Origin of the sequence: Rhizobium sp. Leaf306, assembly GCF_001423425.1 — a bacterium.
In the GTDB taxonomy this organism is placed as follows: Bacteria; Pseudomonadota; Alphaproteobacteria; order Rhizobiales; family Rhizobiaceae; genus Neorhizobium; species Neorhizobium soli.
Map to the genome: position 1 here is coordinate 680,773 of NZ_LMNX01000001.1, position 57,041 is coordinate 737,813.

At 61.2% G+C, this 57,041-nt stretch carries 53 protein-coding genes and 1 tRNA gene (2 of these 54 only partly in view); 23 read left to right on the plus strand and 31 right to left on the minus strand.

All coding sequences use genetic code 11. The features are described from left to right. The 3 genes from ASG19_RS03245 to chrA all read right to left on the minus strand — a co-directional run. Positions 1-677: the 5' portion of a bifunctional riboflavin kinase/FAD synthetase gene (locus ASG19_RS03245; RefSeq protein WP_062453713.1), read on the minus strand. The gene continues 304 nt to the left of window position 1, outside the view; only the first 677 of its 981 coding nucleotides appear in the window; the start codon lies at positions 675-677; the stop codon falls past the left edge of the window. Positions 678-690: 13 nt separating this feature from the next. Continuing rightward, positions 691-1,539, minus strand: a complete 849-nt coding sequence (locus tag ASG19_RS03250; RefSeq protein WP_062453714.1) for a TIGR01459 family HAD-type hydrolase — start codon at positions 1,537-1,539, stop codon at positions 691-693. A gap of 145 nt (positions 1,540-1,684) precedes the next feature. Then, positions 1,685-3,034 carry a chromate efflux transporter gene (gene chrA, locus ASG19_RS03255; protein ID WP_062453715.1) on the minus strand — a complete coding sequence of 450 codons (1,350 nt, stop codon included), beginning with the start codon at positions 3,032-3,034 and terminating at the stop codon, positions 1,685-1,687. Positions 3,035-3,192: 158 nt separating this feature from the next. On the opposite strand from chrA, the gene groES reads away from it, so the two are divergent. From groES to ASG19_RS03270, 3 genes are all read left to right on the plus strand, one after another. Beyond that, complete coding sequence (gene groES / locus ASG19_RS03260; protein ID WP_062453716.1) at positions 3,193-3,489, plus strand: co-chaperone GroES; 297 nt, start codon at positions 3,193-3,195, stop codon at positions 3,487-3,489. Between the two features lie 59 nt (positions 3,490-3,548). Next, on the plus strand, positions 3,549-5,195 hold the full coding sequence (gene groL, locus ASG19_RS03265) for a chaperonin GroEL (RefSeq protein ID WP_062453717.1): 1,647 nt from the start codon (positions 3,549-3,551) through the stop codon (positions 5,193-5,195). Positions 5,196-5,434: 239 nt separating this feature from the next. After that, positions 5,435-7,369 carry a methyl-accepting chemotaxis protein gene (locus ASG19_RS03270; RefSeq protein WP_062453718.1) on the plus strand — a complete coding sequence of 645 codons (1,935 nt, stop codon included), beginning with the start codon at positions 5,435-5,437 and terminating at the stop codon, positions 7,367-7,369. A 118-nt stretch (positions 7,370-7,487) separates the two neighbouring features. Here the strand turns inward: ASG19_RS03270 and ASG19_RS03275 are convergent, their stop codons facing one another. Then, positions 7,488-7,808, minus strand: a complete 321-nt coding sequence (locus tag ASG19_RS03275; protein WP_062453719.1) for a hypothetical protein — start codon at positions 7,806-7,808, stop codon at positions 7,488-7,490. Positions 7,809-8,075: 267 nt separating this feature from the next. Here ASG19_RS03275 and ASG19_RS03280 point away from each other — a divergent pair, with 267 nt between their 5' ends. Further along, positions 8,076-8,522 carry a DoxX family protein gene (locus ASG19_RS03280; protein WP_062453720.1) on the plus strand — a complete coding sequence of 149 codons (447 nt, stop codon included), beginning with the start codon at positions 8,076-8,078 and terminating at the stop codon, positions 8,520-8,522. Between the two features lie 71 nt (positions 8,523-8,593). On the opposite strand, the gene ASG19_RS03285 is transcribed toward ASG19_RS03280, so the two are convergent. From ASG19_RS03285 to hisS, 4 genes are all read right to left on the minus strand, one after another. Next, on the minus strand, positions 8,594-9,211 hold the full coding sequence (locus tag ASG19_RS03285) for a class I SAM-dependent methyltransferase (protein WP_062453721.1): 618 nt from the start codon (positions 9,209-9,211) through the stop codon (positions 8,594-8,596). Then, the gene (gene hisG / locus ASG19_RS03290) at positions 9,211-9,906 is read right to left on the minus strand and encodes an ATP phosphoribosyltransferase (RefSeq protein ID WP_062453722.1); all 696 of its coding nucleotides are present in this window, start codon (positions 9,904-9,906) and stop codon (positions 9,211-9,213) included. Before hisG ends, ASG19_RS03285 begins: the two co-directional genes overlap by 1 nt. Further along, on the minus strand, positions 9,906-11,021 hold the full coding sequence (locus ASG19_RS03295; protein WP_062453723.1) for an ATP phosphoribosyltransferase regulatory subunit: 1,116 nt from the start codon (positions 11,019-11,021) through the stop codon (positions 9,906-9,908). The genes hisG and ASG19_RS03295 overlap by 1 nt, the downstream gene beginning before the upstream one ends. Positions 11,022-11,220: 199 nt before the next feature. Continuing rightward, the gene (gene hisS / locus ASG19_RS03300) at positions 11,221-12,741 is read right to left on the minus strand and encodes a histidine--tRNA ligase (protein ID WP_062453724.1); all 1,521 of its coding nucleotides are present in this window, start codon (positions 12,739-12,741) and stop codon (positions 11,221-11,223) included. Between the two features lie 147 nt (positions 12,742-12,888). Between hisS and ASG19_RS03305 the strand changes: the two genes are divergently transcribed. The 4 genes from ASG19_RS03305 to ASG19_RS03320 are packed head-to-tail and all read left to right on the plus strand — an operon-like array spanning position 12,889 to position 15,087. Beyond that, positions 12,889-13,122, plus strand: coding sequence for a DUF6290 family protein (locus tag ASG19_RS03305; protein ID WP_062453725.1), 234 nt, complete (start codon positions 12,889-12,891; stop codon positions 13,120-13,122). A 33-nt stretch (positions 13,123-13,155) separates the two neighbouring features. After that, positions 13,156-13,908 (plus strand): hypothetical protein, encoded by a 753-nt coding sequence (locus tag ASG19_RS03310; protein ID WP_062453726.1) that lies wholly within the window; start codon positions 13,156-13,158, stop codon positions 13,906-13,908. Positions 13,909-13,944: 36 nt separating this feature from the next. Further along, positions 13,945-14,322 carry a DUF305 domain-containing protein gene (locus ASG19_RS03315; RefSeq protein ID WP_062453727.1) on the plus strand — a complete coding sequence of 126 codons (378 nt, stop codon included), beginning with the start codon at positions 13,945-13,947 and terminating at the stop codon, positions 14,320-14,322. Between the two features lie 60 nt (positions 14,323-14,382). Beyond that, positions 14,383-15,087, plus strand: coding sequence for an HAD family hydrolase (locus ASG19_RS03320; protein ID WP_062453728.1), 705 nt, complete (start codon positions 14,383-14,385; stop codon positions 15,085-15,087). On the opposite strand, the gene ASG19_RS03325 is transcribed toward ASG19_RS03320, so the two are convergent. Continuing rightward, positions 15,074-15,715, minus strand: coding sequence for a DNA-3-methyladenine glycosylase I (locus tag ASG19_RS03325; protein ID WP_062453729.1), 642 nt, complete (start codon positions 15,713-15,715; stop codon positions 15,074-15,076). The two genes, ASG19_RS03320 and ASG19_RS03325, sit on opposite strands and share 14 nt — an antisense overlap. 188 nt (positions 15,716-15,903) lie before the next feature. On the opposite strand from ASG19_RS03325, the gene ASG19_RS03330 reads away from it, so the two are divergent. Continuing rightward, positions 15,904-16,698, plus strand: a complete 795-nt coding sequence (locus ASG19_RS03330) for a L,D-transpeptidase (protein ID WP_062453730.1) — start codon at positions 15,904-15,906, stop codon at positions 16,696-16,698. Positions 16,699-16,847: 149 nt separating this feature from the next. Beyond that, positions 16,848-17,549, plus strand: coding sequence for a L,D-transpeptidase (locus tag ASG19_RS03335; protein ID WP_244476071.1), 702 nt, complete (start codon positions 16,848-16,850; stop codon positions 17,547-17,549). 205 nt (positions 17,550-17,754) lie between these two features. Here ASG19_RS03335 and glcF read toward each other — a convergent pair whose 3' ends face one another. The 3 genes from glcF to ASG19_RS03350 all read right to left on the minus strand — a co-directional run bounded on the left by glcF (position 17,755) and on the right by ASG19_RS03350 (position 21,821). Next, a complete protein-coding gene (glcF, locus tag ASG19_RS03340) occupies positions 17,755-19,071 on the minus strand; it encodes a glycolate oxidase subunit GlcF (protein ID WP_062453732.1) in 1,317 nt (438 codons plus the stop codon). Between the two features lie 79 nt (positions 19,072-19,150). Further along, on the minus strand, positions 19,151-20,347 hold the full coding sequence (locus ASG19_RS03345) for an FAD-binding protein (RefSeq protein ID WP_062453733.1): 1,197 nt from the start codon (positions 20,345-20,347) through the stop codon (positions 19,151-19,153). A 40-nt stretch (positions 20,348-20,387) separates the two neighbouring features. Next, entirely contained in the window at positions 20,388-21,821 is a 1,434-nt protein-coding gene (locus ASG19_RS03350) for an FAD-linked oxidase C-terminal domain-containing protein (protein ID WP_062453734.1), read from the minus strand. 292 nt (positions 21,822-22,113) lie between these two features. On the opposite strand from ASG19_RS03350, the gene ASG19_RS03355 reads away from it, so the two are divergent. From ASG19_RS03355 to ASG19_RS03375, 5 genes are all read left to right on the plus strand, one after another. Continuing rightward, on the plus strand, positions 22,114-22,620 hold the full coding sequence (locus ASG19_RS03355; protein WP_174195683.1) for an NUDIX hydrolase: 507 nt from the start codon (positions 22,114-22,116) through the stop codon (positions 22,618-22,620). Between the two features lie 41 nt (positions 22,621-22,661). After that, complete coding sequence (locus tag ASG19_RS03360) at positions 22,662-24,170, plus strand: inorganic phosphate transporter (RefSeq protein ID WP_062453735.1); 1,509 nt, start codon at positions 22,662-22,664, stop codon at positions 24,168-24,170. Positions 24,171-24,186: 16 nt separating this feature from the next. After that, positions 24,187-24,924, plus strand: a complete 738-nt coding sequence (locus ASG19_RS03365) for a 16S rRNA (uracil(1498)-N(3))-methyltransferase (protein WP_062453736.1) — start codon at positions 24,187-24,189, stop codon at positions 24,922-24,924. Positions 24,925-25,076: 152 nt separating this feature from the next. Then, positions 25,077-26,450, plus strand: a complete 1,374-nt coding sequence (locus tag ASG19_RS03370; protein WP_062453737.1) for a glutamate--cysteine ligase — start codon at positions 25,077-25,079, stop codon at positions 26,448-26,450. A gap of 87 nt (positions 26,451-26,537) precedes the next feature. Continuing rightward, positions 26,538-27,329: a DUF937 domain-containing protein gene (locus ASG19_RS03375; protein ID WP_062453738.1), complete on the plus strand. Its 792-nt coding sequence runs from the start codon at positions 26,538-26,540 to the stop codon at positions 27,327-27,329. 98 nt (positions 27,330-27,427) lie between these two features. Here the strand turns inward: ASG19_RS03375 and ASG19_RS03380 are convergent, their stop codons facing one another. Then, a complete protein-coding gene (locus ASG19_RS03380) occupies positions 27,428-27,715 on the minus strand; it encodes a DUF1127 domain-containing protein (RefSeq protein ID WP_062453739.1) in 288 nt (95 codons plus the stop codon). A gap of 212 nt (positions 27,716-27,927) precedes the next feature. Here ASG19_RS03380 and ASG19_RS03385 point away from each other — a divergent pair, with 212 nt between their 5' ends. Then, complete coding sequence (locus tag ASG19_RS03385) at positions 27,928-28,875, plus strand: LysR substrate-binding domain-containing protein (protein ID WP_062454855.1); 948 nt, start codon at positions 27,928-27,930, stop codon at positions 28,873-28,875. Positions 28,876-28,899: 24 nt separating this feature from the next. Here the strand turns inward: ASG19_RS03385 and ASG19_RS03390 are convergent, their stop codons facing one another. The 4 genes from ASG19_RS03390 to ASG19_RS03405 form a co-directional block, all read right to left on the minus strand. Beyond that, positions 28,900-29,319, minus strand: coding sequence for an MAPEG family protein (locus ASG19_RS03390; RefSeq protein ID WP_062453740.1), 420 nt, complete (start codon positions 29,317-29,319; stop codon positions 28,900-28,902). Positions 29,320-29,403: 84 nt separating this feature from the next. Continuing rightward, positions 29,404-29,775 carry a hypothetical protein gene (locus tag ASG19_RS03395; protein ID WP_062453741.1) on the minus strand — a complete coding sequence of 124 codons (372 nt, stop codon included), beginning with the start codon at positions 29,773-29,775 and terminating at the stop codon, positions 29,404-29,406. Between the two features lie 133 nt (positions 29,776-29,908). Next, positions 29,909-31,393 (minus strand): IMP dehydrogenase, encoded by a 1,485-nt coding sequence (gene guaB / locus ASG19_RS03400; protein ID WP_062453742.1) that lies wholly within the window; start codon positions 31,391-31,393, stop codon positions 29,909-29,911. A 187-nt stretch (positions 31,394-31,580) separates the two neighbouring features. Next, positions 31,581-32,570 carry an MBL fold metallo-hydrolase gene (locus ASG19_RS03405; RefSeq protein WP_062454858.1) on the minus strand — a complete coding sequence of 330 codons (990 nt, stop codon included), beginning with the start codon at positions 32,568-32,570 and terminating at the stop codon, positions 31,581-31,583. A 238-nt stretch (positions 32,571-32,808) separates the two neighbouring features. Here ASG19_RS03405 and ASG19_RS03410 point away from each other — a divergent pair, with 238 nt between their 5' ends. Then, on the plus strand, positions 32,809-34,230 hold the full coding sequence (locus ASG19_RS03410; protein ID WP_062453743.1) for an MFS transporter: 1,422 nt from the start codon (positions 32,809-32,811) through the stop codon (positions 34,228-34,230). A gap of 2 nt (positions 34,231-34,232) precedes the next feature. On the opposite strand, the gene ASG19_RS03415 is transcribed toward ASG19_RS03410, so the two are convergent. After that, complete coding sequence (locus ASG19_RS03415) at positions 34,233-35,036, minus strand: RlmE family RNA methyltransferase (protein WP_062453744.1); 804 nt, start codon at positions 35,034-35,036, stop codon at positions 34,233-34,235. After that, complete coding sequence (locus ASG19_RS03420) at positions 35,033-36,733, minus strand: Ppx/GppA phosphatase family protein (RefSeq protein WP_082476173.1); 1,701 nt, start codon at positions 36,731-36,733, stop codon at positions 35,033-35,035. Before ASG19_RS03420 ends, ASG19_RS03415 begins: the two co-directional genes overlap by 4 nt. 224 nt (positions 36,734-36,957) lie before the next feature. Between ASG19_RS03420 and ASG19_RS03425 the strand changes: the two genes are divergently transcribed. The 3 genes from ASG19_RS03425 (at position 36,958) to ASG19_RS03435 (ending at position 39,977) form a co-directional block, all read left to right on the plus strand. Beyond that, positions 36,958-37,031, plus strand: a tRNA-Gln gene (locus tag ASG19_RS03425). A gap of 501 nt (positions 37,032-37,532) precedes the next feature. Further along, on the plus strand, positions 37,533-38,162 hold the full coding sequence (locus ASG19_RS03430; protein ID WP_244476072.1) for a GGDEF domain-containing protein: 630 nt from the start codon (positions 37,533-37,535) through the stop codon (positions 38,160-38,162). Between the two features lie 48 nt (positions 38,163-38,210). Continuing rightward, the gene (locus tag ASG19_RS03435; protein ID WP_062453745.1) at positions 38,211-39,977 is read left to right on the plus strand and encodes an EAL domain-containing protein; all 1,767 of its coding nucleotides are present in this window, start codon (positions 38,211-38,213) and stop codon (positions 39,975-39,977) included. Between the two features lie 84 nt (positions 39,978-40,061). On the opposite strand, the gene ASG19_RS03440 is transcribed toward ASG19_RS03435, so the two are convergent. From ASG19_RS03440 to ASG19_RS03465, 6 genes are all read right to left on the minus strand, one after another. Beyond that, a complete protein-coding gene (locus tag ASG19_RS03440; protein WP_156466398.1) occupies positions 40,062-40,289 on the minus strand; it encodes a hypothetical protein in 228 nt (75 codons plus the stop codon). Between the two features lie 349 nt (positions 40,290-40,638). Continuing rightward, positions 40,639-43,899, minus strand: coding sequence for an error-prone DNA polymerase (locus tag ASG19_RS03445; protein ID WP_062453747.1), 3,261 nt, complete (start codon positions 43,897-43,899; stop codon positions 40,639-40,641). Positions 43,900-43,909: 10 nt separating this feature from the next. Then, positions 43,910-45,424, minus strand: coding sequence for a DNA polymerase Y family protein (locus ASG19_RS03450; protein WP_082476174.1), 1,515 nt, complete (start codon positions 45,422-45,424; stop codon positions 43,910-43,912). Continuing rightward, a complete protein-coding gene (locus ASG19_RS03455; protein WP_062453749.1) occupies positions 45,342-46,100 on the minus strand; it encodes an ImuA family protein in 759 nt (252 codons plus the stop codon). The genes ASG19_RS03450 and ASG19_RS03455 overlap by 83 nt, the downstream gene beginning before the upstream one ends. 607 nt (positions 46,101-46,707) lie before the next feature. Then, positions 46,708-46,998, minus strand: coding sequence for a hypothetical protein (locus ASG19_RS03460; protein WP_062453750.1), 291 nt, complete (start codon positions 46,996-46,998; stop codon positions 46,708-46,710). A 94-nt stretch (positions 46,999-47,092) separates the two neighbouring features. Continuing rightward, positions 47,093-48,559: an MDR family MFS transporter gene (locus tag ASG19_RS03465; RefSeq protein WP_062453751.1), complete on the minus strand. Its 1,467-nt coding sequence runs from the start codon at positions 48,557-48,559 to the stop codon at positions 47,093-47,095. A 286-nt stretch (positions 48,560-48,845) separates the two neighbouring features. Between ASG19_RS03465 and ASG19_RS03470 the strand changes: the two genes are divergently transcribed. Genes ASG19_RS03470 through ASG19_RS03480 form a run of 3 tightly spaced genes read left to right on the plus strand, consistent with a single transcriptional unit; the run spans position 48,846 to position 52,807 of the window. Then, entirely contained in the window at positions 48,846-50,093 is a 1,248-nt protein-coding gene (locus tag ASG19_RS03470) for an FAD-binding oxidoreductase (RefSeq protein ID WP_062453752.1), read from the plus strand. 55 nt (positions 50,094-50,148) lie between these two features. Next, on the plus strand, positions 50,149-51,507 hold the full coding sequence (locus ASG19_RS03475; protein WP_062453753.1) for a glutamine synthetase family protein: 1,359 nt from the start codon (positions 50,149-50,151) through the stop codon (positions 51,505-51,507). 1 nt (position 51,508) lies between these two features. Further along, entirely contained in the window at positions 51,509-52,807 is a 1,299-nt protein-coding gene (locus tag ASG19_RS03480) for an FAD-binding oxidoreductase (RefSeq protein ID WP_062453754.1), read from the plus strand. Position 52,808: 1 nt separating this feature from the next. On the opposite strand, the gene ASG19_RS03485 is transcribed toward ASG19_RS03480, so the two are convergent. The 6 genes from ASG19_RS03485 to ASG19_RS03505 form a co-directional block, all read right to left on the minus strand. Then, positions 52,809-53,465: a TetR/AcrR family transcriptional regulator gene (locus ASG19_RS03485; RefSeq protein WP_062453755.1), complete on the minus strand. Its 657-nt coding sequence runs from the start codon at positions 53,463-53,465 to the stop codon at positions 52,809-52,811. 184 nt (positions 53,466-53,649) lie between these two features. Beyond that, a complete protein-coding gene (locus ASG19_RS03490; protein ID WP_062453756.1) occupies positions 53,650-54,171 on the minus strand; it encodes a gluconokinase in 522 nt (173 codons plus the stop codon). A 57-nt stretch (positions 54,172-54,228) separates the two neighbouring features. Next, positions 54,229-55,299, minus strand: a complete 1,071-nt coding sequence (locus tag ASG19_RS03495) for an AbrB family transcriptional regulator (protein ID WP_062453757.1) — start codon at positions 55,297-55,299, stop codon at positions 54,229-54,231. Between the two features lie 143 nt (positions 55,300-55,442). Further along, entirely contained in the window at positions 55,443-55,919 is a 477-nt protein-coding gene (gene rirA, locus ASG19_RS03500; protein WP_062453758.1) for an iron-responsive transcriptional regulator RirA, read from the minus strand. A gap of 122 nt (positions 55,920-56,041) precedes the next feature. Beyond that, the gene (locus ASG19_RS24590; RefSeq protein ID WP_256413688.1) at positions 56,042-56,173 is read right to left on the minus strand and encodes a hypothetical protein; all 132 of its coding nucleotides are present in this window, start codon (positions 56,171-56,173) and stop codon (positions 56,042-56,044) included. 108 nt (positions 56,174-56,281) lie between these two features. Continuing rightward, positions 56,282-57,041 carry the 3' portion of a CoA-acylating methylmalonate-semialdehyde dehydrogenase gene (locus ASG19_RS03505; protein ID WP_062453759.1) on the minus strand. The gene runs 737 nt beyond the window's last position, so only the last 760 of its 1,497 coding nucleotides appear in the window; its start codon lies off the right edge, out of view — the gene reads right to left on this strand; it ends in the stop codon at positions 56,282-56,284.

A 57,041-nucleotide genomic window follows, 5' to 3' on the forward strand; every position in this document is an offset into this window, starting at 1 on the left:
CCGGGCTTCAGTTCCGTTTCGGGTGCAAGCTTCATGTTCGCGGTGGGATAGCCGAGCTGGCGGCCAAGCTGTTCGCCGCCGATGACTTCCGCCTCGACCGTATAGCGATAGCCGAGCAGGCCTGCGGCAGCGACGACGTCTCCTTCGGCGATCAGATCGCGGATGCGGCTCGACGACACGACTTCCGCGTTTTCATCGCGAAAGGCATCCACCAGCGACACGGTGAACCCGTGACGATCGCCGGCGGTCATCAGGAAAGCCGGTCCGCCTTCGCGGCCCTTGCCGAAATGGAAGTCGAAGCCGGTGACGACGGCGCTTGCGCCCAGCCAGTCGGTCAGGATCGTCTTCACGAAATCCTCGGCCGAACGGGTCGCGAAGTCGCGGTCGAACGGGTATTCGATGACCGAGCGAAACCCCATCGCTTCCAAGAGGCGTGCCTTGAGCGGTGCCGGCGTCAGCCGGAAGACGGGCTGGTCGGGTTTGAAGACGGTTCGCGGATGCGGCTCGAAGGTCAGCACGAGTGCTGGCACGCCGCGTTCACTGGCAAGTTCCAGCGCACGATCGAGAACGCTGCGATGACCGCGATGGACGCCATCGAAATTGCCGATCGCGACGACGCCGCCCTTGAGGCTCTCGGGCAGCGGCTCCTTCATTTCGTTTCGGTGAAATACGGTCATGTCAGGTTCCGGATCAGGCGAGGCGCGGCATCCAGAATTTCGGCGCCGCGTTCTCGCTTTTCAGCCATTCCTGCATGATCGCCTCATCGGTTTCGCCATCGACGGAATATTCCGCGATGTGAATGCCGGCACTGATATAAAGCAGGTCGAGGCCTTGCGAAAGCGCGCCACGAACATCGGTCGGCATGCCGTCGCCGATCGCGAGAACCCTCGCCTTGTCGACATCACCGCGCTCCTGGCGGGCAAGCGAGATCGCCTCGTCGTAGATCGGCTTGTGCGGCTTGCCGGCAACGCGGACCTGGCCGCCGAGTTGTTCGTAATAGGCGGCGACCGCACCGGCGCAGGGAATGATCCGGTGACCGCGTTCGACCACCAGATCCGGGTTCGCGCAGATCATCGGCACGTCGCGCGCAATGAAGGTGGTCAGCATCTGGGTATAGTCTTCGGGCACTTCCTTCTCGTCGTCGAAGAAGCCGGTGCAGACGACGCAATCGGCGTCGGCTTCAGAAACGATCTCGATACCCAGTCCATCGAAGAAATTGAGGTCGCGTTCAGGCCCCAGCAGAAACACCTTCTTCGGACCTTCGGCGACCAGATGGCGGGTGACATCGCCAGACGTGACGATCCGGTCATAGGTTCCATCGGGAACGCCGAGATGCTTCATCTGTTCGATGACGCCAGGTGCTGGACGCGGAGAGTTGGTGATCAGGACGACAGTGGCGCCGGCTTTTCTCGCGGCGGCCAAGGCTGTGCAGGAATGCTGGAAGGCTTCGACGCCGTTATGGACCACGCCCCAGACATCCGAAAGCACGACATCGTAGCTCTCGATCACGTCGTTCAAATTCTGGATGCGCTTTGCCATATCAAAAGTTCCTGCCGGTTTTGCCTGCTCGATTAGGAGGCTGACATCGCAAACCGTTGCCGAGATTACAAGGGAGAAGGCGGTGAAAGCGGGCCGCGCGACGTAGATCCCGGCAAAACTTCATATTTTTGCAATGATACGATCCTCACTGGATCAGCACGATCCGGGCGAGGAAACCGGCCACCGCGCTGATGGCGAGCACCGGCACCATGCCGAGCTTCAGGACGAACAGCATGAAGGCGGAGGCTGCGAAAAGCAAAAGAGCGACAGGATCGAGGCTGGACCAGACAGGGACGGAAAGGCCAAATCCGATGGGCGTAAAGAGATCGACGTGGCGAACCTCTCTGAACAGAACATGCAGGCCGAACCAGATCGCGAGGTTGAGGATGACGCCGACGACAGCCGCGGTGATGGCCGACAGCGCGCCGGATAAAAGGGCGTTGCCGCGCAAGCGCTCGATGAGCGGTGCACCTGCAAAGATTAAGACGAAGCTCGGCACGAAGGTTGCCCAGGCGACAAGCAGGCCGCCGATTATTCCGCCCGTGACGGGGCCGAGACCGGAGGCTTCGCGGAAGCCGACGAGGAACCCGACAAAGGACAGAACCAGCACGAGCGGGCCCGGCGTGGTTTCGGCAAGCGCCAGTCCGTCCAGCATCTCGCCCGGCTTCAGCCAGCCGTAATCGGCGACTGCAACCTGCGCCACATAGGCCAGCACCGCATAGGCGCCGCCGAAGGTGACCAGTGCCATCTTGGAGAAAAACGCGAACAGGCTGGACAGGCTTTCCGGCGCACCGAAGGCCCAGAGCGCCAGAACAGGCGACTGCCAGACAAGGATCCAGAATACAAGCGTTGCGATCGTGCGGGCGACACCAGGTGTTTTCGCGCCGGGATGACTGTCCTCTTTGGCGACGCTGCCTTGCGGTTGCTGCCCCCCTGCCCGCGTCATCAGATAGCCTGCGAGACCGGCCACAAACACGACGAGCGGAAACGGCAGGCTGAAGAAGAACAGGGCTATGAAGGCAACGGCCGCGACCCCGCGCAGGAAGGTAGTCTTCAACGTTCGGCGTCCGAGGCGGATCACTGCCTCCACCACGATTGCAAGGACCGCCGCCTTCAGGCCGAAGAACAGGCCGGCAAGCCATGTCGCATCCTGATAGAGGACGTAAGCCGCCGAAAGCCCTAGGATGATGGCGAGGCCGGGAAGCACGAAAAGCAGGCCCGAAACGATACCGCCGCGCACGCCGAACAGCAGCCAGCCGATATAGGTGGCCAGTTGCTGCGCTTCTGGGCCGGGCAGCAGCATGCAGTAGTTGAGGGCGTGCAGAAACCGCTCTTCCGAGAGCCAGCGTCTTTCTTCCACCAAAGTCTTGTGCATCATGCCGATCTGTCCGGCAGGCCCTCCGAAACTGAGGGCACCTATCCGGGCAAACACGGCCACGAGCTCACGAAAGCTCGGCGCTGCGCCCGGGTTTTGGTCGTTAAGCGTATTCTGCATGGCCGCTCCTTGAGCCCTGAATTTTTCAAGCCCGTTCTTGACTCAGCTCGCAGCCATCCTTATCTCGGGTCTCGTTAGCACTCTCAATAGATGAGTGCTAAACGTCACTCCGCGGGTCCTTGAGACCCGTCCATGTCATTTGATCGAGGGATTAGACAATGACAAGCACCAATTTTCGCCCCCTGCACGACCGCGTTGTAGTCAAGCGCGTCGAGTCTGAAGAAAAGACCAAGGGCGGCATCATCATTCCCGATACCGCCAAGGAAAAGCCAGCTGAAGGCGAAATCATCGCCGTTGGTCCTGGCGCCCGCGACGAAAGCGGCAAGCAGGTTGCACTCGACGTCAAGGTCGGCGACCGCGTTCTGTTCGGCAAGTGGTCGGGCACCGAAGTCAAGCTCGATGGCGTCGACCTTCTGATCATGAAGGAAGCCGACATCATGGGCATCATCGGCTGATTTTAGCCGACTGCTCTTCTTCCAATATTTGCTGACACCCCTTTTCAGGAGTTCCCAACATGGCAGCTAAAGAAATCAAGTTTGGCCGCACCGCGCGCGAAAAGATGCTTCACGGCGTCGATATCCTCGCTGACGCAGTGAAGGTCACGCTCGGCCCCAAGGGTCGTAACGTCATCATCGACAAGTCCTTCGGCGCTCCGCGCATCACCAAGGACGGTGTTTCGGTCGCCAAGGAAATCGAACTTGAAGACAAGTTCGAAAACATGGGCGCCCAGATGGTCCGCGAAGTTGCTTCGAAGACCAACGACATCGCCGGCGACGGCACCACGACTGCTACCGTTCTTGCACAGGCCATCGTTCGCGAAGGCAACAAGGCAGTGGCCGCCGGCATGAACCCGATGGACCTGAAGCGCGGCATCGATCTCGCCGTTGCAGAAGTCGTCAAGGATCTCCAGGCCAACGCCAAGAAGATCTCGACTTCGGAAGAAGTTGCACAGGTCGGCACGATTTCGGCAAACGGCGACGCACAGGTCGGCCGTGACATTGCTGAAGCCATGCAGAAGGTCGGCAACGAAGGTGTTATCACCGTCGAAGAAGCCAAGACCGCTGAAACCGAACTCGAAGTCGTCGAAGGCATGCAGTTCGACCGCGGCTACCTGTCGCCTTACTTCGTGACCAACCCGGAAAAGATGGTCGCCGATCTCGACGACGCTTACATCCTTCTGCACGAAAAGAAGCTTTCGAACCTTCAGGCCATGCTGCCTGTTCTCGAAGCTGTCGTTCAGACCGGCAAGCCGCTCCTGATCATCGCTGAAGACGTCGAAGGCGAAGCTCTTGCTACGCTCGTCGTCAACAAGCTGCGTGGCGGCCTGAAGATTGCTGCCGTCAAGGCTCCTGGCTTCGGCGACCGCCGCAAGGCCATGCTGGAAGACATCGCCATCCTGACGGGCGGCACTGTCATCTCCGAAGACCTCGGCATCAAGCTCGAAACCGTAACGCTCGACATGCTCGGCCGTTCGAAGAAGGTCTCGATCACCAAGGAAAACACGACGATCGTCGACGGCGCCGGTCAGAAGACCGACATCGAAGGCCGCGTTGCACAGATCAAGGCACAGATCGAAGAAACATCTTCGGACTATGACCGCGAGAAGCTGCAGGAACGTCTTGCCAAGCTCGCTGGCGGCGTTGCCGTCATCCGCGTCGGCGGTTCCACGGAGATCGAAGTCAAGGAACGCAAGGACCGCATCGACGACGCGCTCAACGCGACGCGCGCTGCCGTTCAGGAAGGCATCGTCCCAGGCGGCGGTACCGCACTCCTGCGCGCTTCGACCAAGATCACGTCCAAGGGCGCGAACGACGACCAGGAAGCCGGCATCAACATCGTCCGCAAGGCGCTGCAGTCGCTGGTTCGCCAGATCGCAACCAACGCTGGTGACGAAGCTTCGATCGTTGTCGGCAAGATCCTCGACGGCGACAGCGACAACTTCGGCTACAACGCCCAGACGTCGGAATATGGCGACATGATCGCCATGGGTATCGTCGATCCGGTCAAGGTCGTTCGCACGGCTCTGCAGAACGCAGCTTCGGTTGCTTCGCTGCTGATCACCACCGAAGCCATGATTGCCGAACTTCCTAAGAAGGAATCGGCTGGCGGCGGCATGGGCGGCGGCGGCATGGGCGGCATGGGCGGAATGGACATGATGTGATCAGGCCGTAAGGTCTGCACATCTGATCCTTCAGGTTCAGTGTTTCGGAAAGGGCGTCGGGCAACCGGCGCCCTTTCTGCTATTGAGGCATACAGCATGCATAGCATTTCCCCCTCTGAACTTACCGAACGACAAGGACTGATAATTTTTATTCGTATAAAATAGTAATTCGGCAGTGACGCTCTTCTAAGCAACTTCACATTAACTGCGCTTAATCAAACACCAACGCGCAGGTTGCCATGAAGCACGTATCTTTGATCGGTAAATTTCTGACGCTCATGTCGTTCTTCGGCATATTCGTCGTCGCAACTGCCTTCTACAGCAGCAACAGCATTCGAACGCTGGATAGCGAGTATGGCGGGCTTCTCCAGCAGGAAAGTCTGGCAACTTTGGCAATTGCACGCGCCAATCGCTACATGCAGACCGGGCACGCTGCCGTTGGCGACCTGCTTGTGTCGCGCACTGACGCAGAGAACGCGAGCAATCTTGCGGCGTTTGAAAAAGCCAAATCCTCTTTTGGTGGCTGGATGGACAAGGCGATGGCGGCCCTTCCCGCTAATGCCAAGCTGGCGCCGATCAAGGCGGAAGGTTTGAGCGTTCTCAATGACGCTTGCGGCCCTGTGGTTCAGGCCGCAGCTCAGGCCACGGACGAGGCTGCCGTGCTGGCGTCTCAGGAAGCCTTCATGAAGGACTGCAAGCCGAAGTTTGCGGCCGTTACCGAAAAACTCACGGTGGTGACCGACGAAGTGATGACAGCTGCAAATCAGGAAAGCGAAAATCTCAGCGCCAGTGCGAAGACAACCATCTACGCCACTTTCGGGGCCGTTATCGGAGGTCTCGCCCTCGTGCTCGTCGCAGGCTTCTTCCTGATCCGTGCCTGGCTTGCACGACCCATCCAGCACTTGCAGCGCACGATGCTGACCCTTGCAAACGGGGATCTGTCGGCGCTGGTGGCCGGCGCGGACCGCCGCGACGAGGTCGGCAGCATGGCCAAGGCCTTGCAGGTGTTCAAGGACAATGCTCTGCGCAGCAAGGAAATGGAGCATGAAGCCGAGCTGAACCGTACGACCCAGGAAGCGGACCGTGTCCGCAACGCGGAGAGCGAACGCCAACGCAGCGAGGCGATGGCCGAGGCGACCAATGGTCTGGCGGAAGGCCTCAAGCGGCTCTCGGCCGGAGACCTCACCTTCCAGTTGGACCGGGCTTTCGCCGCAGACTTCGAAGGCTTGCGAGCGGATTTCAACGACTCGGTCGCCAAGCTGCGCGACACGCTCCACTCCGTCGCCAACGCCACCAACGCGATCGACGGCGGATCCCGCGAACTCAGCCAGAGCGCCGGCGACCTGTCGAAACGTACCGAACAGCAGGCCGCCTCGCTCGAAGAGACAGCTGCAGCGCTCGACCAGATCACGGCCAATGTCAGCACCTCCACCAGCCGCACGGAAGAAGCCCGGTCGATGGCGATCGAAGCCAATCAATCGGCTGCCCAGTCCGGCGCCGTCGTTGCAAAAGCGGTCGATGCGATGCAGCGGATCGAACAGTCGTCCTCGCAGATCTCCAACATCATCGGCGTGATCGACGAAATCGCCTTCCAGACCAACCTTCTCGCCCTCAATGCGGGCGTTGAGGCGGCGCGCGCCGGTGAAGCCGGCAAGGGCTTTGCGGTGGTTGCCCAGGAAGTGCGCGAGCTCGCGCAGCGCTCCGCGCAGGCCGCAAAGGAGATCAAGGACCTGATCCGGAACTCGGCGTCCGAAGTCAAGAATGGCGTCGAACTGGTGAGCGCCACAGGCACTGCGCTTCAGGTGATCCAGAATCATGTCGTGGCGATCAATTCGCAGCTCGATGCGATTGCCACGTCCGCAAAGGAACAGTCGGTCGGCCTGTCGGAAGTCAATGTCGCCGTCAACCAGATGGACCAGGTAACCCAGCAGAACGCCGCGATGGTGGAAGAAGCAACGGCGGCAAGCGCTGCGCTTGCCCAGGAAGCCCAGCGCCTGCGCGAGCTCGTCGGTCGGTTCAACACCGAAGGCGACCGCGGAATGTCCGCATCGGTGCGCGTCGCCGATCACGCAACCGCCCGCGCCACCCCCTCGCCGGCACGCACCCTCGCCAAGAAGGTTGCGTCAGCCTTCGGTTCGCTAGCGCCAGCCGCCTCCAACTGGGAAGAGTTCTGATTGACCACATTGACGAACCGAAAGGGCGGTCTCCGGGCCGCCTTTTTTCGTTTCGCGCCCATAAAAAAACCGCCCGGCAGAGCCGGACGGTCAAGGGTCATTTGAAGTGCCGCTCGGCTTAGTACATCGTGCGGCCGTTGTTGTTCTTGCGGTAGATGTTGCGCGACGCGTTGTTCTGGCGGCGCTCGATCTCGCGGCGCTCGCGCGGGGTGATTACGCCATCGCGGGCTGCGCGGTTCTGGGCGCGATCGATGCGGTTCTGCTGGCGAGCGATGTTGCGAAGCTCCTGCGGCGTCAGTTTGCCGGTGACGGCACCGCGGTAGATCCGGTTTTCCTGCCGGTTTTCGCGGCTTTCGCTGCGGTATGTCTGCGCAAAGCTCGGCACTGCAAATGCAGACGCCATGACGAGTGCGAGCGTGGTGATGGCGATCTTCTTCATATCTTCCTCCTAGTTCGAGGTCGAACTCAATGTGAGAACGACCCGATGGTAGGTGCCAAACGGTGAACCCCGGCTGAAGGTTGCGTTCACCTTCGCTTGCATATGCGGTTTTTTGCACATTCTAAAATGGCCGTGATCGTTCACTTTTATGAGACAAACAGTCTCCGATCGTTCATCTTTCGCGTTTGGCAGAAAGGGGTAATGTCCGGTTCAAGAATTCACACGCGGCGGGGAGAAAGATCCAGCGCCGCAACCCGGAGACTTCCCATGTCCAGCACCAACAACATCATCATTCTCGTCGCACGCATTCTTCTGTCGTTCATGTTCATCTTTGCCGGCTTCGGCAAGCTGGCCGATCCTGCAGGCACTGCCGGCATGATCGCAGGCGCCGGCATGCCGGCTGCAACCGCCCTTGCCTATCTCGCCGGCCTGTTCGAATTTGTTGCCGGTCTTGCCGTTCTCGTCGGCTTCCAGACCAAGATTGCCGGCTGGGCCATCGCCCTGTTCTGCATCTTCACCGGCGTGATGTTCCATTCGGGCACCGTTGCCGTTCCCGGCTGGCCGGATGCCGCTCTCGGCTGGATCAACACGCTCAACGGCATCATGCTGATGAAGAACGTGACCCTTGCCGGCGCCTACATCCTGCTCGCTACCTACGGCCCCGGTCTCTACTCGGTCGACGCTCGCCGCGGTAAGGTCGCAATCGCTGCCTAACCTTTGAGCGTTCCCTGCCATGAAGGCCCGCCAGTCAACTGACTGGTGGGCTTTTTTTTATTCTGGAATTGCTATGATGTCCGGCGGCGGATGTTCTTTGCCAGCCAGACGGTTGCGCCACCGCATTGCGGATCCTGGGCGACGCTTGCCAGCACCTCGAAGCCGTTTTTTGTAAGGAGCGCTTCGTATTCCTCCGGTGACAGGCTGGCGTGGTAAAGCGGTTCACCGCCGAACTCCCCCATCGCCTCTCCTTCGAAATGGCCGGCGGTAAACATCAGCGCCGCACCGGGGCCAGCGAGTGCTGCAAAGCGCGGGAACATGGCGCGCTGGTCCTGCGGGTTGAGGTGGAAGAAGCTGTGCCAGGCGATGATGCCATCGAACTTGGTCGGCTGGTAGAACTTGCGCATGTCGGCAACGATCCAGGCGCGGCCCGGAAACCGTTCGCGGGCAAGCCCGATCAGCGTTTCCGACGTATCGACGCCGGTGAGGCGAAGATTGCGGCGGATCAGATCTGCCGCAATCGGTTCCGCTGCACCGCAGCCGAGATCGAGCACGTGACCGCGCGGCGGCATGGTGGCCGCAAACCTGTCGAGCCATGGTCGTTCGAACAGGGTCCTGCCGCGCAGCTTGTCGAAGGCAGCTGCGTGGCGTTCGTAGAGCCCGATGATATTGGCGTCTTCGCCGGCCATCAGAGCGCGTTGCGCACGGCGTCGACGATATGCGCGATGCGCAGATCGCCTTCATGCGCGAGTTTGCGCGCTCTCACCAGGCAGGCCTGCGACTTGAGGATGACGCCATCCGACAGGATCTTCAGGTGGTTGGCGCGCAGTGTCGAGCCGGTCGAGGTGATATCGACGATGATATCCGCTTGGCCTGCTGCCGGTGCGCCTTCCGTGGCGCCGAGGCTTTCGACGATGCGGTAAAGCTGGATGCCGTGCTGCGACGAGAAATGCTGCTGGGTGAGCCGCCAGTATTTCGTGGCGATCTGCAACCGCCGACCGTGACGCGCGCGGAAATCGGCGGCGACATCGCCGAGATCGGCCATGGTATCGACGTCGAGCCAGATCTCCGGAACGGCGACGACCACATCCGCATGGCCGAAACCGAGGCGGGCGACGATCTCGACCTGCCTGTCTGCATCGACCAGGCCTTCGCGCACGAGATCCTCGCCGGTGACGCCGAAATCGACGGCGCCGGCGCCGAGTTCACGGGCGATCTCGGAGGCCGAGAGAAAGGCGATCTCGATATCCTCATGGCCTTCGACGCGACCGCGATAGGAGCGATCATTGCCGACGGCGACGATGGGAAGGCCGGCGCGCTCGAAGATCGCCGAGGCGTCGTCCTTCATGCGGCCCTTGGAGGGCAAAGCGATGGTTATGGTCATCAGCGCGCCCTCGCCTGTTCGATCCGGTCGAGCCACAGCGAGAAGCCGACGGCCGGAATGTCGTCGACGGCGCCGAGCAGCGTCAGCAGCCGGTCAAAGCGACCGCCGCCGACCAGAACCGCATCCGACCCCTTTTGCGTGACCTCGAAGACGAGGCCGGTGTAATAATCGAGCGGACGACCGAAGGCAGCGCGATAGGTGATGCGCGACGGGTCCATGCCGAGATCCTGAAGTGCTGCAACGCGGGCTTCGAATTCGCCAAGCGCATGGCCGAACGACAGGCCTGCGGCATCGGCAAAACCGGCAAGAGCGGCGGCTGCCTCCGAAAGTGGCAGTTCCAGCGACAGGAACTCGCTGAGCAGAAGAAGTGCCGCGCCGTCCAGCCGGGTTTCGGCGAGCGCCAGCTTTTCCGTCAGCCGGGCTGCGATCTCGCGCGGCGAGCGGCTGGCATTGGTGGAATAGCCGGTGTCCTGCATGGTCCGGTCGATATGGTCGATCAGCGCCGCCTCGTCCTGGCGCAAGAGATCGGCAAGCTCCGGCGACAGGCCTGCGACCGGCTGCGGGGTGGCGAGAGTCAGCAGCAGTTGCTTCAGAAGCGCCGTGTTGCCAAATGCCTGGATCAGCCGCTTCTGCCAGCCGAGCGCCAGGCCGAGCGAGCGCACGACCGCTTCGAACACGGTCTGATCGCCGAGCGTGATCGTGAGAGCGCGACCGGGAAGCAGGCTTGCGATGATTTCGACCGCATCGGTGACGGCCCGGGCATCGGCGCTTGCGACGTTCTTTTCGCCGAGATCCTCGATGCCGGCCTGATAGAACTCGTTGTCGCCGTCACGCCGCTGGCGAAACACTTCGCCGAGATAGCAATAGCGCCGCGGTGTGCCGGTGGCGGTCTCGATATGGCGCAGGCAGACGGGAATGGTGAATTCCGGCCGCAGACACAGGCTTTCGCCGCGCTCGCTTTCGGTGAGGAAGATGCGGCGGCGAAGATCCTCGCCGGCCATGTCGAGAAAGGGTGCTGCCGGCTGGATCACCGGCGTATCGATGCGGGCCGCACCGCGACCGGCAAATTCATCGAGCAGGCGGCCGGAGAATTCGGGCATGTTGATCAGCGGCATGGGACGGCTCCTGCGGTAGGGGAGAAAGTCCCCCTCTGGGCTGCCGCCCATCTCCCCCACGGGGGGGGAGAAGACCCGCGGCAATCGCCGATCTCACCAGCGAGGCGCAGCAGGAGATCCGACGCTGGCGTCACGCACCAACGCGCTCCCTCCCCCTTGTGGGGAGGGTTGGGGAGGGGAAAAGCCACCGGCACAGACATCATTCGCCCTTCGCCCGCCTGCGATCTTCGGCCTGGGCTGCCAGGATTTCCTGCACCTTGGCGACGAGATCGGCTTCTGCGACCGTATCCTGCGCGACGCGGGCTTCGCGCCATTCGGCATTGTCGGTGATCTCGCCGGAGAGGCGCTTGCCCTCGAACAGGTCCTTCAGCTGCACGACACCCTCGGCGCGCTCGTCGCCGCCCTGGATGATGGCGATCGGGCAGCCTCTGCGGTCGGCATATTTCAGCTGGTTGCCGAATTTCTTCCAGTTGCCCTGGTACATTTCAGCGCGAATGCCGGCTTGGCGGAGATCCTGCGTGAATTTCTGGTAGCGTCCCATGCTCTCGACATCACCATCCATGACGGTGACGAGGACGGGTGCGACCACCTCATCCTGGCCGAGCTTGCCAAGGTTCTTCAGCGCCGTCAGCAGCCGCGAGACGCCGATGGAGAAACCGGTGGCCGGCACCGGCTGGCCCATGAAGCGCGACACGAGACCATCGTAACGACCACCGCCGCCCACGGACCCGAACACGACCTTTTCGCCTTTTTCGTTGGTGACGTCGAAGGTGAGCTCGGCTTCGAAGACCGGGCCGGTGTAGTATTCCAGGCCGCGGACGACGGAGGGGTCGATCTTGATGCGATCCGGGCCGTACCCGGCACCTGTTGCCAGCGCGCCGATAATGTTCAGTTCCTCAACGCCCTCGCTGCCCCTGGCTGTTCCGGCAACCAGTTCGCCGAGTTCAGCCGCGCTTTCCGCGTAATCCTTGATGCCAACGAAGAAGAGAACCTTTCCGATCTGTTCCTCGCCAAGTCCCGCACCCTTGGTGAAGTCGCCACTCTCATCCTTGCGGCCGGCACCCAGCAACAGAGCAACGCCCTCAGGGCCGAACTTGTCGAGCTTATCGATGGCGCGCAGCACGTTCAGCCGCTGGCCGGCCTTGTCGTCGCCGCCGAGGCCGATCGCCTCCATGACGCCATCCAAAACCTTGCGGTTGTTCACCCGGATCACGTAATCGCCGCGCTTGATGCCGAGCGCTTCCATCGTGTCGGCCATCATCATGCACATTTCGGCATCGGCCTGGACGCCGGGTGCGCCGACCGTATCGGCGTCGAACTGCATGAACTGGCGGAAGCGGCCGGGGCCTGGCTTTTCGTTGCGGAACACGTAGCCGGCGCGGTAGGTGCGGAACGGCAGCTGGATCTCGTTGAAGTTTTCCGCGACGTGGCGGGCGAGCGGCGCGGTCAGATCGTAGCGCAGCGACATCCACTGTTCGTCATCGTCCTGCAGCGAGAAGACGCCCTCGTTGGGGCGGTCGCTGTCGGGCAGGAATTTGCCGAGCGCATCGGTATATTCGAACAGCGGCGTCTCGAGCGGATCGAAACCGTAGCGCTCGTAGACTTCGCGGATTTTTCCGACCATTTCGTTGGTGGCGTGGATATCGGCGCTCGAACGATCGACAAAGCCGCGCGGCAGGCGGGCCTTCAGTTTCTGGGGCTTCTTTTGTTTGTCGCTCATGATCGATATTCCATTGCCTTCGGGCCTTCGGGAAAGGCCGGATTAGTGTGCGGTTTCTTAGAGGATGACAGCCGGAGCGGCAAGGGCGGCGGCTGGCGAACAGGCTAGAGCAGTGGTATATATTGCGCCACCACAGGGGTTACGGCCATGGACAAGCGCGTCACGATCGAAATCCCGGAACCGATGCATCGCCTCCTGAGGCGCTATGCCGATCTGCATGGCTTCGATACCGACGCTTATATTGCTCAGGTTCTCCACAAGCATCTCGAAGATCTCCATGATGTTGCCGTCGCTGAAGCGTATCTAGAAGAAGTCCGAAATGGCAATTCAGGCACGTATACGATGGAACAACTCGAACGCGAGCTTGGCCTGAATGATTGACAGAACCGGCAGCCAGGCCTCTATCGCTCACCCATGATCCTCGAAGCGATCCATTACACCGCGACCCTGCCGGTCACGTCATCCGAATTTCGGCCATTCATCCGATCCTCGGTCAATCTCTGGTCGCGTGCCAGACGTTGCGCCGACGCCTGGGCACCGCATGAGGAGAATTGCAAGACGTTCATTCGAGAGACTATTGCGGACATGAAGCAGCGGCGGACCGTCGTCGTGCTTGGCTCCGGTCTGTTGCGCGACGTGCCGATCAATGATCTTGCGAAGGGTTTCGATACGGTCGTGCTGGTCGATCTGGTGCATCTCGCCTCCGTGCGGCTGCGGATGCTTGCGGGCAGATACCGGAATGTGCGGCTGATTTCGCGCAATCTCTCCGATCTCGACAAGGCACTTGCCGGCGACGTGCCGGAGCCTTTGGCGTTTCTGCGGCAGGTGCCGTATCTCGATCTCGTCGTCTCGGCCAACATCCTGTCTCAGATCGGCGTCGGTGCGAGGCGGCAGCTTGAGGAGATGAGGCACCCGGAGCCGGATGCCATCGTTGCCAAGCTTGTCAGCGCGCATCTGGACGGGATCTCCGCCCTGCCCTGCCGCCAGATCCTGTTGACCGATACCGCCTATAGAATTGTCGATCGGCAGGGAGAGGTTCTGGAGACAACCGATCTTCTGGCCGGCGTTGCGCCGCCGCAGGCTGTCCGGGCCTGGACCTGGCCGGTCGCGCCCTATGGCGAACTTGGCCGTGAGTATCAGGCTGTCCATGATGTGATCGCGCGGTAGCTTGATTTGCGCGATGCCGCGTTTTAGCGTCAGCGCATGATGACACGCACGCTTTCCATTGCCGCCACCGTTCTTGCCCTCTCCTTCAGCCTCGCCGTTGCGCAGGACATGAAGGGGCATGACCATTCCTCCACGAAGCCGCAGGGGCACACGGAGAATAGCCCGTCCACCAAGGCCTATCAGGATGCGGCTGCGAAAATGCATCGCGACATGTCGCTGGACTATTCAGGCGACGCGGATGTCGATTTTGCCCGCGGCATGATCGCTCATCACCAGGGCGCGATCGACATGGCCAAGGTCGAGCTGGAACACGGCAAGGACCCGGAACTGCGCAAGCTGGCTGAAGAGATCATCAAGGCGCAGGAAAAGGAAATTGCCGACATGGAGACTTGGCTGAAGACCAAGGGACAGTAAGCTTCAAGGCTTGTCGGGCGCCGCATCCTTCCGTATCTTGATGATCTGGAGGCTGGTGACATGCGACCGATTACCGCAATCGGCTTTGATGCCGATGATACGCTCTGGCAGAACGAACAATACTACCGCCTGACGGAACGGCACTTCCAGAAGCTGCTTGGTGATTTTGGCGATGGCGCCGATATTTCCGCGCGACTGCTGGAGGCCGAGAAGCGCAATCTCGGATATTATGGTTTCGGCATCAAGGGCTTTACCCTGTCGATGATCGAAACCGCGATCGAAGTGACGGACGGCAACGTACCATCCCGCACCATCGGCGAAATCCTCGATATCGGCCGGGAGCTGCTGCGCCACCCGGTCGAGGCGCTGCCGCATGTGGAAGAAACGCTAAGATCGCTGAACGGCCATTATCTGCTGGTGCTGATTACCAAGGGCGACCTGTTCGACCAGGAACGCAAGCTGGCGCAATCGGGCCTCGGTGATTTCTTCGACGCGGTGGAGATCGTTTCGGACAAGACGGCCACCACCTATCGGCGCATTTTCCAAAAATTGGCCGACGGGCCTGAACGGGCGATGATGGTGGGCAACTCGCTCAAGTCGGATATCGTGCCGGCCATCGCCGCGGGATCCTGGGGCGTTTACGTGCCGCATGCCCTGACCTGGGTCCTGGAACATGTGGACGCGCCGACCGAAGCGCCGCGTTTCCGCAAGATCGAGAACCTTGGCGAGTTGCAGCGGGTCCTTACCGAAGTCATGGCCGTTTGAAATTCAGCCGTGCCTGCGCGACCTCCGGCTGGCAGAAACAGCCCTCGAAATGATCGTTGACGAGGCCCATCGCCTGCATGAAGGCATAGACGGTTGTCGGGCCAACGAAGGTCCAGCCGCGCTTCTTGAGCACCTTGGACAGTGTGACGGAGACTGGCGTCGTGGGGTTGGCGCATAGCGTGGCGAGATCCATGATCGCGGGTCGGTCTTCCTCGCGGGGTTCGAAACTCCAGAAGAATTTGGCGAGGGTGCCAAACTCATCGCGCATCTCGACGGCGCGCTTGGCATTGTTGATGGTGGACACGATCTTGCCGCGATGGCGGATGATGCCCGCATCGAGCACCAGTCGTTCGACATCGTCTGGACCGAACTGCGCCACGGTGTCGAAATCGAAGCCTGCGAAGGCTGCGCGGAAATTCTCGCGCTTGCGCAGGATCGTCAGCCACGAGAGACCGGACTGGAAGCCTTCGAGGCAGATCTTTTCGAACAGCCTGATATCGTCGGCCATCGGCCGGCCCCATTCCTCGTCATGATAGCGGCGGTAGTCTTCGAGACCGCCGTGCCAGAAGCAGCGGCCCTTCCCATCTTCGCTCGTGATGATGCCGGCCACTTGCTTCTCCCAAACCATGACAATCCAATCCTTAACGTCAGTCTGACAGGTCTTCAGCTTGCGGCAACCATGTTTACACACGAGCCGGTAACCCTGCCAAAAGCTTTATGCGAATTCCAGCGCCGAACACCCCACCCGTTTACCAAACGCTTTGACGTGCCATTCACCATGGCCGCCAGATCCGTAAACGAGTGGACGTGGAACCGATGACGACGAAGACCCTGCTTCTGGCCCTAGGCCTGACGACCGCGCTTTGCAACACAGCTTTGGCAAACGACCGCTACGGCGACCGCCCGCCGGTCATCGTCAGCCCGGATCTTGCCGCTCCGTGGGTGATGCAGCTTGCCGGACCGAATGGACGATCGGCAGCAACCGTGCGCCAATATCGCCAGCCGCAGAACGACCGGCAGCAGACCGCACAGCCGCGGGTGATATACCGCGAGCAGGCCCAGCCGCGGCCGGTGCGCCGTGGCATATTCGATCGCGGTCAGCCGAGAGCGCAACAGGTCGCCATGCGGCCCAACGCGCCGGCACGCAGCCGCATCGATCCGCAGTTCCTGCCGCAGATGGTGGCCTATGACACCAAGGAAAAGCCGGGCACGCTCGTCATCGATACGAACAACCGCTTCCTCTATCTTGTCATGGCGGATGGCCAGGCCCGGCGCTACGGCGTCGGCGTCGGCAAGCCGGGCTTCGAATGGGCCGGCGAACACAAGGTGACCCGCAAGGCCGAATGGCCGAGCTGGATCCCGCCGCAGGAAATGATCAGCCGCGAGGCTGCCAAGGGCCACTACCTTCCCGCCCGCATGGATGGCGGACCGGAAAACCCGCTCGGCGCCCGCGCCATGTATCTCGGCTCGACGCTCTACCGTATCCACGGCACGAATGCGCCCTGGACGATCGGCAGCGCCGTCTCCTCCGGCTGTATCCGCATGCGCAACGAGGACGTGACAGACCTCTACGGTCGTGTTGATGTCGGCACCAAAGTCATCGTGATGTAAGCGCCATCGCGGCTGCTGTGGCCATATGGCCACGGTGGCTTCGGCGATCGTTGAGCGCCCGTGTATATTCACCTCGTCTCATCTTGCCGCAGGCGATGGGTCGGGACATGTTTTCCTGCAGTTCAAGACCAAAATACCAGGGGGTAAGGATGAAATCGGGTAAAATGCTGTTTGCCGTGGCCGGCATGATGGTTTCGATTCTGGCAGTGGATGCTTCGACCCACGCAGCCTCAGCGCAGAGCTCCAGTTCGGCGCGGCCGCAGACGACCGCCAGCGACGTGGCGCCTTCCGTGCGCAACCGCACGGTGCCGGAGAAATTCCAGCGCCGGAAGGTGCGGTTTGCCACCAATGAGGCGCCGGGCACGATCATCGTCGATACGAACAACAAGTTTCTCTACTACGTCGAGGGCAGCAACCGCGCTACCCGCTACGGGATCGGCGTCGGTCGCGAAGGCTTCGGCTGGTCGGGCGTGGTTTCAATCGGCCGCAAGTCGGAATGGCCGACCTGGACGCCCCCTGCCGAAATGCGCGCCCGTGAGGCCCGCCGCGGCATCAGGCTGCCCGTCGTCATGCAGGGCGGCCCGGAAAACCCGCTCGGCGCCCGCGCCATGTACCTCTACAAGGGCGGCCGTGATACGATCTTTCGCATCCACGGCACCAACCAGCCCTGGACGATCGGCCTCAACCTCTCGTCCGGCTGCATCCGCATGATGAACAAGGATGTCGAGCATCTTTACGCGCGCGCTGCTGTCGGCTCCAAGGTGGTCGTCATCGGCCCCGGCAGCAAGCCGGGCGACGTCGCCTTCGAAGACCGCGGCCTCGACATTTTCCGCACCATCTTCGGCGGCTGATTGTTAGGCATCTCTTCTCGCATTCCTGTGCGCGTCACAGGAATGCGGTCGGTCTAGGTTAAAGGACTGAAGAGATTCTTCCGCATCGCAGACGCGACGCTGCTCAGTCCCTGTGACAAGCACAGGCATGAGGGTGGAGAGTGGGCGGTGCCGGCGGCAATCAGACGACGATGTCGCCTTTTAGGGTAAGATCGGCCGGCCTCGCCTAGACGAGTGCCTTTGCCTTTCTCGCGAGCTTTGCCGGTTTGGGCCCGCCATAGGCCCAGTCCAGCAGCTCCACCGTATGGACGATCGGGATGGCTGTTCCAGACGCGATCTGGGTGATGCAGCCGATATTGCCTGTGGCGATCACATCCGGCTTGGTCGCCTCGATATTCCTGACCTTGCGGGCTTTCAGCTGGCCTGAAATCTCCGGCTGCAGAATATTGTAGGTGCCGGCAGACCCGCAGCAGAGATGGCCTTCGGCGGGATCGCGGACGGTAAAGCCCGCTGCCTTCAGAAGCTGCTTCGGGGCTGCGACGATCTTCTGGCCGTGCTGCATTGAACAGGCGGAATGATAGGTGACGGTGAGCTTTTTCGGCTCCAGCTTGGCAAGATCAAGCGTGAACAGGTATTCGGTGATGTCCTTTGCGAGCGCCGAGACTGTTGCTGCCTTCTCCGCATAGGCCGGGTCCAGCCGCAGCATGTGGCCGTAATCCTTGATCGTGGTGCCGCATCCGGACGTGGTGATGATGATCGCGTCGAGACCGCCCTTTTCGATTTCGCTGATCCACACATCGACATTGGTGCGGGCGAAATCCAGCGCCTGTTCCTCGCGGCCCATGTGATGCACCAGTGCGCCGCAGCAGCCTTCGCCTTGCGGGCTGACGACCTCGACGCCGAGGCGCGACAGCAGCCGGTGTGTCGCGGCATTGATGCCGGGATCGAGCACCGGCTGGGCGCAACCCGACAGGATCGCCACCCGCCCGGGGCGTTGCGCTTGGGGCATTTGCGATATCGCGGGGGCTGATCCGGCCGGTGGGGCGGCTCTCGGCGCAAGTTCCAGCATGGCTGCGAGGGGCCGTAGCGGCTTGATGCGCTTCAACAGCGGGCCGAAGGGCCGGCCGAGCCTTGCCAGCGACAATGCCGTCCTGAACCGTGCCGGATAGGGAAGAACCGCGGCCAGCAGGCTGCGGATCAGCCGGTCGGCAAGCGGCCGGCGGTAGGTGTTTTCGATATGGATGCGGGCGTGATCGACCAGATGCATGTAGTCGACGCCGGACGGACAGGTGGTGACGCAGGAGAGGCAGGACAGACAGCGATCGATATGGGTGACGACCTGCTCATCGGCTGCCCGATCGTTTTCTAGCATGTCCTTGATGAGATAGATGCGGCCGCGCGGGCTGTCGAGCTCATCGCCCAGCGTCACATAGGTGGGACAGGTGGCGGTGCAAAAGCCGCAATGAACGCAGCGGCGCAGGATCTTTTCGGACTCCGCCACATGCGGGTCGAGCAGTTGTTCGGGGGTGAAGGAGGTCTGCATCAGTGCGCTTCTTCCCTGTCAACTTGGCCCCGCCTGCCGCAGGCGGCGCAGGACCTCGATACCGATGATGGTCTCATGATCACCACCCCATCTTGCCCGGCGAGAAGATCCCGGCCGGGTCGAGTTTCTGTTTGACCCGGGCCGAGAGTGCGGCCACGGCATCCGGCACCGGCTCGAATGACGGGGTCGCGGCTCTTGCGGATTTCGAGGCGCGGATGAGCGTGGCATGGCCTCCGCCGAGTGCGCGAATATAGCCGCGCAGGAAGTCGGCTTCGGGATCTGCCTCCATCTGCATCCAGACCAGTCCGCCCTGCCAGTCGTAATAGGCATCGACGCCCGCCTCCATGCGAAGAGCGGCGACAAGCTGGCAGCCGGCCATCGGCGCCATCGAGACGCGCCAGAGGGGCCGACCGGCACCGTTGGCATAGGGATGAACGTCGCGGATCTCGCGCCAGAGCGACAGGCTGTCTTCCATGCCGAGTCGGATGACGGGACCAAAGGCCTGCATCACGGCGACCAGCTTTTCGGCACGCACCGCGACGGATGCGGCGAGACCTTCGAGACGCAGGACGGTTGCTTCGTTCTCGGGCAAGGCGCCATCGATAAACCGGGCTCGCACGGTCTGGGGCAGATGGGCGGCACCGGACACCTCCACCGGCAGCGCCATGGCGGCCGCCATCGCCTTGGCGGCGGTCTCGTCGTCGAGGCCGGAGATGACGATGGTTTCAACTGTCTGCGGCACCGGAAGGACGCGAAAGGTCACTTCAGTCAGAAATCCCAGCGTGCCGTGCGAACCGGCGAGAAGTTTGACCAGATCGAGGCCGGTAACGTTCTTCATCACCCGCCCGCCCGCGCGCAGCAATTCGCCGCTGCCGTTGACGAAACGGATGCCGAGAAGACTGTCCCTCGCCGCTCCCGCCACGAAGCGGCGCGGACCGGAGACATTGGCGGCAAACACGCCGCCGATCGTGGGCTCTCCTGACGTGCCCATGATGCCGCGGTGATCCATCGGCTCGAACGCCATCATCTGGCGGTTTGCGGCAAGGGCCGCTTCCACCTCGGCGACGGGTGTGCCGGCCTTAACGGTCATCACCATTTCGGCCGGATCGTAATCGACGATGCCGGTCAGGCCGCGTGATGACAGGGCCTCTGCGCCCTCGGTGGCATTGCCGAAGCCGGAGCGGGTGTTGCCGCCGCAGAGCGCGAACTTCCGGCCATCGGCCACGGCGCTGCGGATGACATAGGCGGCATCGGTTTCGGAATGGGGTATCAGCAAAGGACACCCACTTCAGGAATGGTGTTGGTGGGCATGAAATTCACCTGCGCCCCTCGAGCGGAAACACCTTGGACGGGTTCAGTATCCATTGCTCGTCGAAGGCTGAGCGGATTGCCATCTGCTGGTCGAGTTCGGGCTGGGTAAACTGATGCCGCATCAGGTCGCGCTTCTCGATACCGACGCCATGCTCGCCGGTGAGACAGCCTCCGGCATCGACGCAGAGCTTCAGGATCTCGTTGCCGGCTTCCTCCGCCTTCATGGCTTCTTCGGGATCGTTGGCATTGAACAGGATCAGCGGATGCATGTTGCCGTCACCTGCATGAAACACGTTCGCCACCCGCAGGCCGAAGCGTTCGACGATTTCGGCGGTCTTTTCCAGCACGTAGGAGAGTTTGCCGAGCGGCACCGTGCCATCCATGCAGATATAGTCGGCGATGCGGCCGGTGGCGCCGAAAGCCGATTTGCGGCCTTTCCAGATCAGCGCCGCCTCGGTGGCCGACTGGCATTCGCGCACGGTCTTGACCTGATGCCTTCGGGCGATCTCGACGATATCTTTGAGCGTCGCGTCCATCTCCGCTTCCGACCCCTCCACCTCGACGATCAGGAGCGCTGCGACATCCAGCGGATAGCCGGCCTTGGCGAACGCCTCGCAGATCTCGATCGCCGGTTTGTCCATGAACTCGATCGCCACCGGAATGATGCCGGAGCCGATGATATCGGCGACGCAGGCTCCCGCCTCTTCCGAGCTATCGAACCCGAACAGGACCGGGCGCGCGCCCTCCGGTTTGGCAATCAGGCGCACCGTCGCCTCGGTGACGATGCCGAGCTGGCCTTCCGAGCCGCAGACGAGGCCGAGAAGATCGTAACCTGCGGCATCCAGATGCTTGCCGCCAAGCTCGATCACCGTGCCATCGACAAGCACCATCCGGACGCCGAGCAGGTTGTTGGTGGTGACGCCGTATTTCAGGCAGTGGGCGCCGCCGGAATTCATGCCGATATTGCCGCCGATCGTGCAGGCAAGCTGCGAACTCGGGTCCGGCGCATAGAAAAACCCGTCGATACCGACCGTCTCCGAAATGCTGAGATTGGTGACGCCGGCCTGCACGGTGGCGGTGCGATTGCTGTAATCCACTTCCAGAACCCGCGACATCTTGGAAAGGCCAAGCACGACCGCATCCTCCTGCGGAATGGCGCCGCCCGACAGCGAGGTTCCCGCCCCCCTTGCAACGACCGGAATGGCGTGGCGATGGCAGTATTTCATCACAGCCGCAACCTGCGCCGTGGTGCGTGGAAGGACGACGGCAAGCGGGACGCGTCGATAGGAGATAAAGGCGTCGATCTCGAAGGGTGCCAGTTCGCGCTCTTCATGGATGAGACAGTCCGCCGGCACGAGACGGGCAAGATCGGTCACGATATTATCCCGCTGCGACAGGACGGACGCGCGTGCTGGCAGGAATGCGATTGCCTCGGCCATGGCCTCCTCCTCAGAACGCGTGGCTTTCTCTATCTCGTTACAGCGTATGCCATGACGGTGTCGCACATCAACTCGAATGCGGGTTGCCCACGCATAAACCACAGATCCGCTCTCGACATTATCAGCGTACAAAGCGCGGTCCGCGCAAAATAGACGTTGACGCAACAGTAGCCGGCTTCAGAATGGAGAATGCGCCTTTAGAGATGATTCTCCTAAAATAATCCTCTTTTGCTCGTTAAGCCCGGCGCAAGCATTATATTAGCAACATACATTTTTTGGAGGCGTTTCGAAATTGGGCTTGATGGACCGACTGACCGGCAATCTTCGTTTGATGCTGCAGCGCCCTGCGCGACAGCAGTATGCCGCGTTGTGCTATCGCCTGACGAAGAAGCGGACGCAGCTGGAAGTTCTGGTCGCCACAAGCCGCGATACGGGGCGTTGGGTCATTCCCAAGGGATGGCCGATGAAGGACAAGAAGGCGCATCAGGTAGCCGAACGCGAGGCTTACGAGGAAGTGGGCGTCAAGGGTAAGGTCGAGAAGGACGCGCTTGGCTTTTTCCACTACCGCAAGACCCTCGACAGCGGCCTGAAAGTGCTGGTGCGCGTGCAGGTTCACGCACTGGAAGTTGCCGATTGCCTGAAGAATTTTCCGGAAAAAGGATCCCGGAAGCTGGAATGGGTCTCCTGCGAGGAAGCGGCCAACCGCGTCAACGAGCCGGAACTGAAAATTCTCTTCCTGCGGTTTGCCGAAAAAATGGATCCGCTTCGTTCAACGGTGCCGATCAAGGCCGCAGGCTGACAGTCCGCTCGACCAACCAAAATCGTATACTGGAATAAATGATGGGCCAAACGCGGCCGCGTCTGGCCAAGCCGACGCTCGACAAGGATCTTGAAAAGCTCTCCTCGGTGGAAGACGCCGCGCGCCAGACGTCGCGCGGGCTTGCAGCACCCGGTGCAGCGCTGTTGTTCATCGTGCTGGTGGCAATCTTTGCCGCTTCCTATGTGACAGGACATCCGGGTGCTGTGGTGGTGATCGCGGCCTCCGCGCTTGCGGCCTACATGGCGATGAATATCGGCGCCAACGACGTTACCAACAATATCGGCGCGGCAGTCGGCGCGCGCGCGATGACGATGGCGTTCGGTCTGGCGTTGGCGGCAGTATTCGAAATCGCCGGCGCGGTGATTGCAGGCGGCAGCGTTGCCGGTACGATCGCCAACAACATCATGCGTGCCGGCGTAATCACCGATCCGAACGTGATGATCTGGGCGATGATGGCGGCACTGCTTTCCGCAGCCGTGCTGATCAACGTCGCGACATGGCTCGGCGCGCCGATCTCCACCACCCATTCGATCGTCGGCAGCGTGATGGGTGCAGGCATCGCGGCGGCCGGTTTTTCGGCCATCAACTGGGCGACCGTCGGCGGTATTACCGCAAGCTGGGTCCTGTCGCCGCTGCTTGGCGCCACGATTGCTGCCGGCCTGCTGTTCCTGATCAAGGAAACGATCATCTACCGCGAGGACAAGATCGCTTCTGCCCGGACATGGGTGCCGATCCTGATCGGCCTGATGGCGGGCGCCTTTGCGGGCTACCTCTCGCTTGTCGGTCTTGGGCAGTTGATAACGGTGTCAAAACTGACAGCGACCGCCATCACGCTGATCACGGGTCTTGCCGTCTGGCGACTGGTCATCCCTGTCATCGCCAGACAGTCGCGCGGACTCGAGAACCGCAACCAGTCGCTGCGCAAGCTGTTTCGCATTCCGCTGGTGTTTGCCGCGGCGCTGATGTCGTTCGCGCATGGGGCGAATGACGTGTCGAACGCGATTGGTCCGCTGGCAGCGATCGTCGCGGCAGCGCAACGCGGCGGCGTGTCCGGTTCCGTCGGCATACCGCTGTGGGAGCTGGTGATCGGCGGCCTTGGTATCTCGCTCGGACTTTTGCTCTACGGACCGAAACTGGTGCGGCTGGTGGGTGCCGAAATCACCAAGCTCAATCCGATGCGCGCCTATTGCGTCTCATCGTCGACGGCGCTCACGGTGATCGTCGCGTCCTGGGTCGGTCTGCCGGTGTCTTCCACGCATATTGCTGTTGGCGCCGTGTTCGGCGTCGGGTTTTTCCGCGAATGGTACACGCGCCATTCGCGCCGCCGTTACGAGTATATGCGGGTCAGGGCCGGCAAAGATCCGGATGTCGGTCAGGAGCACGAACACGACGAGAACGAGGTGAAACGCCGTTTTCTGGTGCGCCGCTCGCATTTCCTGTCGATCATCGCCGCCTGGATGATTACGCTGCCCGCATCGGCTGCGCTTTCCGCGCTGGTCGCGACGGTTATCTTCGCGCTGTTCGTCTGAGTTTTGAGAGTTTTCCATGCGTGCCAATTTCCGGATACAGCGCCTGTTCATCGACGCACCGCTTGCCAAGGCAGAGCACCAGGAGGTGGGAGCGGAGCATTTCAACTATCTCGCCAATGTGCTGCGCCTGACTGAGGGTGCCGAGATCCTGGCGTTCAATGGGCGCGACGGCGAATGGCTGGCGAAACTCACCTTTCCGAGCCGCAAGAAGATCGCGCTTGAGCCGATCCAGCAGGTGCGCCCGCAACCGCCGGCACCAGACCTGCATTACCTGTTTGCGCCGCTGAAGGTGGGACGGCTGGACTATCTGGTGCAGAAGGCGGTCGAAATGGGCGCCGGCACGCTTCAGCCTGTCATGACGCAGCATGTGCAGGGCAAGATCACCAGCATGGAACGGCTGCAGGCGAACGTGATCGAAGCTGCCGAACAGTGCGGCATATTGTCAGTCCCGCAGGTCCTTTCGCCGAAGAAACTCGGCGATGTCCTCGACCACTGGCCGTCCGACCGGCGCATCATTTTCTGCGACGAGGGCGATGAGGGACAGAACCCGCTGACGATCCTCGCAAAGATCGAGGAGACCAAGCTGGCGCTGCTGGTTGGCCCGGAAGGCGGGTTTTCCGAAGAAGAACGGGCACGTCTGCGTTCGCTGCCATTTGTCAGTGCCATTCCGCTCGGACCGCGTATCCTGAGGGCCGATACCGCAGCGGTTGCAGCACTTGCCGTGGTCCAGGCTTCGATCGGCGACTGGCGTTGAACATGCTCCCAACCGGCGCGACAGATTTGACACACAGCTGCCTGTTTTTCTAAACCAGCGTTGAAAGAAATTCACTTGCACCGCACATCATTCCGGTCCAATCAGCCGGACGTTCGCTCTCTAAATACGGCACTCCGAACAAGGTAGTTTTCATGGCCCGCGACACCACCGACCAGACCCCGCTTTCTTCGGTGGCCGAGCTTTCCAGCTACATGGCCGAGGGACCGCGACCGAAGGAAAAATTCCGGATCGGGACCGAGCACGAAAAGTTCGTCTTCTTCAAAGCCGATCATTCGCCCGTGCCCTATGCCGGTGAAGCCAGCATTTCCGCGCTGCTGAATGGCATGCAGGAACGGCTGGGCTGGGAGCCGATCACCGATGGCGGGAACATCATCGGGCTTGGCGAACAATCTGGCATGGGCGCGATCTCGATCGAGCCCGGCGGCCAGTTCGAGCTTTCGGGCGCGCCTCTGGAGACGCTGCACGAGGTGGCGACCGAGGCCGAGCAGCATATCGCTCTCGTCAAGGAGATTGCCGAGCCGATGGGCATCGGCTTCCTCGGCATTGGCGGCAGCCCCAAATGGACGCGCGAAGAAACGCCGCGCATGCCGAAATCCCGTTACGACATCATGACCCGCTTCATGCCGAAGGTCGGCAGCAAGGGTCTGGACATGATGTACCGCACCTGCACGATCCAGGTGAACCTCGACTTCTCGTCCGAGGACGACATGGCCGCGAAGATGCGGGTGTCGATGAAGCTGCAGTCGATCGCGACCGCGCTGTTTGCGGCATCGCCGTTTACCGAGGGAAAGCCGAACGGACTATCCTCCTGGCGCGGCGACATCTGGCGCGACACCGACAACAGCCGCGCCGGCGTGCTGCCCTTCGTGTTCAACTCCGATTTCGGCTATGCCGATTACGCAGATTGGGCGCTCGACGTGCCGATGTATTTCATCGTGCGCAACGGCAAGTATCACGACTGTACCAACATCACCTTCCGGCAGTTCATGGATGGCGTGCTGAAGGGTACGGTCGACGACTGGCAGCCGACGATGGGCGACTGGATCAACCATCTTTCCACGCTGTTCCCGGACGTGCGGCTGAAGAAGTTCCTGGAAATGCGCGGTGCCGACGGCGGTCCGCTCGATCGCATCTCGGCGCTTCCCGCCTTCTGGGTCGGTCTGCTCTATGACGACACGGCGCTTGCGGATGCGCAGGAGCTGACGAAGGACTGGACCTTCGAAGACGTCGTCCAGATGCGCGACACCGTTCCATCAAAGGGTCTTGCAGCCGAGATCCGTGGCGTGTCGGTTCTCGACATCGCCCGCGAGAGCGTGCTGATCTCCAAGGCCGGCCTCAAGGCCCGCGCGCGCAAGAATGCCGAGGGTGACGACGAGACGATCTATCTTCGTCCGCTCGAGGAAATCCTTGTCAAGAAGGCAACGCTTGCCGACGAGATGCTGGCGCTGTTCAATGGTCGATGGGAAGGCTCGGTCGAGCCGTCGTTCAAGGACTATGCCTACTGAGCAGAGCATTCGCTGCTCCATAATCCGCTTTGAGGCTTTGCCTTTCCGGCTATAGTGGGTGTGTTACCCCTGCCGGAAAGGATGCCCATGCTGCCATTGTTCGACATGATGATGAAGGCCGGAGGCGGCCAGGGCGGCGGCGCATCCATGGAGGCCTTCGCCAAGCAGTTCGGTCTTGCCCAAGAGCAGGTTTCGGAGGCGATGGCGGCGCTGATGCCCGCCTTTTCCTCCGGCTTCAAGCGCAAGTCTGCAAACCCTTACGACCTTTCTGACCTGATGAGCACCGTGTTTTCCGGCGCCTATGGCAAATATTTCGAGGACATGGGCAAGGCTTTTACACCTCAGGGTAAGGCGGACGGCAATGCCGTGCTGGAGAAGCTGTTCGGCTCCAAGGAAGTTTCCCGCGCGATCGCCGCGCAGGTGGAGAAGTTTACCGGCATCGGCCAGGACATCATCGAGAAGATGATGCCTGGCATGGCCAATACGCTGATGGGCGGCTTCTTCAAACAGTTTACAGGGCAGATGGGGGCGCCTTTCGCGACCCAGTTTCCGGCCGGCGGCGATACGTTCGGCCCGGCGCTGGAGACGATGCAGAAGCAGTGGATGACCGCGATGGGTTTTGACAAGGCGGCACCGAATCCGGACGCGACGAGCAATCCCTTGGACAATCCCTTTGCACAGGCGATGCGGGCGATGTGGGGCCTGGAAAAGCCAGAGCAGCCGCAGCCTTCCGCCACCGCTCCGGGCGCTGCCCAAACCTATGCGGATCTCGTCAACCGGATGTTCGACAGCGGCGTCGAGGCGAATAAAGGCTACCAGAAGAGCCTGGAGACGATGTTCGACGGTTACTTCGGCACTGGAAAAGCGGCCAAGCCCTGAACGAAAAAGTCACTTGAACGAAAAAGCCCGGCGCGGATAAACCGGCCGGGCAAAGGCAGGGCTATTGGCAATCGCCCTGCGGGGAAACTTGAGGCTCGCTAGAGCCGCTTGAAGCGTGTACGCGCATGCTCGCGGGCGGCACGCGTCAGAAGCCGCGACGGGTCATCCAGAACGCCCGAACGATCGAGCGCCTTCACCACATCGTGGCGTGTAATGCCGATATCTTCGAGCTGGTAATCGTCGAGGTCGTGAAGGGAATTGGCCTCGAAGCGATTTCGAAGAGCGCGCCATACGGATTTCGTTCGAAGCATGATCTGCGCTGCAAAGCTGGTCTTCGCTGCTGCACGGTAAAGCTTCAGTTCGGTTCCGTAGTTGGTCGTGCTCATCGGATCATCCTTTCGTAAGGCACGGAGAGGCTCACCCCTTCCACAACGGCTTTGCGGAAAGGTTGCCCTTTGTGAAGGCATCCGGGAGGAGGCCTTCGCTGGTTCTGATTTTGCATCGTGTTTATGCGGGAAAATCTATTGATCAGTCCAACGAATGTTTCTAATGATATGCATCAATCGCTCTTATGAATGACGTTCATCTGGAGGCCTGCATGTCCGCACCGCTCGACATCGATCAGCTACACACGTTCATCGCCATCATCGACACCGGCAGTTTCACCAAGGCGGCCGATCGGGTGTTCAAGACCCAGTCGGCGGTGTCCATGCAGATGCGCCGGCTGGAAGAACGGATCGGCAAGCAGCTGTTTGCCAAGGACGGGCGCGGCAACCGGGTGACGGCCGAGGGCGAAAAGCTGATGAATTACGCAAGGCGCATCATCAGGCTCAACAACGAGGCGATCGCCGCCTTCGACGACAACCGCCTGGAAGGTTCGATCCGGATCGGCACGCCGGACGATTACGCCGACCGCTACATGCCTGAAATCATCGGACGGTTTGCGAAGACGCATCCCAATGTGGAGCTCTACATCGTCTGCGAACCCTCGGTCAGCCTTGCCGAGAAGATGGCGCGCGGAGAGCTGGATATCGCGCTGGTCACGCACAACCCGCGGCAGCGGATATCAGATGTCGTTCGCACCGAGCCTCTGTGCTGGGTCGGATCGGCCAACCACACGCTGAAGGACGACGCGCCGGTGCCGCTTGCGGTCGGTCGGCGCGATTGCCTCTGGCGGCAGCTTTCCTGTTCGGCGCTGGATGCGTCAGGCCGCGAATATCAGATCCTGTTTACCAGCTGGTCTTCGACCGTGGTTGCGGCGGCCGTGCTTGCCGGCATGGCTGTTTCCGTGCTGCCGGAATCGGCGCTGCGGCCCGGCATGAAGGTTCTGACGGCTGCCGACGGTTTTCCGCCCCTGCCACCCGTGCAGATCGGCCTGATGAAGCGGCCGGGGGTCTCACCGTCGCTGATGAACGCCATCACCGACCATATCACCGCCTGCCTCGACAATATCTCGCCGGCCGTGGTGCCTGACGATCTCGATGCCGACACCAAGGCGTTTCCGCGCATGGTGCGTTCGCGCGGTTCGGTGATGCCCGGCTGGTAATGCAGACAAGAACGCCGCCTGCCCTCAGTTGAGGGCAAGCCACACGGCCTGCCAGACCCAGAGCGCGCCCAGCGTGAAAAAGCCGAGCATAAACAGCGGCCGGCGATAGCGCAGGCGATTGCTGGTCACATGCACATAGGCATGGGCATAGCGGGAGGCGACGAAGAGCCAGGAGAGCGCCACCGTGCCCCAATTGTCTGCGGTCGATGCATAAAGCACCAGGCAGACGACGTGAAACAGCACCGGCAGTTCGAACTGGTTCTTGATGTTGTTGTGAACCAGCAGGCTTTCCGCCGGTTCCTGCAGGTTCTCGCGAAACTGCGCTACCTCGACGCGGCCCGACCTTACGGCGGCAACGCGTTTCTTCGACAGCATCCAGTAGAGACAGAAGACGAGCGCGACATGCGCGATCATCGGCCAGAGCGTTGCATTGGTGGAAAGCATTGATCCTCCTGTCGTCATAAGAATGCATAGACGAAGCAAAGGCCGCCGACAACGGGCCGACGGCCCTCCTTACACAGACTTGGACTACCGCGGCGTCAGGGTTTCGGTGCCGGATCCGTCCTGGCCGGAAATCGTCCAGGCACCTTCCAGCACGCCATCATCGCGCACCTCATAGACGACGAGGCCAACTTCGCCATCCAGCACGTAGCCTGCGGCAAAAGCGTTCTCATAGAGCATGCAGATGCCGTTCGACGTGGCCTTCTTGCCCGAACCCGTCTTCCAGACGATGGCACAGGTCGTCTCGCTGGTCAGCTTGATGGTGGCGGTGCCGTCATAGGCGGATCCGTCGAGATTGGTGCCCTCAACCGTGTACGCGCCGGCCTTGACGGTCTGCGCCTGGGCAGGCGCAATGAAAGCGGCGCCCAGAAGCACCGCAGCAAGAACTGTTCTCTTCACGAAAGTCTCCCCTTAAGTCGATCTCTATCGACGACGAGAAGATATCAAAATTTGTGCTGGCGGATACTGGGGGCACGAAATAAAAAGGGCCGGGCTACTATGCCCGGCCCTGTTGTTTTGGACGTCGCTACGTTCAGGCGCCGGAGCCCGGATAGTTCGGGCTTTCGCGGGTGATCGTCACGTCATGCGGATGGCTTTCGCGCAGGCCAGCACCGGAGATGCGAACGAAGGTCGCCTTCTCCTGGAAGTCCTTGATGTCCTTGCCGCCGACATAGCCCATGGCAGCTTTCAGGCCGCCTGCGAGCTGATGGATGACGCCGGACACCGGACCCTTGTAGGGTACCTGGCCTTCGATGCCTTCCGGCACCAGCTTCAGCGTGTCGCGGACTTCCGCCTGGAAGTAACGGTCGGCGGAACCGCGGGCCATGGCACCGACGGAACCCATGCCGCGATAGGCTTTGAACGAGCGGCCCTGGTAGAGATAGACTTCGCCCGGGCTTTCATCGGTGCCGGCGAGCAGCGAGCCGATCATCACGGCCGACGCGCCGGATGCGATCGCCTTGGCGACGTCGCCGGAGAACTTGATGCCGCCATCGGCAATGACCGGAATGTCCTGCGCCTGTGCTGCTTCGACCGCCGACATGATGGCGGCAAGCTGGGGAACGCCGACGCCGGCGACGATACGGGTGGTGCAGATCGAGCCCGGGCCGATACCGACCTTGACGGCGTCTGCGCCCGCATCGATCAGCGCCTTGGTGCCGCTTGCGGTGGCAACGTTGCCGGCCATGACGCGGACATGGTTGGACAGCTTCTTGACGCGGGTAACGGCTTCGAGAACGCGGGCCGAATGGCCATGCGCGGTATCGACGACCAGAAGATCGACGCCGGCTTCGATCAGCCGCTCGGCACGCTCGAAACCATCGTCACCGACGCCGATCGCGGCAGCGGCGCGCAGGCGGCCCTGCATGTCCTTGGAGGCATGCGGGTTGAGCTGCGACTTTTCGATATCCTTGACGGTGATCAGACCAACGCAGCGGCCTTCGCCATCGATAACCAGCAGCTTTTCGATGCGGTTGGTATGCAGCAGGCGCTTGGCCTCCTGCTGATCGACGTTTTCCTTGACGGTGATGAGGCCCTGATGGGTCATCAGCTCGTGGATCTTCTGGGCCGGATCCGAGGCGAAGCGCACGTCGCGGTTGGTCAGGATGCCGACCAGACGGCCCGAGGCTTCGACGACCGGAATGCCGGAGATGTGGAAGGTCTTCATCAGGGCCAGCGCATCGGCAAGCGTCGCATCGGGGCCGATCGTGACCGGGTTGACGACCATGCCGCTTTCGAACTTCTTCACCTGGCGGACCTGTTCGGCCTGCTCGACCGGCGTCAGGTTCTTGTGGATGACGCCAAGACCACCGGCCTGCGCCATCGCGATGGCGAGACGGCTTTCGGTGACGGTGTCCATCGCCGACGAGATGATCGGAATGTTCAGCTCGAAATCAGTGGCAATGCGCGTGGCGACGCTGGTCTGGCCCGGCAGGACTTCGGAATGCCCCGGCTGCAGCAGCACGTCATCGAATGTGAGGGCGTCGAGACCGGTCGGCGTTTCTATAATACGAGCCATTGCCAATTCCTTCGATCTTAAAAATGCGGGACCGCTCAGGACCGTGAATACGTCCCGACGTTCCGGCAACAATTGCTTGGAAGTTGGCGAGGGCTGGTAACACGATAATGACAGGAAGGGAACATTTAAAACCCGGAGGCAGTCCCTCCGGGTTTGCATAGCTGTGAATTTGCCGCGTCAATATTCCTCAGATATCGAACTGGTAGCTCTTCGGCACGAAGCGGTAGCCGGTTTCCTGCTTTTCGGCGTAGCCGACGGCCGGGAACGGCATGTGGTAGCCGAGGAAGGCGACCTTGTCGGTGGCGATCATGTCGAACACGCGCTTGCGGGTTGCGGCGGCCTTGGCCTTGTCCATGTCGAACTTGACCTCCCAGTCCGGGCGCTGCAGCGACAGGACGAAGTGGTTGGCGGTATCGGCCGTGAGGATCAGGCGCTTGCCCTGCGATTCCACGTTGAAGATCATCATGCCGGGCGTGTGGCCGGGTGCGAGCATGCCGGTTATGCCGGGTGCGACGTCGTCGCCCTCTCCGATGAAGGTCATCTTGTCCGCCAGCGGCTTCACATTGGCGAGCACGGACTTCTGATTGCCTTCAGCGGGTGTTCCGGCTCGGGCACCGTCGACCCAGAAATCATATTCCGTCTGACCGGTGATATAGGTCGCCTTGGGGAAAGCCGGCTTGCCGTCTTCCATCAGGCCGCCGATATGGTCGCCGTGAAGATGGGTCAGGACCACTTTCGTGACATCGCCCGGCATATAGCCGGCAGACGCCATGCCTTCGACCAGACGGCCGGCACCCATGGAATGACCTGACTGGCCGAAGCCCGTATCGAACAGGATGACGTCGCTGCCGGTATCAATGAGCGTCGGGGAAAAGCCGTTGACGAACTGATCGGTCGGCAGAAAGTTGTCTGCCAGAAGCGCGCTGACGGTCTCGGCCGACTGGTTGGTTCCAAACGTCTCGTTCGGAGTGCCGGAGGCGCGGGAACCATCCTTCACCACGAGAACATCGAAGCTACCGAGCTTGAATTTATGAATGTCGGGAGGGGTTACGCGATCGATTGCCAATTTCTTCTCCTGTGCCAGCGCTTTGCTGCTCATCAGCGCCTGGCCACTCCATATAGCCGGCGCCGCGAGGACGGCCAGTCCGGCACTTCCCAGCAGCGTGCGGCGTTCCATGCCCTTTGGTTCGTCCTTGAACGTCATGATCTCATCCCTCCGTTTGAAAGCTTTCGGGGGTGCACTGAAAATGCCCAAGCCCCGCACACGAATAGATAACAGGCGACAGGCAAAGGGAAACAAGCCTCACGCAGACGTGACATGGTCTCCCGGAAATTGACATTGTGCAATTGGCTTCATGCCGGAACAGGTCTAGAGCGGGGACGTTGAAGTGCGTCGCGTATCGCAGGCCCTCCCCATGAACCGCATCATTCCGCTTATTCTGGCCGTCGCTCTGTTCATGGAGCAGATGGATTCGACCGTCATCGCCACCGCACTTCCCACCATCGCCGCCGATCTCGGGGTCAGCCCGATCACGCTGAAACTGGCGCTGACATCCTACATGGTGGCGCTTGCAATGTTCATTCCGCTGAGTGGCTGGATGTCCGACAAATTCGGGGCAAAGAAGATCTTTCGCCTGGCAATCTGCGTCTTCATTGTGGGCTCGATCCTCTGCGCAATCTCCGAGTCACTGCTGCAGTTCGTGATGTCGCGCTTTCTGCAGGGCATGGGCGGTGCAATGATGACGCCGGTCGGCCGTCTCGTGCTGCTGCGGACGACGAAGCGAAGCGAACTTGTTTCCGCCATGGCGCTTCTGACGATCCCGGCGCTGGTCGGGCCTTTGACCGGGCCGCCGATCGGCGGTTTCATCACCACCTATTTTTCCTGGCACTGGATCTTCATCATCAACGTGCCGATCGGCATCGCCGGCGTGATCCTGACCGGCATCTACCTGCCGCACGTGCCGCCGGTGGAAACACCAAAGATGGACTGGTTCGGCTTTCTGCTGACCTCGGTCGCGGCATCAGGCGTCGTCTTCGGCCTGTCGGTGATCGGCCTGCCGGCGCTGCCGCCGGTCGTCGGCATCACGGCCACGTTTGCCGGCTTTGCCGCCTGCATTCTCTATTATTTCCATGCCAAGCGGCATCCGTTTCCGGTGCTAAACCTCACGATCTTCAACGACCGGGCTTTCCGTGCCTCCACCACCGGCGGCACGATGTTTCGCATCGCGACCGGGGCGATCCCCTTCCTGATGCCGCTGATGCTGCAGCTGGGTTTCGGCCTCAATCCGTTTCAGTCCGGCCTCATCACCTTCGCCGGCGCGATCGGTGCGCTGACGGTTAAGTTCCTTGCAAGGCGGGTGTTCGCGATGACAGGCTTTCGAACCGCGCTGATCTTTGCCGGCATCCTTGGCGCAGCATCGACGGCGGTCAACGGGTTTTTCACCCCGGACACACCCCATATCGTGATCATCGGCGCACTGCTCGCGGCAGGGCTATTCCGCTCCCTGTTTTTCACAGGTGCCAATGCTCTCGGCTATTCGGAGATTACGGACCAGCAGGCGAGCCAAGCGACGTCCATGGCCTCATTCCTGCAACAGGTGAGCCTGGCACTCGGCGTCGCGTTTGCAGCCTTCATTCTGGAGATGTCGTCGACATTTTCCGGCAGCCAGCTGGCGCTCGCGGATTTCCATCTCGCGTTCTTTATAGTCGCCGCTGTTTCGGTGTTTGCGGTGATCCCGATCCTCAAGCTCGACCCGATGACCGGCGCCGACGTATCGGGACACCGGCGCGGAGTGCGCGTCGGACAGGTAGAGCCTACACCGGGAGCCGGCGAGTAAACTCAGTCCCGGCCGAAGCCCTCGTCGCCCGCCTGTTCCCGCGGATCATCCTGTGCTTCGTCCGCTGCACCATCGCCGGAATGTTCGCCGCCCGCTTCGTTGGCAAGCCTGTGGGCCTGGCCTTTGAAGTGTTTTGCAAGCAGGAACATTTCCACCGATTCCTGGCGCGACGAGCCGGGCTTGATATGGATGACCTGCTTGAAGTTCTTCTTGAGCATATCGAGAAGGTCCTTCTCGGTGCCGCCTTGGAAGGTCTTTGCCAAGAAATGGCCACCCTCGCCCAGAACCGAGACGGCAAAATGCGCGGCGACTTCACACAGATGCATGGTGCGCAGATGGTCTGTACGGTGGTGGCCGGTGGTCGGTGCCGCCATGTCGGACAGGACGACATCCGGCGTGCCGCCGATCGCTTCCATCAGCTGGCGCGGCGCGTCGTCATCGAGAAAGTCGAGCTGCAGGATCTTCACGCCGGCAAGCGGCGCCATTTCAAGAAAATCGATCGCCGCGACGCGCATATCGTCATCGCTGGACTCAGTGACCTTGGCGGCGATCTGCGACCAGCTGCCGGGGGCTGCACCCAGATCGATGATGCGGCGCGCGCCTTTCAGCAACTGGTGCTTCTCATCAATCTCCAGAAGCTTGAACGCCGCCCGAGCGCGATAGCCTTCGAGCTTGGCGCGCTGGACATAGGGATCGTTGATATGGCGCTCCAGCCAGCGGCGTGAAGACGCCTTCAGCTTGCCCTTCTTGACCTTCTGGCCAAGCTTGCGACCGGTGCGGTTGCCGCCAACGGATGGTTTCGTCATTGCTTGCGTCCCGTTTCCTGCGTCTGCCCGTGGCCTGAATTATTCGTCTGATGGTGGCCCTGGCCTGAACCGTTGCCTGACCCCTGGCCGAACCTTCGTCCCCTGCCGCGGCGCCAGACACCGTCATCAGCCATCATATCCGTCAAAAGACCTTCGCGCAGCCCGCGATCGGCAACCCGCATGCGCTGGCTCGGCCAGCGGCGGCGGATCGCTTCGAGGATGGCGCAGCCGGCAAGAACCAGATCGGCCCTGTCAGGACCGATGCAGGCATTGGCGGCACGGCCGGCGAAATCCCATGAGAGGAGCTTTGCCTGCATGGCGGAAACCTCGGAATCCGACAGCCAGAGACCATCGACCTTGCGGCGATCGTAGCGTGGCAGATCGAGATGGACGCCGGCAAGCGTGGTGACCGTGCCGGATGTGCCGATCAGATGAAAGTCCTCGGCACCCTGCTGGTGCGGGGAACCGATCGGCGGGCAATCGAACTTCGACAGCATGCCCTCGACCTCATCGACCATGCCGGCAAAGACGGCCGGCGTGACATCACGGCCGCCATGGCGTTCCGACAGCGTCACGACGCCGACCGGCAGCGAGGTCCAGTGGGTAATGTGGTTGGCGAGCCGCGACGAGCGGCTGTCGCCGATGCGGATGACCGCGATTTCAGACGAACCGCCGCCGATATCAAACAGCACGACGGAGCGGGCCTCGCGACCGACCAGCGACGAGCAGCCGGACACGGCAAGCCGCGCCTCGGTTTCGCGATCGATGATTTCGAGCTCGAGCCCGGTTTCCTCAGTGACCCGCGCCAGAAATGCCTCGCCGTTTTCGGCAGCGCGGCAGGCTTCGGTGGCAATCAGCCGCATGCGGCGGATCGGCCGGTGCGCAAGTTTCGACGCGCACACGCGCAAGGCATCGACGGCGCGATCCATCGCTTCCGTCGACAGGCGACCGCTTGCAGCCAGCCCCTCGCCCAGACGGACAATGCGCGAAAACGCGTCGATGACCCGGAACTGGCCCGGCCGCGTCGGCTGGGCGATCAGGAGACGGCAATTGTTGGTGCCGAGATCAAGGGCTGCATAGAGTTCGTCGCGGAAGCCTGCGAACTTGTCGGCGCCGGGAGAACCATGGATTTCATGCCCGAGCGCCGCATAACCGGCGTGGCCTGCGGCCGAAACCGTCTTGGCGGTGACGAGCGGTCCCTGCTTGGCCTGCGTCAGCGGCCGACCCTGCGGGCCCCGACCGGCACGCTTCTTCTTGCGGCTCTGATTGCGATCCTGCTGCGGGCCCTGCTGGCGCGGCTGCTTTCCGACCGGCTTCGCGTCACCGCGCAAGCCTTCGCCCGCCGACGCATCAGCACCAATCGGTCGATCGCCACTCTCCGCAGATGGATTCGGCGCATGTGCGGAGTTCTCCGTGACCGCGGAGCGCGAACGGGAGCGACGGCGCTTGCGCTTGCGCGGATGCGGTGAGCCCGGCTCTGGCCGCCCTCCGTCGGACGTGCCACCATCCGGTTTCATGCCGTGCGAGCGTCCGGCCTGGCCGGCCTTTTCAGCCGGGCTTGCGTGCGCCATCAACGCCGCGTCACGGTCTTTGCCGTTTCGCTTCGCCTTGCGGCGCCGGGAGTTCTTGACATCCCTGCGCAGTTCCGCCGACGCCCCGCCTTCCGGCGGCTTTCCGCCGCTATCGGGGTTCATCACTTTATAAGTCCATCTCGCCGCGCAACACTTTGAAGCATGCAGCTGGCGTCTGATCGTTTCGTTGACCTGAAGATAACAGCCTCAGGCGCATTCGCCAACGGCTTTTTAGGGCGCGGCAAGCAGGACCAAAAATGATGTCGATTTTTTTTCACAAAGGGTATTTGCAAGCGCCAAGTGTTTGGTTATAAGCGCCGCACACCGATGAGCCACAAGGCTTTTCCTGCTGGGGAATAGTTCAACGGTAGAACGACGGACTCTGACTCCGTTAATCTTGGTTCGAATCCAGGTTCCCCAGCCAATTCTCCCCGACAACAATCGCGGTCGTTTCAAAACTCTCAGCGCCAATGGTGTCGCGTTTGGTTGCGCGTCATTTCTCGGTATTACTTCGCAGCTTCAACTCGTCCACGCGACGACTGCCCGAGAGACCGTCCGGCAATTGGGAACAATGTCCTAGCGCAACTTCGAAAAGAGCCTATTGCCAGCAAACTCCGTGAGCAGTTCAACCGGTCATGACCCGAGCAGATCTCACTGTCGATAATCCGAATTTGCCGCGCATGGAACAAGCCCCACATGTACGGGTATCTACGTACCAAATCGAGACGATTTGAGTGTTTGATATAGCGCTTTTCTTAATAGGCAGATGCTAATTCAGAAGGTCTGAATCTAGGGTACAGCATTGCCGTTCGTCCACCTTATCCGTCAAGAGACTTCGAGACTGCGTGTGTTTGCAGGAACACTGCTTGGCACAGCTCTTTGCGTTGTCGCCGCAGTATTGGCGGACTCGTTTAATTTCGCGGAGATGTCGCAGGATCATTTTCGTCGCGCACTCGCGACAGACATCCTGCTCCCGACCCTGATCGGCGGGCCTTTCTTTTACTTTCTGCTGGAGAAGATCCGGCAACTCGCCGTGGCCAAGGTGGAGCTGCAGCGGCTTGCTTCGACAGACAGTCTTACCGCCGTGCTTAGCCGCGGTGCATTCGAAATGCTGGTCGAAGCCTATCTGGAAAGAGCGCGGGCGGGATCGCTTCCGCAAACGGGATCGTTTCTGATCGTTGATGCGGATCATTTCAAGGCAATCAATGACAGTCACGGGCATCAGGCGGGTGACCAGGCCCTGAAGTTGATTGCTGGGGCTATCAAGGAAACTCTGTCGCCGGCAGATCTTGTCGGACGCGTCGGCGGCGAAGAGTTCGCCGTCTTCCTGCCGGCTGTTGTCGATGACACGGCGTCGCGCACGGCCGAGCTGATAAGACAGAGGATCCGCGCACTGCCCTTCCCCAGGGACGTTGGCGAAGGGCTGCTGTCGGTCAGCATCGGCGGGGCCACCTTCCGCGAAAACACCAGTTACGAAGAACTGTTCAAGACGGCAGATCGCCGTCTGTACGAGGCAAAGGCGTCAGGCCGCAACCTTGTGAGAATGTCAATTTAAACGCCGTCCCAACTTTATCCCGAAAAGACATTACGACTGAGATATTACATGAAAACCAATGAGGAAATCCGTCTCGCCGCTCTGCACTCTTTGAAATTGCTCGATACGCCAGCAAGTGAGAGCTTCGACCGTATCACGCGCATGGCGAGCCAGATATTCGACCTGCCGATCGCGGCCATATCGCTAACCGATTCCGACAGGCAGTGGTTCAAGGCGCGTGTCGGGGTGGAGCACCAGTCTATTCCACGAGACAAGGCGCCCTGTGCGGCAGTGGCCGAGAGTACCGAACTTCTCGTCGTTCCGGACCTGTCCAAGGATGCGCACTACCACGACAGTGTCCTTGCAAAGACAGGTGTGCGTTTTTACGCGGGAGCACCGCTCACGACGCGCGAGGGGCATTGTCTCGGCGCCTTGTGTGTCCTTGGAGCCGAGCCGCGTGAGACCACCGAAAACGAGATTGCCAGTCTCCAGGACCTTGCGGCAATGGTGATGGCCCAGATCGAACTGCAACATGCGTATGGCAGGATCGAACCGGTCAGCGGGCTTCCCAATCGTACCCAGTTTTCCGAGGACGTGAGCGACCTTCTCAGAGGACCGGCCTGGCGGACGGCCTATACCGGTGTCCTGATCGATCTTGCCGAGACGCGGCAGCTTGACGACCTTTCCCGCGTGATGGGAACAGCCGAAATCGATGCGAAAGTGCGCGATGCCGCACAGCGGCTCAGAGCGATCGTTGGCGGCAAAACAACACTTTATCACGTCTCCACGACGCAGTTTGCGTTCATAAGGGACAGAAATATCGCAGGCCTCGACTGCATGGTTTACCTCAGACAGCTGCTGGGTGACCTGGACGACGAGTCGGACCTCAGATTTCTGATGACGCCGGCAATCGGCGTCGCGCCGCTCAAACCCGACACCACGCCGTCGGATTTCCTGCGTGCCATGAGCAGCGCAGCGCAGGACGCTCGTCTGACAGCGACACATGTCGCGGTCTTTTCACAGGCCAGTGACGATCGCTACCAGCGGAGTTTCCGTCTGCTGCAGGATTTCGACAACGCCCTTCAAGGCAGCGATCAGCTATCGATCGTGTTCCAGCCGCGTGTCAGTTTGCCGGATGGCCATTGCGTCGGAGCAGAAGTCCTCCTGCGCTGGCTCCATCCGGAACTGGGAGCCATCTCCCCCGGCGAATTCGCTCCCATCATCGAGCAGTCTCCACATATAGGCAAGATGACCGCGTGGGTTCTGGATGCCGCTCTGCGCGAAGCCGGCAACCTGAAATCCAGGGGGGTAATCGTTCCGGTATCGGTCAATATCTCGGCGGCAAACCTCGATGAACCGGACTTTGTCCAACGGGTGCAACTGTCCCTCTTGAGACATGGTATCCGGCCGGCGATGCTGGAGCTGGAGGTCACCGAAAGCGCGATCATGAAGGACGCGGCAAACGCGCTGGCGAAGTTGCAGGCGCTTTCCGATGGCGGGGTCCGACTATCGATCGACGACTTCGGCACGGGCTACAGCAGCCTGTCCTATCTCCAGACCTTGCCGACCACCGTGGTCAAGATCGATCAATCCTTTATCCGCAGCATGGATGATGGCTTTCGCGAAACCAATCTCGTCAGATCGATGATCCAGCTGTCGCACGACCTGGGCTACCAGGTCGTGGCGGAAGGGGTGGAGACGACCGAGGCGGCCGAGGCTTTGAGCAAGATGGGTTGTGATGAAGCGCAGGGGTATCTTTTTGCAAAGCCGCTGTCGCCAGCCGCATTCGAAGAATGGTTCTTCGAGAGAAAAATAGAACACCAGATCGCATGCTGATCCGATAGGCTGCCGGCACGAGAAACAGACGATGTCGAATTTCCAACGCGCATCGTGTTTCAAGCGTGTCGGCTCTGCCGGAAGCTAGATCAAGGTCGATGATTTCAAGACGCTGAAGCTGTTGTCATGGTGCAATGCTATGACGCCTTCATGTTCCAGGGCGTAGAGCGCGTTCAGAAGTTCGTTTCTTGAATATCCGGTAGTCGCGGGCGTGTTCGCGATCGTCCCGAACTTGACCTGCGATGGCGGCCTGACCCGCAACCGTCTTAAAACATCCGTCACGGCATTGACGACTTCGATACGTGATTTCACGATAGCGGGCCTCCGGAGAACGGTCATCCCATAATCCGTTCTGTCTTCAACAACACCGGAGGGCTGACTTTGATCCATCAAAAAGACATATCGTGAGCATGCGCCCTCTCCCGCATGCGCCTGGTCTACGCTGTCAAGCGGGCATAGCGCCGACGCTATCAACGTCCGCAGTCAGTCATGGAATGGAATGGAATGGAATGGAATGGAATGGATGACACGGACGAATTCGTGCGGATACGCAACCCGCCGCTCCAACCCTGTGAGGGAAGCCGTAACCGGCTGGAGCACAGGCAAAACGGGACAGACTTGAGAGCAATATCAACAACGCTGTCTTTGACATCCTTGCCGGTCAATGGAAGTTTCTCGACTTGACCTTGAGCGTGTCGATGTGGAGATCCGGGATATAGATGTCGCGCGTCGGGATGACAGGCTTCGGATTGTCGCGGGGATCAGGCCCGCTGCCATGTTTGGCTCCGTCGCCACGGCCGTACGGCAAGGGGAAGTCGCCGCCAAGCTCGCCGAGACTGGAGAGATCGCCGGAAAAGTCGAACAGGCGCTGGGCGACCAGATGCACGACCTCGCCTTCGCGCTGTATCCTGCCATGGATCGCCATCATCGAAGCCGACATGACGATCCGGCGCTGCTTCTCGAATAGCGAGGGCCAGACGACGGCATTGACGACGCCCGTCTCATCTTCGAGCGTCAGGAACATCACGCCTTTGGCGCTACCAGGCTTCTGACGCACGAGGACGAGGCCCGCCGTCCAGAGCCAGCGGCCGTCGCGCTCACCCATCGCTTCGGCGCAGGTGACGATCCGCTTTTTCTTCAGTTCCGGACGCAGGAAAGACACAGGATGCGACCTCAAGCTGAGGCCCGTATGGGAATAGTCCTCAACGACTTCCCTGCCCTCTTTCATCGACTTGAGCGACACGTCGGGTTCCTGCATCTCGGCAACGACCCTTGCTTCACGCTTTGCGGCTGCCGCCCATAGTTCCAGCGGCTCGTCGCGCAGCGCCTTGATGTCCCAGAGCGCTTGACGCCGTTCCAGCTTCAACGACGGTAGGAAGGCATCGGCCTCTGCCAGCTTGACCAGCGACGCTGTCGGCACGCCGGATCGCCGCCACATGTCGTCGGCACTCTCGAAAGGCTGGTCAACACGGGCAAGAACAATTCTGGCAGCATTATTCAGCGGCAGCCCCTTTACCATGCGCATACCGAGCCGAACCGCAAAGCGGCCGGGCCTTCCGGTCTCCTCCATCGTGCAGTCCCAGCGAGACCGATTGACACAGACAGGCCGGACCTCCACCCCGTGGTTGCGGGCATCGGTGACGATCTGGGCAACGCTATAGAACCCCATGGGCTGGGAGTTGAGGAGAGCGGCGCAGAAGATATCCGGATGATGGCACTTCATCCAGGAACTGGCATAGGCGATGAGGGCGAACGAAGCTGCATGGCTTTCCGGAAAGCCATAGGAGCCGAAGCCTTCCAGCTGGCTGAACGTCCGCTCCGCGAAGTCTTGAGAGTAGCCGTTCTTGACCATGCCGTTGACGAGCTTCTCCTTGAACCTCGACACGCCGCCCGTAAACTTGAAAGTCGCCATGGCCCGACGCAGCTGGTCCGCCTCGCCTGCACTGAAACCCGCACAGACCATGGCAACCTTCATGGCGCTCTCCTGGAAGAGCGGGACGCCGAGCGTCTTGCCAAGCACCGCCTCGAGCTCCGGCGTTGGATACTCCACCTTCTCCTTGCCCTCCCGCCGACGCAGATAGGGATGCACCATGTCGCCCTGGATCGGGCCAGGGCGGACGATGGCGACCTGAACCACGAGATCATAGAAGGTGCGTGGCTTGAGCCTTGGCAGCATCGCCATCTGGGCGCGGCTTTCGATCTGGAAGGTACCAAGCGTATCCGCCTTGCGGATCATCGCGTAGGTCTTCGGATCCTCCTGCGGAACGTCTGCCAGACCCATGGCCTCGTTCTTGTACTCCGCCAGCAGCTCGAAGGAGCGGGCCATGCAGGACAGCATGCCAAGCGCCAGCACATCCACCTTCATGAACTTCAACGCGTCGATATCGTCCTTGTCCCATTCCACCACCTGGCGGTCATCCATGGCGGCGGGCTCGATGGGGACAAGATCATCCAGCCTGTCCTGCGTCAGCACGAAGCCGCCTGGATGCTGGCCCAAATGGCGCGGCGCTCCCATGAGCTGCGAGGCAAGGTCGAGCGCCAGACGCAGCCGGTAGTCGGACGCGTTCATGTTGTTTTCTTTAAGCTGCTTTTCGCCGATGCCATCCTTCGACCAGCCCCAGACGCCGGAGGTCAGTTGACCGATCAGGTCTTCGGGCAGGCCGAGCGCCTTGCCCACATCGCGTAGCGCACCCTTGGTTCGGTAGCGGGTGACAGTGGAGCAGAGGGCGGAGCGCGAGCGGCCATAGGTTTCGTATATCCACTGGATGACCTCCTCGCGCCGGTTATGCTCGAAGTCGACGTCGATATCCGGCGGCTCGTTACGCTCCATCGAAACGAAGCGCTCGAACAGGAGGTCTCCTGTTTCCGGGTTGATGCTGGTGATCCCGAGGCAATAGCAGACGGCGGAGTTGGCAGCTGACCCTCTGCCCTGACAGAGGATGTTCCTGGAGCGGGCAAAGCGGACGATGGAAAAGACGGTGAGGAAGTACGCAGCGTAGTTCATCTTCCGGATCAGGTCGAGTTCGTGCAGGATCGCCTTGCGGACCTTGTCGGGAATGCCTTCCGGGTAGCGTGCCGCCGCACCTTCCCAGGCGAACTTGGCCAGCGACTGCTGGGCGTCGAGCCCTGGCACAATTGCCTCTTCAGGATACTGGTACTGCAGCTCGCTCATGTCGAAACGGCAACGCTCGACGATCTCGCGGCTTCTTGCGAGAGCTTCGGGATAGTCGACAAACAAGCGGTGCATCTCCTCCGGCGCCTTGAGGAAGCGGTCAGCATGCCGCTCCCGGTCAAAGCCGACGCTGTCGATGGTGGTGCGGTTGCGGATGCAGGTGACGATGTCCTGAAGCTGTCGGCGGCCGGGCTCGTGGAAGAGCACATCGTTGGTCACCACCGTCTTCACCTTGTGACGCTGCGCCATGTTCGACAGATCATGCAACCGCAGCCGGTCGTTCGGACGCCGCCGCAGGCAGAGCGAGACATAGGCGCGGTCACCAAAGACTGCGGCCACCTTGCGGAGCTGACCCGCATAGATATCGTCCGCCTCATCCGGAATGAGGATCGCGATGAGGCCCTCGCTATAGGCCTCGACATCAGCAAGGTCGAGAACGCACTTGGCCTTTCCGCCCCGGCTTTTGCCAAGCGTCAGCAGCCGGGTGAGCCTGGAATAGGCGAGCCGGTCCGTCGGGTAGACGAGCAGCGACATGCCATCCGTGAGGTCGAGATGGCAGCCGACCACCAGGCGCACCCCGGTTGTCTTAGCCGCCTCCCAGGCCCGGACAATGCCGGCAAGCGAGTTGCGGTCGACGACACCAAGGGCGTCGATGCCCAGTGCGGCGGCCGTGGCAAACAGTTCTTCCGCGGAGCTTGCACCGCGCAGGAACGAGAAATGCGTGGTCACCTGGAGTTCGGCATAGCGCATAGTTCAAGCCTCACCCGAAGATGCCGTGGAGGAACCATTTGTGTGACCCCGTGCCTGCATCGACGCCGTCGCCGGCGCGGAAGACCCACAGCCGATCGCCGTGCTCGTCCTCGACCACGAAGTAATCGCGCACCGCCTGCATTTCGCGCGGCCGGAGCCACCATTCGCCGAAGATGCGCTCGGGCCCATCGGCACGAACGATGCGGCGGCGCTTGCCGCGCCAAGTGACGACGACTGGCGGCTGGTCGGGCAGGACAGCCATGGTTTCGATTTCTTCGGGATAAGCCAGCAGCCGTGACGGCCGCGGCCACCTGGCTGCCCACTCGGCACCCGTCTCGACGGCCGTCGGTCCGATCCGCCGGAGAGATCGTTCCGGAACGTCGGAGGCCACCGGCGTGATGCGGTAAAGGCGCTGGCCCCGGTTGCCGAGAATATCGACAAGCGGCGTCACATCCACCACCGCCTCTTCTACCAGCGCGTTTGCGACCTGCTTTATTTCCAGCGGCTCGGCCATGACCGCCACCAGCACCATCCGCTCGATGCCGAAGCCCGGGTCGATCTTTTCGATACGGTCACAGAGAAGCTTTGTCAGGCGGGCAGGATCACGCACGGGCTTGGCAAGTCCTGCTCGAAGACACTGGCATGTGTTGTCGACGCGATGGATGATCAGATCGGAGCGCCGGACGCCCAGCCCCCGCTCCTCCAGCTTTGCCGTCAGTTGCGCCACCAGCCGGCGGACGTATTTTGCAATCGTATCGGGCGCACCGATGGGCTCCTGGAAATTGCGCGCCACCTCGACCAGATCCGGCGTGCGCAACGGATCGATGGGTTCTGCAAGACGGCCGAAGAGCTGATCGAGACGGCGTCCGACCTCCGGACCAAATCGCAGTGTCAACGGCGCACGCGGCAGTGCCGACAGCTCTCCTACCGTGTCGATACCCAGGATGCGCAATGCCTGGATCGTATCTGCCGCAAGCCGCAGACAGTGGATTGGAAGTCCGATCACGGCCTTGGTGACATCACCGCGCGGCACCACCGTCGTTTCGTTCGTCGTCAGTCGCGCCAGTGCATGCGCCGCGCCCCAGGTATCGGCGACAGCGGCACGTGCCGTCAGGCCCTTGCCGCGGAGACCGTTGACAACGCCGGAGATCAGCAGCTCTTCACCACCCTGAAGGTGATCGGCACCTTCGGTATCCATGACGATGCCATCCGTTCCATCCACGGCAACGACGGGGCTGTATTGACGAAGCGCCCATAGCGCCAGGCGCTCGACGGCTGCGGCGTCGGCAACCGGATCGGCGTCCACCATATGAAGGTTGCCAATCATCGCCTGTGCCTTGCTGGCAGCCATGCCGACTTTGAGGCCCAGCTTGCGGGCAGCCGTATCGGCTGCCGATATCCAGCGTTTCGAGCCGCTGCGCGAGATCACGACCAGCGGCTGGTCAACCGACACGGCTTCCTCGCCATGTCGACGTATCCGATCCGTTGCTAGATAGGGGAAGTAAACAGACACGACCCTCGGCATCGCAGGCTCCTAACTCAAACTCGGCACATTGCCCCGCCTTTATCCGCATCAATTCCGCCAGCCACCTCGCCCGTCCCACGCCGGCGACAGGAAGCGGCTCGGACGGCAGGGTGCTGATCCTCCAGCGTGTTGTGGACGCTGTCGGCTGACCGTAGTCGGAGGCCTCCGTCTGCCGTCGCCAGCGCCGGACGACCAGGCCGAGCGTCCCCGTCTTCTCGGCAGCCAGTTGAAGACGCCGCGACGCGGTCATCGGCAGCCTCACCAGTTCCCCGACGACGGCCGCCAATCCCCCGAAGGACAGCCCCTCTTCCATCGAGGCAAGCACGTCCTCCTCCTTATCGGCTTCGCAATAGATGACGCGATCGGGGTGAAGCCCGGCCTGCGACAGCGCCGGCGCAAAGAGATCCGGCCGGGTCAGGCACCAAAGAACCTTTCCCTTGGCTCGCGCCGCAATACCTGCCGCAAACAGGGCGGCCGCGGCACCGTCGATTGTACCCGCCCCGCCACCTGCAATTTCATGCAATGCGCCATAGGCAAGCCCCCCGCCCGGCAATCGCTCGTCGACGTCAGGCACCCCGAAGGGCAGCACAAGCGCCTTGCGCGACACGCTGCCTTCCAGATGCGCAATCCGGTCTCTCAGTTCCTCGACAAGCCTTGAGGCAGGGGCATGCGACATCGTTCACGGCCCTCCTCAAGGTTCGCGTTGCACAGGACTTCATGTCCCAAAGAATGTTGGTGTTCTGTTTCTGTTCCGCCGCGACAGAAGAGTCAAGCGGGGTCAGAACGGGATAACTCTCGGCATTTTAGCGCCGGTGAAGATTCATCGTTCTGAATCAGCTTTGTAGGCGGCTTGAGAGGCTCGATGGAGTGCTTGAGATTTTTTGCATGTTCTTGATCTTAGCTGGGGCGACACGAAAACCGTGAGAACTTTCCGTTCTCAAATCGCCAATCTGCATATCAAGAATGTAACAGAGTGGCTCGGCGATGTGTGGCAGAGCCAAAGGGGATGAACACTCGCGCTCATGCGGGACTATGGCCGTCTGCGGCCATCCGCCCACGAGCCGCCGCCCTTTGGCTCTTTCCCATTCCCGCAGACACCAAGGAGCACAACGCTACCATCTGTGCCATCGCCGAGGAACTCGACGTTGGATTTGCAGGCGTTCAATGTCAGACGTTTTGTATAGGAGACCAGTGAAGGCTTGCCGCATCAGGTGGCGTCTTCTCCACTGCGAGAGAATGCGGGAGGCGGGCAAGGTTGCCCGTCGCCCGCCGTGCCGCCGTCCTCAGTGGATCGCGGTGCTGACGATCCGGTAGGGGTGTTCAGCTTCATATTCGACCATGATCTGGGCGGCCTGTTCGAGAACCTGTTCGGCTTCCTCGACGTGATCGCGTGCAAGCTGATCGGCGTTGATGAAGATCGCTTCGGCCATGTTGCCGGAGATCGCAGCGAACTGGCGGTTACCTTCGACCAGGGCTTCTCTGGCAGCGCCTTCAAGCGCGTGCGCCATGGTGATCAGCGCGTCTTCGCGCTCCTCGATCGTCAGGTCCCGGATTGTCTTTGTCATCTGCTGCATCGTGCCACCCACCTTAATAGTCGTTGTGACGATATCGGTCCCGATAGGGCCCCGTTCACAGCGAAATGGGCATGTTGGCGCCAGATTTCAAGGTTCAGGCCGGCGCGGGCTCGTCCTTGTGGACGGCATCGCGGGGCACGAACAGGCAAGCGGGCACGATCAGGACGGCAAACAGGAGCATGGTCAGGAAGGTCGCGTGCAGGCCGTCCTGCAGCGCAAGGCGAACCGCTTCGGCATCGCCACTCACGAGACCGGTTCCGTTCAGGAGAGCACGCAGCTGGTCGGTCGTGATCGCCTGTCCGCTGGTCGTATGGACAAGGCCCCAGCTCAGAACCGCCCCGAGAATCGCCGCGCCCAGCGTGCTGCCGAGGTTGCGGGAAAACACGTTCGACGCCGTGGCACTGCCGCGTTGCGAGGCCGCGACGCTTCCCTGGGTGAGGATCAGTGCGCCGATATTGAGAAGGCCCATGCCGAAGCCCATGACGAGCGAGCCGGCACCCGCAAGCACCGCCGAACTGGATGGCGTCAGCAGGGTCAGGAGGAAGGTTCCCACGGGGACGAACACGGCGCCCACCAGCATGATCGGCCGCAGCCCGAACCGGGTGAAGTTCCGCGAAGCGATCGTTGCGCCGCACGGCCATCCCAAGAGAAGCATGGTCAGTGCAAAGCCCGCCACCAGCGGCGACTGGTTGAGCACGGTCTGCACATACATGGGCAGGAAGGTGGTGAGCCCCATGATCGCCATGGAGGCGAAGAAGACAGAGATGTTGGCGGCCGCAATCGGTCGGTAGAGCCAGAGATCCGGCGCGACCATCGGTTCTTCGACGCGGCGCTCCTGCCAGATGAACAGCGCAAGCGACACGGCGAACAGGACGAAGGAGACGATCGCGGACGTCGACAATCCGGTCTCGGAGACCGTGAGGCCAATCATCAGCGCCGAGATGGAGACGGCAAACAGCACGGCGCCCAGGATATCGATCGAGACCGTCCGGGTGTGCTTTTCCTCGTGGTAGAACAGGATGAACGCTGCGGCAGCGGCGAGACCTACCGGCACGTTGATCCAGAAGATCCAGGCCCAAGGCAGGTTATGGATGATGACGCTGCCGAGCAGCGGGCCAACCACGGCCGAGAGCGCCCAGACGCTGGCCAGATAGCCCTGAACCTTTCCACGCTGGCTGCCCGGAAAGAGATCGGCCACCACCGTCATGGCGACAGGCTGAATGGCGCCAGCGCCGATGCCCTGGAGCAGTCTGAAGGCAATCATGGACGGCATCGACCAGGCAAATCCGCAGAGGATGGAGGCGACCAGGAAGACGGCGATGCCAGCCAGCACGATCGGCTTTCGCCCGTAGATATCGGAAAGCTTGCCGAAGACGACGGTCAGCGCGGTCTGCGACAGGAGGAAAGCGGAAAACACCCAGCTGTAGAGATTGAGCTGCCCGAGCTGGGCTGCGATCTGCGGCATGGCGGTGGAGACGATGGTCGCTTCGATGGCGATCATCGCCATGCTTGCCATGATCGCGGCTACGACGAGCCCGCGATGTGAGACTTTTTCAGACATGAATGAATCCGAAGCCCTGACGGAGGGCGCGACAAGAGAGAAATTCGGCGGTCGCGGCAGGATATTGCGTCTGCAAAGCGTGCATCTGCAAGTTCTGGTGGCCGTCAGTGCGTCATCGACTTAGGAGCGCAAACTTGGTTGCGTCAAGCTATATTTGATTTAGATCAAGTTCCACAAGCGCTCCTCACCCCTTGGATATCCAGGCGGCCGCTGCAATTTTCATTTGCGCTGCGCCTAACCCGGCGTCATGGTGACCTGCTCAGTTATCTCATATGGATTCAATATCATGGCAGCGGATGTGATCGTTCTCGGCGCCGGCATCATCGGTGTTTCGACGGCTCTGCAATTGGCGCGACGGGGAAAATCGGTCGCCCTGGTGGACCGCAGGGAGCCCGGGATGGAAACCTCCTACGGCAATGCCGGCCTGATCCAGCGCGAGGGCGTTGTCCCCTACAGCTTTCCCCAGCAGTTCGCCCAGATCCTGCGCTATGCCAGGAACAACCGCATCGACGCGCATTTTCACTGGAGCGCGATGCCGTCGGTCTCCTCGTTTCTGGCAAAATACTGGTGGCATTCCAATGTGCCGAGGCATGAGCTGATCGCCCGCGCCTATGCGCCGCTGATCGAGCATTCGATCGCCACCCATGACGAACTGATCCGCGAGGCGGGCGCCGAGGATCTGATTGCCAAGAACGGCTGGCAGGAAGTGTTCCGCTCGCAGGCCAAGCTCGACGAGACGGTGCGCGAAGCCGACCGACTGAAGCGCGAATACGACCTTTCCTTCAAGGTTCTGACGCCTGCGGAACTTGCGGTTGCGGAACCCAATCTCTCCGACGATTTCATCGGCGCGCTGAAATGGGAAGACCCGTGGGCGGTCAAGGATCCGCTCGCGCTGACGCGTGCCTATGTGGCGCTGTTCGAAAAGCTTGGCGGTCGGGTGCTGACGGGTGACGCAAAGAGCCTTTCGAAGACCGCGACCGGCTGGCGCATCATTGCCGGCGAAGGCGTGGTCGAGGCGAAGGATGTCGTCGTCGCACTTGGTCCGTGGTCGGACACGGTGACCAAGCCGCTCGGCTACAATTTCCTCGTCGGCGTCAAGCGCGGCTACCACATGCATTATGCGCCAAAGGGCAATGCGAAACTCAACGGCTGGACGATGGATGCAGAGCGCGGCTATTTCCTGGCCCCGATGAACCAGGGGATCCGGCTGACGACCGGTGCCGAATTTGCGCGCCGCGATGCGCCGAAGACACCGGTTCAGCTTGCCCGCGCCGAAGCGGTCGCCCGTGAGATCTTTCCGCTTGGCGAGCGGCTGGACAAGGAGCCCTGGATGGGCGCCCGCCCCTGCACGCCGGATATGATGCCTGTCATCGGCAAGGCGCCGCGTCACGACGGATTGTGGTTCGCCTTCGGCCATGCGCATCACGGCCTGACGCTCGGTCCGGTCACGGGTCAGGTCATCGCGGAAGCGATGATGGGCGAAAAGACCCGGATCGACATATCCGCTTACAGGCCGGAGCGGTTTAACGTCTGACCCTCTTCTTCATTTGGTCTAGCGGCAGGAGAAAGTCTGGGCTACCGGTGTTTTCATGGATACGATCGATACAGCCCGGACCTTTCTCGATGACAATCCCGATATCGAGGTTCTCGAAGCCTTCGTGATCGACGTCAACGGCGTGCCGCGGGGCAAGTGGATCCCGCGCGAACGAGCGCTCGACGTGCTTTCGAAGGGCATGGCGATGCCGCGCTCGGTCTACGCGCTCGACGTCTGGGGACGCGACGTCAATGCCGCGGGCCTTGCGGAGGGCACCGGTGATCCGGATGGCATCTGCTTTCCCATCGCCGACACACTGTCGCGCGTGACATGGCTGAAGCGGCCAACGGCGCAGGTTCTACTGGGCATGAACGAGCAGGACGGGACCGGATTTTACGGCGATCCGCGCCAGGTTCTGGCGAATGTTCTCAAAGGTTTCGAGCGGATCGGCCTGACGCCGGTCGTGGCGACGGAGCTGGAATTCTACCTGATCGACCCGATCCGGTCGGCGATCGACCCGGTGCGGCCACCGAATTCACGCGAGGGCCGCTGGCATACGGGCCAGACACAGGTGCTCTCGATTTCCGAGCTGCAGGATTTCGAGAATGTCTTCCACGGCATCGCCTCTGCAGCGAGGGCGCAAGGGATACCGGCCGATACGACACTGCGGGAAAACGGCCCGGGCCAGTATGAGATCAACCTCAACCACGTGCCAGACGCGCTGAAGGCTGCCGATTATGCGGTGCTCCTCAAGCGGATCGTCAAGGGCGTGGCGCGCGCCAACGATCTCGACGCGACGTTCATGGCAAAGCCCTATGGCACGCAGGCCGGAAGCGGCATGCATGTGCATTTCTCGCTGATCGATAGCGACGGCCGCAATGTCTATATGGGCGAGAACGGGCCGTCCGAGGCGCTGTTTCATTCGGTGGGCGGGCTTTTGGAAAACATGGGGGAAAGCATGGCGGTGTTTGCCCCGCATGCCAATTCCTACCGGCGTCTGCGCCCTTCCGAACATGCCCCGACCTATGCCTCCTGGGGCTTCGACAACCGCTCGGCCGCCGTGCGCGTCATCACCGCGTCGAGGCCGGCGACCCGCATCGAGCACCGCGTTGCAGGTTCCGACACCAATCCCTATCTTGTGCTGGCGATGATCCTCAGTGCAGCCCTTGCCGGCATCAAGGAAAAGCGCAATCCGGGCGGGGCGATTACCGGCGACGACCATGCGATCAGCCACGAACCGCTGCCGACCAACTGGGACTATGCGCTGCAGCAGTTTTCCCGCTCCACGTTCGCCTACGCGACCCTCGGGCCGAAATACCGGTCGCTCTACACGGCCTGCAAGCAGCAGGAGCTGTCGGAATTTTCTCTGCGGGTGACCGACGTCGAATACGACGCCTATATCAGGACGGTGTAAGATGGCTTTCAAACCCGCAGACAATCCCCGCCACGCCAATTCCTGGTATGCCGCCTCGGCCAATGACAAGCGTGTGCGCCCTGCCCTAGAGGGCGAGATCGAGGCCGATGTCTGCGTGATCGGCGCGGGCTTTTCCGGCATCTCGGCCGCTCTCGAACTGGCCGAGCGCGGCTATTCCGTCGTGGTGCTGGAGGCCGAGCGGATCGGCTTCGGCGCGTCGGGCCGCAATGGCGGGCAGATCGTCAACGGCTATAGCCGCGATCTGGAAACGATCGCCGGACGCTACGGGCGCGACAAGGCCGTGCAGCTTGGCGCGATGTCGCTCGAAGGCGGCGAGATCATCCGCGCCCGCGTAGCGCAATACGGGATCGACTGCGATCTCGTGCCCGGCGGTTTCTTCGCGGCCTTCACGGACAAGCAGGTGCGCGAGATGGAGCTGCACAAGGCCGTCTGGGAACAGCACGGCCATGACGGGCTGGAGATGGTCTCGAAGGCAGACGTCGGACGCTATGTGAAAAGCGACCGCTATGCCGGCGGCATGATCGACAGGAAGGGTGGCCATATTCACCCGCTCAACCTCGTGCTCGGGGAAGCGGCAGCTGCCGAAAGCCTGGGCGCGCAGATTTTCGAGGGATCGCGGGTGGTGGGTATCGACCAGACGGCAAAGCCCGTGGTCAGAACCGACAAGGGTCGTGTCACGGCATCCTATGTGCTGGTGTGCGGCAACGCCTATCTATCGCCGCTGCTGCCGGAGATCCATGGCCGGATGATGCCGGTTTCGAGCCAGGTGATGGCGACGGAGCCGCTGGATGCGGGCCTGATCGAGCGCCTTCTGCCCGCAAATTACTGCGTCGAGGATGCCAATTACATTCTCGATTACTATCGCCGCACCGCCGACAACCGTCTGCTCTACGGTGGCGGCATCGGCTATGGCGGCAGCGACCCGAAGGACCTGACGGGCGTGATCCGCCCGAACATGCTCAAGACCTTCCCGCAGCTGAAGAATGTCAGGATCGACTACGCGTGGAGCGGCAATTTCGCGCTGACGCTGACCCGCATTCCGCATGTGGGAAAGCTGTCCGACACCGTGTTCTTCTCGCACGGCGACAGCGGCCACGGCGTGACCACCACGCATCTGCTCGGCAAGATCCTTGGTGAGGCGGTTGCCGGCCATGCGGAAAGGTTCGATACCTGGGCATCACTGCCCAACCTGCCCTTCCCGGGCGGGCGGGCGTTCCGCGTGCCGCTCACCGCGCTCGGGGCCTGGTGGTACGGCATGCGGGACAAACTCGGGCTGTAGCTTACAGCGATGCGGGAAAACTGCCTTTGAAGTAATAGGTCGACTGTGCCCGGACGATCGACTTGAACTGTGCAACGATTTTGGCTGCCTCGTCTTCCGTCACCATCAGCGCCAGACGCAATGTTGCCGCGGCCATGTGGAACATAAGAAACAGTGTGCGGGCGTAGTTCTCCCAAAGCTGTTCGCTGACGAACCGCTTGGTGATCTCGAAGAAGAGGTCGGCCTGGAAGCGGGTTTCGGTAATGTCACGGTCTGCCAGCGCCTTGTCGGCCTGGATGGCGTTCAACAGATCCTGTGTCGACGGCTTTTCGCGCATGCGGGTGTAATAGAGGTCGAAAAGAACGTCCGTTGCATCCAGCGCGTCTTCAGCCGTCGAGATCTGCGGGATATGTCCGACGATGATACCGCGGACTTCCTCGACATAGCGCTCATGGAGCATGGCGATGATCGCCGACTTGTTGGGGAAATACTGGTAGACGGAGGCGATCGGACCACCTGAAAGAGACGCAATCTCCTTCATCGTGACCGCATCGATACCCTTTTCACCGATCAGCTCCATCGAGACCTTCAGGATATCATCAATGCGTTCGCGGCTTCTTTCCTGTTTCGGTACCCGACGAAGTGAACTCCCGCCTGCACTCTGCATCGAATCTCGCATCCGCAACTCTCTCCGTACGCCCTGTCGCCTATACTGGACGAGGCGATAAGAGAGGCACCTGGCAGCATAGTTACATTATAAGTTTGCGTTGTACGGCAAGTCAGGCATGTCGGATCACCGAAAGCATTAGAATTTTGAAAATAATTCGACACTCAAACAGTCTATCTTGAATTAGGATCGCGTGTCATATCGTATCCTTCAACCCCGCTACGGCATCTGCCACGATGCGGTCGAGCGTGGCGTCAATGTCGACGGTCACGACGCCTGCTTCACCCTCGGGGCTTTCCAGCGTGGCAAGCTGGCTTTGCAACAGAGACGTCGGCATGAAATGGCCCTTGCGCTCGCCCATCCGGCGGCTCAACAGCTCCTGGCTTCCTTTGAGAAACACGAAGGTCAGTTTGCCACCCGCAGCGCTGCGCAGCCGTTCGCGGTAGACGACTTTCAGTGCAGAGCAGGTCACCACGAGGTCTTCTGAACGCGCGAGAGCCTCGGCGATCTTCTCGCCGATCACGTCGAGCCAGGGCCAGCGGTCTTCATCGGTGAGCGGAGTTCCCTGCGCCATCTTGTCGACATTGGACTGCGGATGCAGACTGTCGCCTTCCATGAAGCGGCAATTCAGGCTCTCTGCCAGACGCTCAGCGACGGAACTCTTTCCAGCGCCGCTGACGCCCATGACGATGATGGCTCTGCCAGCCTGTTTGCTCATTGGTTGCTCCTCTTTGATATCGACAGCCGGTCTCCTTCAACCGCATTGAGCGACAGATCACAAGTCCCGGCGATCTTCAACGCCAGTCGCGGACTTGCCCGAACCCGTTTCATCGCGCCCGAGCGCAAACGGCATCAGGATCGACAGAAAGATCAGGCGCAGGACGTGATGGGCGCCGACATAGGTCGGGTCGGCATGCAGCATGACCGCCATCGCCGCCATGGTCTCCAGCCCACCGGGCGAAAACGCGATCAGGGCCGCATCGAGCGGTATGTCCAGGACATACGAGACGGTGCCGGCCATGGCCGCCGCCATGACCGAGACGATCACCGTGACCACGAGGCCGGATACGAGCGCTGTGCGCACCTCGAGAAGCGAGATTCCGCAAAAGCGCGTTCCGATGTTGGCGCCGAGAAGGATATAGACGGGGACAATGAGCCAGGAGGGAACGCCACCGGTGGCGAACGATGTCACGTGGGTTGAGATCGAAACCAGTGTGCCGGCGAGCAGAAGGGCTGCGGGAAGCTTCCAGCGCAGGAAGAGCATGCCGATGACGGTCGAGACCGCAAGGATGCCCAACAGCATCGGCAGGTCCATCGCGATGACCTGAGTGACACTATCTCCGCCGCCAAGATCAAATGCTGTGACAATCAGGGGTACGCTGATGGTCAACAGAAGGACGCGCACGCTCTGGGAAATGCCGACCGTTCGCTGGTCGCAACGCATGTCAGCGGCAAGACTGAGCACGTAGCTCAGATGTCCCGGCGAAGCTGCGAGGAAAGCCGTGGTGCGGTCGTAATGGAAGAAACGCTGCATGACCCAGGCCGCGACGTAAAGCAGAGCTGTGACCGTGACCATGACCATCACGAAGCTTAGCGGCCAGCGCTTGATCGCAACGAGGATGTCGGGCGTGACGGTCGCCCCCATCGAGATGCCGATGACGATGAAGCAGCCGTTCCGGACGATTTTCGGGATCGAGAGGGTGAGGCCTGCGATACCCGCAAGCGACACGGCCAGCGCCGGACCGATTAGATAGGGAGCGGGGAAGCCGATCATCGCGGCGATCAGCGCACCGCCGGCACCGACCAGCGCGGTCAGGGCAAATTCACGCAGTTGGGGAAAGGGCATAGCAACGAATATCTGGGTGACCACCCGGAGCCAGGCTCAAGGGGCCATCAATAAAGGAAACGTTGCCTACTCCTAAAGAAGACAGCCCGGAGGTCAACCTGCCGGGCCGCTAAACTGATGCTGCGATGAGATCTGTATTGAGATCAGGCGGCGGGTGCCGCGACCATCTTGGCGATTGCCGGCGGCGGATCGATCCCGAGCAGGAAGTTGATCTGCGGGCGCGCCTTGACCAGATCGTCGATCGTATAGTCTGCCAGCACGTCGAAGAAGGCATTGAGCGCCTTGCGAAGTGCCGAGTTGAGACCACAGCTATCGACCAGAGGACATTCGGCGACGCCCTCCTCGAAACATTCGGCCATCGCGAAACTGTCTTCCGTCACGCGGATCACATCAAACAGAGTGATACGGTCGGCAGCGCGACCGAGGCGAACACCGCCGTTTCGGCCGCGAACGGTCTCGACCAAGCCGGCCTTGGTCAAAGGCTGCAGGATCTTGAAGAGAAACAGTTCGGACACGCCATAGGCGCGCGCGATCTCCGGGATGCGGCTGAGCTTCCCCTCGTTCGCAGCACAGTACATGAGCATGCGAACGGCGTAGTTGGTCTGCTTTGTCAGGCGCATATTCGTCTCCCGAGACTCGTCACGGCCCCATACATAGTGGGTTTGCTAGTTTTGAACAATTCCAAAGTTTGCGAAATTGCCCTTGAACGCTGCGTTGCCGATGACGCGCTTTATTGCCGGCATTATCCGGCAAGGCCCATGTGTACCGCAAACCAGACTGGAACTGCAAACAGGAAGGTCGCCGCCAGAAACGTTATGCCGATTTTCGCCAGGCGGATGCGGCGCGCGCGCGAAACGTCCCACTCGTAATTCATGATGAACACTCCCCCTCACACGAATGTGTAAATTAGCAGCGCCTAGGAAGAGGTCAATGTCTCCGCCGCACGAGAATGCGGCGGAGCGTGTCTATTCGACAGCCGGGCTTATTTCATCACGGGCATGACGAATTCGGCGCCATCCTTGATGCCTGTGGGCCAGCGGCTGGTTACCGTCTTGGTGCGGGTCCAGAACTTGATCGAATCCGTGCCATGCTGGTTGAGGTCGCCGAAGGACGAGGACTTCCAGCCGCCGAAGGAGTGATAGGCGAGCGGCACCGGGATCGGAACGTTGACGCCGACCATCCCGATATTGATCCGCGAGGCGAAGTCGCGGGCGGCATCGCCGTCGCGGGTATAGATCGCGACACCATTGCCGTATTCATGGCGCATCGGCAGGTCGAGCGCTTCCTCATAAGTCTTGGCGCGCACCACTGACAGGACAGGGCCGAAGATTTCGGTCTTGTAGATGTCCATGTCGGGCGTGACGTTGTCGAACAGGCAGCCGCCGACGAAATTGCCGTTTTCGTAGCCCTGCAGCTTGAAATCGCGGCCATCGACAACGAGGTTTGCGCCCTCTTCGACACCCTTGTTGATCAGGCCGAGAATACGCTCCTTGGCCTCCTTGGTGACGACCGGGCCCATGTCGGCCTTTTCGTCCGTGTAGGGGCCGATGCGCAGGGATTCGACCATCGGCGTCAGCTTCTCGATCAGGCGATTGGCGGTTTCATCGCCAACAGGGACAGCCACCGAGATCGCCATGCAGCGCTCGCCGGCCGAGCCGTAACCGGCGCCCATCAGGGCGTTGGCGGCCTGGTCGAGATCGGCATCGGGCATGATGATCATGTGGTTCTTCGCGCCGCCGAAG

Excerpts from the sequence above, each read along its gene's own strand:
- ASG19_RS03250 (WP_062453714.1), bottom strand. The coding sequence starts at position 1,539 with ATGGCAAAGCGCATCCAGAATTTGAACGACGTGATCGAGAGCTACGAT.
- chrA (WP_062453715.1), bottom strand. The coding sequence starts at position 3,034 with ATGCAGAATACGCTTAACGACCAAAACCCGGGCGCAGCGCCGAGCTTT.
- groES (WP_062453716.1), top strand. The coding sequence starts at position 3,193 with ATGACAAGCACCAATTTTCGCCCCCTGCACGACCGCGTTGTAGTCAAG.
- groL (WP_062453717.1), top strand. The coding sequence starts at position 3,549 with ATGGCAGCTAAAGAAATCAAGTTTGGCCGCACCGCGCGCGAAAAGATG.
- ASG19_RS03270 (WP_062453718.1), top strand. The coding sequence starts at position 5,435 with ATGAAGCACGTATCTTTGATCGGTAAATTTCTGACGCTCATGTCGTTC.
- ASG19_RS03275 (WP_062453719.1), bottom strand. The coding sequence starts at position 7,808 with ATGAAGAAGATCGCCATCACCACGCTCGCACTCGTCATGGCGTCTGCA.
- ASG19_RS03280 (WP_062453720.1), top strand. The coding sequence starts at position 8,076 with ATGTCCAGCACCAACAACATCATCATTCTCGTCGCACGCATTCTTCTG.
- ASG19_RS03285 (WP_062453721.1), bottom strand. The coding sequence starts at position 9,211 with ATGGCCGGCGAAGACGCCAATATCATCGGGCTCTACGAACGCCACGCA.
- hisG (WP_062453722.1), bottom strand. The coding sequence starts at position 9,906 with ATGACCATAACCATCGCTTTGCCCTCCAAGGGCCGCATGAAGGACGAC.
- ASG19_RS03295 (WP_062453723.1), bottom strand. The coding sequence starts at position 11,021 with ATGCCGCTGATCAACATGCCCGAATTCTCCGGCCGCCTGCTCGATGAA.
- hisS (WP_062453724.1), bottom strand. The coding sequence starts at position 12,741 with ATGAGCGACAAACAAAAGAAGCCCCAGAAACTGAAGGCCCGCCTGCCG.
- ASG19_RS03305 (WP_062453725.1), top strand. The coding sequence starts at position 12,889 with ATGGACAAGCGCGTCACGATCGAAATCCCGGAACCGATGCATCGCCTC.
- ASG19_RS03310 (WP_062453726.1), top strand. The coding sequence starts at position 13,156 with ATGATCCTCGAAGCGATCCATTACACCGCGACCCTGCCGGTCACGTCA.
- ASG19_RS03315 (WP_062453727.1), top strand. The coding sequence starts at position 13,945 with ATGATGACACGCACGCTTTCCATTGCCGCCACCGTTCTTGCCCTCTCC.
- ASG19_RS03320 (WP_062453728.1), top strand. The coding sequence starts at position 14,383 with ATGCGACCGATTACCGCAATCGGCTTTGATGCCGATGATACGCTCTGG.
- ASG19_RS03325 (WP_062453729.1), bottom strand. The coding sequence starts at position 15,715 with ATGGTTTGGGAGAAGCAAGTGGCCGGCATCATCACGAGCGAAGATGGG.
- ASG19_RS03330 (WP_062453730.1), top strand. The coding sequence starts at position 15,904 with ATGACGACGAAGACCCTGCTTCTGGCCCTAGGCCTGACGACCGCGCTT.
- ASG19_RS03335 (WP_244476071.1), top strand. The coding sequence starts at position 16,848 with ATGAAATCGGGTAAAATGCTGTTTGCCGTGGCCGGCATGATGGTTTCG.
- glcF (WP_062453732.1), bottom strand. The coding sequence starts at position 19,071 with ATGCAGACCTCCTTCACCCCCGAACAACTGCTCGACCCGCATGTGGCG.
- ASG19_RS03350 (WP_062453734.1), bottom strand. The coding sequence starts at position 21,821 with ATGGCCGAGGCAATCGCATTCCTGCCAGCACGCGCGTCCGTCCTGTCG.
- ASG19_RS03360 (WP_062453735.1), top strand. The coding sequence starts at position 22,662 with ATGGGCCAAACGCGGCCGCGTCTGGCCAAGCCGACGCTCGACAAGGAT.
- ASG19_RS03365 (WP_062453736.1), top strand. The coding sequence starts at position 24,187 with ATGCGTGCCAATTTCCGGATACAGCGCCTGTTCATCGACGCACCGCTT.
- ASG19_RS03370 (WP_062453737.1), top strand. The coding sequence starts at position 25,077 with ATGGCCCGCGACACCACCGACCAGACCCCGCTTTCTTCGGTGGCCGAG.
- ASG19_RS03375 (WP_062453738.1), top strand. The coding sequence starts at position 26,538 with ATGCTGCCATTGTTCGACATGATGATGAAGGCCGGAGGCGGCCAGGGC.
- ASG19_RS03380 (WP_062453739.1), bottom strand. The coding sequence starts at position 27,715 with ATGAGCACGACCAACTACGGAACCGAACTGAAGCTTTACCGTGCAGCA.
- ASG19_RS03385 (WP_062454855.1), top strand. The coding sequence starts at position 27,928 with ATGTCCGCACCGCTCGACATCGATCAGCTACACACGTTCATCGCCATC.
- ASG19_RS03390 (WP_062453740.1), bottom strand. The coding sequence starts at position 29,319 with ATGCTTTCCACCAATGCAACGCTCTGGCCGATGATCGCGCATGTCGCG.
- guaB (WP_062453742.1), bottom strand. The coding sequence starts at position 31,393 with ATGGCTCGTATTATAGAAACGCCGACCGGTCTCGACGCCCTCACATTC.
- ASG19_RS03405 (WP_062454858.1), bottom strand. The coding sequence starts at position 32,570 with ATGGAACGCCGCACGCTGCTGGGAAGTGCCGGACTGGCCGTCCTCGCG.
- ASG19_RS03410 (WP_062453743.1), top strand. The coding sequence starts at position 32,809 with ATGAACCGCATCATTCCGCTTATTCTGGCCGTCGCTCTGTTCATGGAG.
- ASG19_RS03415 (WP_062453744.1), bottom strand. The coding sequence starts at position 35,036 with ATGACGAAACCATCCGTTGGCGGCAACCGCACCGGTCGCAAGCTTGGC.
- ASG19_RS03430 (WP_244476072.1), top strand. The coding sequence starts at position 37,533 with ATGTCGCAGGATCATTTTCGTCGCGCACTCGCGACAGACATCCTGCTC.
- ASG19_RS03435 (WP_062453745.1), top strand. The coding sequence starts at position 38,211 with ATGAAAACCAATGAGGAAATCCGTCTCGCCGCTCTGCACTCTTTGAAA.
- ASG19_RS03445 (WP_062453747.1), bottom strand. The coding sequence starts at position 43,899 with ATGCGCTATGCCGAACTCCAGGTGACCACGCATTTCTCGTTCCTGCGC.
- ASG19_RS03450 (WP_082476174.1), bottom strand. The coding sequence starts at position 45,424 with ATGCCGAGGGTCGTGTCTGTTTACTTCCCCTATCTAGCAACGGATCGG.
- ASG19_RS03455 (WP_062453749.1), bottom strand. The coding sequence starts at position 46,100 with ATGTCGCATGCCCCTGCCTCAAGGCTTGTCGAGGAACTGAGAGACCGG.
- ASG19_RS03460 (WP_062453750.1), bottom strand. The coding sequence starts at position 46,998 with ATGCAGCAGATGACAAAGACAATCCGGGACCTGACGATCGAGGAGCGC.
- ASG19_RS03465 (WP_062453751.1), bottom strand. The coding sequence starts at position 48,559 with ATGTCTGAAAAAGTCTCACATCGCGGGCTCGTCGTAGCCGCGATCATG.
- ASG19_RS03470 (WP_062453752.1), top strand. The coding sequence starts at position 48,846 with ATGGCAGCGGATGTGATCGTTCTCGGCGCCGGCATCATCGGTGTTTCG.
- ASG19_RS03475 (WP_062453753.1), top strand. The coding sequence starts at position 50,149 with ATGGATACGATCGATACAGCCCGGACCTTTCTCGATGACAATCCCGAT.
- ASG19_RS03480 (WP_062453754.1), top strand. The coding sequence starts at position 51,509 with ATGGCTTTCAAACCCGCAGACAATCCCCGCCACGCCAATTCCTGGTAT.
- ASG19_RS03485 (WP_062453755.1), bottom strand. The coding sequence starts at position 53,465 with ATGCGAGATTCGATGCAGAGTGCAGGCGGGAGTTCACTTCGTCGGGTA.
- ASG19_RS03490 (WP_062453756.1), bottom strand. The coding sequence starts at position 54,171 with ATGAGCAAACAGGCTGGCAGAGCCATCATCGTCATGGGCGTCAGCGGC.
- ASG19_RS03495 (WP_062453757.1), bottom strand. The coding sequence starts at position 55,299 with ATGCCCTTTCCCCAACTGCGTGAATTTGCCCTGACCGCGCTGGTCGGT.
- rirA (WP_062453758.1), bottom strand. The coding sequence starts at position 55,919 with ATGCGCCTGACAAAGCAGACCAACTACGCCGTTCGCATGCTCATGTAC.
- ASG19_RS24590 (WP_256413688.1), bottom strand. The coding sequence starts at position 56,173 with ATGAATTACGAGTGGGACGTTTCGCGCGCGCGCCGCATCCGCCTGGCG.